The organism is Paenibacillus sp. A3 (assembly GCF_001399685.1).
In the GTDB taxonomy this organism is placed as follows: domain Bacteria; phylum Bacillota; class Bacilli; order Paenibacillales; family NBRC-103111; genus Paenibacillus_G.
The window spans coordinates 1-57671 of record NZ_JTHN01000056.1; the positions used below are offsets into that span (position 1 = coordinate 1).

A 57671-nucleotide genomic window follows, 5' to 3' on the forward strand; every position below is an offset into this window, starting at 1 on the left:
GCCAAAATTTGCGCAGCTTCTCCACCGATATGAACCTCGCCGACCAGATTACCAAAGTGACGGTGCGCGGTTGGGATGACAAGCAGCAGAAGCCGATCGTCGCTTCGGCTACGGAGATCACCAAGCTTGGCTCCGGCTCCAAGACGGGCAAAGATTTGTTAAAAACGCATGGTGAGTTCGAGGAAAATATCGGTGCGAACGTCGATTCCGCGGAAGAGGCGAAAGCGAAGGCGGAGGCGGTTATGAACGAACGGGCCATGAAGCTGGTTTCCGGACATGGCGAATGCATCGGCCTGCCTGAAATTTGCGCGGGCCGGTATATTAAGCTGGAGGGATTGGGGCGAGTTCTCAACCAGCCTTACTATATTACGTCCTCCACGCACCGGATTGACGCCTCCGGTTATACGACTACTTTTAAAGTTCAAGGAAATGCGGTGGGCTGACATGAACGAGTTTCCTTTCCCATTAAACCCGAACGATGCGCTGGAATCGCTGACGCCAAAAATCAACGGCGTGATGGTGGCTGTCGTGACGGACAACAAGGACCCGGAAAACCTGGCCCGGGTCAAGCTGAAGCTCCCGCTCCGCGAAGGGGAGACGGAAACCGATTGGACCCGGATTGCCACGCTGATGGCCGGGAAAGACCGCGGGACGCTGTTCATTCCCGAGGTGGGGGACGAGGTGCTGGTCGCCTTTCATCTCGGAGAGGCCCGGCAGCCCTATGTGATCGGCACGCTGTGGAATAAGAAGGACCCTTCTCCCGAAGGGAAGAACGACAAGAACGACGTGCGCAAATTCAAGTCTCGGTCGGGCCATGAGCTGATTTTTGACGACAACGACGCGGAGGGCAAAATCACGGTCAAGACCCAAAAAGGCCAGATCGTCGAGCTTTTGGATAAGGAGAGCTCGGTCAAAATCGCCGATTCCAGCGGAAGTCATTCCATTGTCATTCAAGGCGGGTCCGCGAATGAAATCAAAATCACGTCGAGCACTTCGGTCATCACCATGAATGCCAAGGGCGATATCCAGATCGAGAGCAGTAAGCAAATTACCGTCAAATCGACCCAGGTCAACATCGAGGCTTCCGCGAGTCTGGCGCTGAAAGGCAGCGCCTCCGTCGATATCAAATCGGACGGGGTCGTCAATATTAAGGGCAGCCTGGTCAAAATCAACTAAATCGGCCGAGGGAGGCGTACGGGTGAAGTCGTTTTTGGGCAGAGGATGGAAATTCCCCGTCGAAGTGGACGAGGTGACCGGCCGCATCAAAATGTCCGAATATGAAGAGGACATCGAGGAAGCGATCCGCATTATTGTATGGACCGGCAAAGGGGAGCGCGTGATGAGGCCGGATTTCGGCTGCGGCGTGGAGCGCTTCCTGTTCGGCTCGACGGACGAGACGACGATGCATCTGCTGGAGTCGGACATCGAGGAAGCGATCCGCATCTGGGAGCCTCGGGTGCACGAAGTCGAGGTCCGGGCGGAGCCGGATACGGACGATCCAGGCAAAGTGATGATCCGCATCCGGTACGAGGTCCGATCGACGAACAACTTATTTAATCAGGTGTATCCGTTCTATATTCATGAAGGTACGAAATGAGCGGCCGAATAGGCTTGGAAAGGAGGCGGTTCACGGATGCGGGTTCCTCCGATCGACGCCCGGGATGTCCCGGCGCTGATTCGACAAATGCAGGAAATGACGCCCTTCTATACGCCCGAATGGAGATTCACGCCGGAGGACCCCGATCCGGGAACGGCGTTGTTTCTGCTGTTCGCGCGGATGCTGGGAGACAATATCTCCAGGCTCAATCAAGTACCGCATAAAAATTTCGTCGCTTTCCTTAATATGCTGGATGTGTCCCAGCAGTCCTCCCTTCCAGCCAAAAGCTACCTGACCTTTTATTTAAGCGAGGGAGCGCAGGAGACCGTTCCGGTGCCCAAAGGGACGAAGGTGGCCGGAACGCCCCCGGAAGGTGGAGAACCGGTCATCTTCGAGACGGCGCATTCCGTCATGGTTACTCCTTCCCGGCTTACGGACATGTACAATGTCAGCGTCCGCCACGACCGGATCGTCCGGCTTGACGCTCCCTCGGGAGAGGAGCGGCCTACGGCGCTGTTCCGGTTCGGGGCGGAGGGCGACGTGCAGGAGCACAGCCTGCTTCTGAAGCACGACCATTTGTTCAGGCTGAAGCACGAAGCGAGAATCGAGCTGGAGCTGACGCATTCGCTGAAGCGGTTCAAGGAGGCAGCTTTATCGGAACGTTTGGCGGACAGCGGGGCGGTGACGTGGAGCTACTTCTCGGGCGGGGCCTGGGTTCCGTTCGACGAGGTGGAAAGCCGGGGAAACCGGTTGATTTTGACCAAACGCACGCTTGCCCCGTGGGAAGAAACGGAGCTGGAGGAAGGCGCCGGAAGATGGCTGCGGTGCAAGGTTCGTTCGCTCGGCGGAGCTGCAGGCACTCCGGACTTGGCGGAGCTGGAGCTGGACGGACTGCGCATCAAGGCGGATTATGCGGACCTGCACGGCGACGATGGAATCGAGCCGGAGCGGATGTATTTCGGCGATATCCAAATCGATTCGGGCGGTGGCTATCCGTTCGGCGATCTGTTCGCGCCGTTCGGGACATTTTATGCCGCATGCGCGGAACCGCTCAGCAAGCGGGGCGGCAAAATAACGGTCAGCTTCCGTTTATCGCGCAGAGAGCATCGGCTGATCCCGGAGAAGCCGCCGCACATTGACTGGAAGCCGATTATGAAGAAAAAAGATGTGGACAAGGTCGATATCCCCGATCGAGTTTCGATTACCCGAGTCGTATGGGAATATTGGAACGGTTTGGCTTGGGTGAGGCTGCCCGTTCCGGCAGCGGCGGAAACGCTTTTTTATCACCCTGTAGAGGGTCACGCAGAGTTTGCTTTTGTATGTCCGGCCGACCTGGAGCAGACGTTCGTCAATTCGGAATGGAACTATTGGATTCGCGCGCGGATTTTGCATATCGAGCATTTGTATTCGGCCAACCCGCTCTATTTGTCGCCATGGATCGAGCAGGTCCGGCTAAAATACGCTTACGACGAGCCGCTTTACCCGCCTGAAGCGTGCTGGACCCGCAACAACGCGGAGAGCCGGGACCGCTCCGGACGAACCGGGGGCGGCGGACGTCCCTTTGCTCCTTTCCGGCTGCCGGAGGGCGGTAAGCCGGCCGTTTATTTCGGTTTTGACCGCGCCCCCGTCCGCGGACCGATCAGTCTTTATTTTTCCGTATTGATGCAAAAAGCGGCGTCCGGCGACATCCCGCTGATCGAGTGGGAATATGGGACGGGCGCAGGAAGCTGGCGTCCCTTGAAGACGACGGACGGCACGAACGGGTTTACGCAGAGCGGGACGGTTCTTTTCTATTCGCCGGCCGACTTGGCGGAGCTTCGGATGTGGGGCCGGGACCGGTATTGGATTCGCGCGGTGAACAAGGACGCAAGGTTCGATTCGGACAGCTCGCCGAGCCCGTGTCCGCTAATCCAGGGGGTTCATTTGAACACCGTTGCGGCGATCCAGCAGGAGACGGTCGAGCAGGAAGCGCCGCAAGCAGTGGCCGCTGGCGAATTCCCGGACGAGATGCCCGCCGTCGTCCTGGCCCGTACGCCGGTCATTTCGGAGGAGGTGTGGGTGGACGAAACCGGGCATTTGGCGAAGGAAGAGCTGGCTGATCTGGAGCTCGACGAAGGACGGGCAGACATCGTGCGCGATTCGGAAGGGCAAGTGCTGAAGTGCTGGATCCGCTACGAGCCGGTGGCGAATTTCCTCGCTTCGGGTCCGGCCGACCGGCACTACCGGATAGATCGTTCCACCGGCCGGATCTATTTCGGGGACGGGGTTCACGGGAAGCGTCTTCCGAACTCGGATATCGAACGGATCAAGGTGAGCTACAAAACCGGCGGCGGAGCGCGCGGGAATTTGGACCGGCTGGCGATCAACCAGCTGCAAACGTCCATTGCCTTCATCCAGAGCGTCGTGAACCACAAGCCCGCTTCCGGCGGCTGCGAGCCGGAAGCGCTGCAGGAGGCGCTGAAACGTGGACCGCAGTTGGTCAAGCACCGGGGGCGCGCGGTGACGGCGGAAGATTACGAATGGCTCGTGCGGGAAGCTTATCCGGGCATCGGCAAGGTGAAATGCCTGCCCGGCCGCAACGTCCGCATGGAGAAAGAAATGGGCTGCGTCACGCTGGTCGTCCTGCCGAAAACAGGCTTTCACGAAGGCCCTTCTTTTATCGAACTGAAGAAGCGGGTCGAGAGCTACCTCCGCGAGCGCGCAGCTTATCCGACCGCGTTTCCGGGCAACATTCAAGTGATCGGGCCCGCCTGGCTGGAGATCGGCGTGCAAGCCGTATTGGCTGTAAAAAGCATGGAGGAAGCGGCTGCGGCCGAAAGTCAGGTGCTGAGTAAAATCGGCCGGTTCCTGCATCCGCTGGTTGGAGGCTTGAACGGAAACGGATGGGAAATCGGCAAGCCGCTGCACCTGTCCATGTTCTACGCGCTGCTGAAATCCATCGGGTCGATTCATCATGTTGATCGTCTGACCATGACGGTAACGAAGCTGGAGGACGGAGAGCGCACGGAGCTGCTGCCGGAGAACATGTCCCTGATTCCGCACGGCATCGTCACCGAAGGCATTCATAAGCTGACTATCGAGATCGTGTAAGGGACGGGAGGGGAACAAGCATGCTCAAGCTACCGAATTTGGATGACCGCATGTACGAGCACATGGTAGAAGCGGCCCGGAAGCAAATCCCTGCGCTTTATCCGGCATGGACCGACGAGAACGCGCATGATCCGGGCATGACGATGCTCGAAATGCTGACTTGGCTCATTGAAATGCAGCAGTATTACTTAAACCGGGTCACCGAAGCCAACGAACTGAAATTTCTCAAGCTGCTTGGCGTGAAGCCCCGGGGAGCCGTTCCGGCTTCGGTTGAAGTTCAGTTCGAAGACGTTGCCGAGAAATCCAAGCTTCCCCGCGGCACCAAGCTGGCGGCGGGCGGGCTGATCTTCGAGACGGCCGAGCCGCTTCTGCTCGTTCCCGCCATCCCGGACAAGCTGATCGTGGCGACCGACTCCGGCTATTTCGACTATACCGCCTCCAACGAGGGGCGCAACGTATCGTTTCCGGCATTCGGGGCTAAAGGGGAAACGGGAAGCCGACTGTACATCGGGTTTGCCGAACCGCTGCCGACGAATCAACTGCTTACCCTGTCGATCCGGTTGTACGAGAACTACCCTATCGTTCCGGTACAAGACTTCGAAGGGGAACGCATTCCTTCGGCCAAGCTGGCGTGGCGGATGTTCGGCGACGGCGAAGAGGACCGTCCTGCGGACTGGCAGCCGGTCGTTTTGCGGCGGGACGAGACGAACCATCTGTCGCAAAGCGGCAAGCTGTTGTTCCGGCTGGAGCGGCCGATGCAGTCGAGAATCGTGGGACCGGCATCGGACCGGGAGCGGTACTGGATCTGCTGCGAGGTCGTCGAACCGGGATTCGAGCTGCCGCCCAAGATCGAACACGTGGCGTTCAATGCGGTGACCGCCTTCCAACACGACACATGGAGTCTGATGGAGGAGTTCGACTGGGACGGAAGGAGCGGACAAGGACAATCGCTGGAAATCAGTCATTATTTGGCTTTCTTCGGCACGGTGCGGATTCAAGTCCGTTCAGAGGACCAAGTGGCTTGGGAAGAATGGCGCGAGGCCGGAGATCTGCCGTTTGCGGTCCCGGGGGATAAAAGGAAAGTTTACGCTTTAAGCCGAAACGGTGAGAGCAAGACGGCCCGGATCGCTTTCGGGGAGGAGGCGGGCGGACAGGCGCCGCCGGACGGCATCGGACGGGTAAGGGTCATTTGCCATACCGGGCGATTTCGCGATCAGCGGCGCATCGGCACCGGAAACGGGCTGCCCCATCAGCGCTGCGAGCTTCCCTGCGCTTCCGTCGTCGCCGAATCGTTCCGACTCCAAGTTGGAGAAAAGGACCCCGTATCCGGGGAATGGCTGTGGTATGACTGGCAGCGAGTCGACGACTTCGACCGGTCCGGTCCTGACGACCGGCATTTCCTTCTCGATCCGCTGAACGGCATCGTTCTCTTCGGCGACAACGAGAAAGGGATGGCACCTCTGCCATCCGACGAGCCGAACATCGTTGTCATTTCCCTTCGTTCGACCGAAGGCGTGTCCGGGAATATTAACGCAGCCTTGATTCAGCGTTTCGCCGAGCCGTGGCCGGAGGTGGAGATTGTGCATCCCGTGAACCGGACGGTCGCTACGGGTGGCTGCGCTCCGGAAACGCTGGAGGAGGCCAAGCTGAGAGCACGAAGGGAGCTGCAGCAGCCCGCAACGGCCGTGACGGCGGAGGACGTGGAGCGGATCGTGCTGAATACGCCGGGCCTTCGCATAGCCAGAGCGCGGGCGCTGCCTTTATTCCGCAAAGGGCTGAAGCAGTATCCTTCGGACCGGTCGCCGGCTGCCCTTTCCGTCGTGGTGGTACCCTACAGCGAATCGCCGAAGCCGCTGCCGAGCCGCGGATTTATGGAAACGGTGAGACGGCATTTGGACAAGCGCCGGATGATTACGACGGACATTCAAATTTTGCCGCCGGAATATATTGAGATCAGCGTGCATGCCGTTATTGTGGTAGAGCCTTCGTTCAAGGACGAAGCAAGCATCGTCATCCGGGAGCTGACCCGACTGCTGCAGCCTTTCGACAACAAGGACGGAACGAGCGGCTGGGCTTTCGGACGGACCGTGTACAAGGGAGATATCTACGGCGTCATCAATCGGATTTCGGGGGTCAGCTACATTCAGGATTTATGGATTTCGGCGGAAGGCAAAGGATTTCGTAAAGATGCCGACGGCGATATTCAAATCCCGCCGTATGGGCTCGTTTATTCCGGAGAGCACGACATCGAACTAATCAGCTTGACCGAGCTGTAACAAAGGGGGGCGGCGCATGATGGGACCTTTCCGTTTCTTCTCGCTGAACAAGCCGTCGGATTGGAAACGGGGAATGACCTGTAACGTCAGCATCGATTCCGCCGGACTTGCGCTCATGCAAACGGAGCAGTACGGCATTGAAGCGAAAATTTCACTAGCGGAATGGGAAGGCGAGGGACCCGGAACGATTGCGGATATAGCTCCCGGCCGGCAGGACCGCATCTATTTGCTCGATGAGTCTGCTGCCCTGTGGCTGTACGATCCGGACAACCGCCATCTGGAACCGCTGCTTCGCGAAGGGCACGGCACCTTCACCTCCTCCGCTTACTTGGCGGCCGTAGGAGATACGGTGCTGGCCGCAGATCCCTATGCCGATACGCCGCTTATTGCCTTTCATGCCGGTAACAGCCAAGCGGTATGGAGCTACAGCGACTACCGCGGGGAAAGCTTATATCCCTTGGGCGCAACCCAGGCGGGCGGGCAGTTTCTGGTGCTTGCCATTGTAGATGGCGGCAGACTCGTCTTATTAAGGCTTGGTTCCTCAGGTCAACTGCTGGCGGAAATGGAGATCGACCCGGATCGGGCGTTCCCTGACGGAAAGGAAGCGTTACGGGGCCGGTTTCAACTGGCCGGGACGGAGGACGGGACCGTCTGGCTGCTGGATACCGGGACGGGGCGGCTGCTTCGCCTGCCGGACGGCAGCGAGCCGGAATGGTATAGCGAAGCCGTCCGTCAGCCAAGGCCTTTGGGTATCGCGCTTGACCGACGGGGCGGCTTGTTTATCGGGGACGCCTCGGGCGAAGCGGCCGGCGAAAACCGGCGTTCCTTGCTCTTGGCCGAGATGTCCGAAGAAGAATGTACCGTTTGGCCGATTGCTTCGTACCACGGGCGGTCCGACAAGCTGCTGACGAATGCGAGCGGACAGCTTTATGTCTGGAACCGCGCCGAAGAAACCGTCACTGTGCTGCAGCTATTGCCCCGCACGTATTCCTGCGGGAATGGCCGCTACGAAGGAACGTGGATCTCCTATTCCATGGACAGCACCCGCAGCGAGAACGAGTGGCACAAAGCGGTGCTGGATGCGGACGTGGAAGAGGGATTGCAGCTTCGTCTGTCCTGGTTCGCCTCCGACCGCAAAACGGTGGCGCTCGGCGGACGCATGCTCGATCTGGATCAATATATTGCCGACCCGGCCATTCCGGCCGAGGAGAAGCTGGATGCTTTGAGTCCGCTGTGGACGCATACGTTAACGAATCCAAAGGATGCGCTGCTGGTGTCGGCGAAGGGGCGGTACCTATGGCTGAAGCTGGAGTGGATCGGTAGCGAAACGGCCTCCCCGCTGCTTCGCAGGCTTCGCATTTACGATCCGCGCATGTCCTATTTATCGTATCTTCCGGCCGTGTACCAGGAGGACGAGAAGAGCCGAAGCTTTCTGGAGCGCTATTTATCGCTGTTCGCCACCTTTATGGAGGAGACGGATGAGACGATCGCCGGGATCGCGCGCTATTTCGACCCGGATGCGACGGACGGCCCTTACTTGCGGTGGCTTGCCTCGTGGCTGGGCCTTTCGCCGGATGAGCACTGGACGGAACAACAGCTGCGATTGTGGATGCGCGAAGCCCCCGACTTATACAGGTTCCGGGGGACCCGGGCGGCCATCTCGCGGATGGTGGAGATTTACACGGGCGAGGCGCCGATGATTATCGAGCATTTTCAAATCCGGCACTTGCTGGAAAATGCCGAGTTCCGCGAAACCGCGAGCCGGCTGTACAGCGACGACCCTTACACATTCTGCGTTGTGGTGAAGCCGGAGCATGCCGCTTCGGATAAACAAAAATATGTGCTGCAGCAGTTGCTGGACGCCCAGAAGCCCGCCTTCACGGAGGCCAAGCTGGTAGTGCTGCAGCCGTGGATGAATATGGATATGCATACGTATCTCGGCATCAATACGACCTTGGCCGAGCCGTCTTGGCTGAAGCTGGACCGGCGCGCCACCCTGCCTTATCATACGGTGCTGATCGATATGGAGCGCGACAACCGCATGGACATTCATACGAGACTCGGTCTCGATTCGGAGCTTGAATAACATTAAATGATGAAAGAGGAAGCGGAGCATGAAAAAGTCCAGGTTTTTTCCGTTTGAACGCAACCGGTACTTTTACGGCAAGCTGCTGACGGTCCGAGATTTCGAATCCGAGCAAAAATATTTCAACGACAAGCGGCGTCTGCTCAACCGGCTGCTGTTCGGAAGCGGCGTAGTGGCGGGCTTGCAGGTGGTCGCGGTGGACGACAAGTCGGTATCGGTGCAGTCCGGGCTCGCGCTGGACGGCCTCGGACGAGAAATTACGGTCTCCTCCCCGGTGACGCTCAAGCTCTCGATGATGGAGGGCTTCAACAATAACGATTACGCCAAAAACGTATACCTTTGCATCGCTTACGACGAGAAAGGCAAGGAGCCCGTGCATGCGGTGGCGAGCAGCTCGGCCCGCCCGGATGAGATCAGCGAATATAACCGGGTGGTGGAAGGGTACCGCTTGTTCATCCGGGAAAACGCGCCGGATCCCGCGCAATTCGAGTGGAACGAGTTTGCGCTGGCGACCGCCGTTCTGTACGATGACGGGCACGTTCGGGTGATGCAAACGGTGCCTCGGTACGTGACGGAGGGCGAGACGTTCGAAGCCCGGCTCCGGATCGAGAAGACGCTGCAAACGCCGCCGATTACATTTGAGTACGAACCGCTCGGCGGGCTTTTTCCATTGGTGGAGGGCTCGGGCTCTTCAACCGCCGGCAAAATCCGGGTCGATGTACCGTCGGACAATAAATCCGACGATTTCGTCGTCCGGTGGCCGGTAAGGGCAGCCGGGCGCGCCGGGGAAAAAGGAGACTTCGGCTCGAAGCCCGGTACGGCGGTTCTCACGATCGGCGACCGGCGTATTCAGGTGGAGGCCGCCTGCTCGCAGACGATTGAAATTGTGGCGGATGTGGAAGAGAAGCGGTGGGAAACTTATGCGTCCCGATCGATGGACGAGGCGCTGGGCTCGCCGGCGGAACCGGAGGTCGTACTGGCCAAAATCAGCCTGCTGCAGATGGGTCCGAGCTACGTCATCGATCATGTGACGCCGCTGCCGTTTAACGAGCTGATCGCGAATTCGCCTCTGCTGGGCATCCTGGCAAGGCGAACAGGCAGCAGCTTGCCGTACGGCGGCAGCGACAGGGCGGCGTTTACGGCCGGCGCCTCCGTACGGCAGCTTGGAGCGGACGAGCCGCCGCAGTTCTCCGTCGGCTACCGGGCGGACAAGGGCCATTTTGACTTCATGTTAGGGCTGCCGCAGCAGAGGTCCGCTCAAGAAGAGATCGGCAGCGGCGTCGTGGACCTTCCTCTGGCCGGGGGGATCGTCAAAAGCGGCATGATCTCGTTCGGCAAGCAGGAGCGGAGCTATTATACGGATGAGATCAGCCACGGTCTTGGGCCGGGCCAGGTGATGGTTACGGTCGGCCTGGAGATGACCGATAACGATATGATTCCGGATCTTCTGAACGTGAACGAGAGCGTATTTTACGGGGCTTCCGACGTGTTCCAGGGAAGCGATTACGATATCGGTCTGCCCAAAGTATCCGTTGGGACGGTCGTCTACCCGCGGAGAGGAACGTTTCGGATCGGATTGAAGCTGCTGTCTCCGGCCGAAGGCTCAAGCTTGCGTTTGAGATGGTGGGCGGTGCGCAGTAACAAGGACACGGCACAACAGGCGGCCGCAGCCGATTTGTCCTTCTCCGAGCGCGAAGCGGCCGCCGGGACGGACAGCAAATAAGCGTCAAACAGCGAGAAAGCGAGGAAGCTCCAATGCCCATTCGTCCGACGATTGCACGCAGAACGCCCGACCCTGCGGAGGAATCCGGTCAAGCTCGGACCCGAGCGGGAGCAGGGTCTTTGCTTCCGCCCCTGCAGGCGATGATACAGCTCCAGAGGAACCTGGGGAACCAAGCGGTCTTGCAGCTTATGGGGAAGAAAGGGGAAGAGTCTGACACGCGTAAGCCGGCAACGAAAAGGAAAAACGCAGAAGACGATACGGAACAGAAAAAAAAGAAAAAGAAAGTGATCAAGTCTAAAAAGCTGAGTGAAGAAGAACGGAAGCAGCAGCAATCGGCACTGGCCAAAAGACGTTTGGAGCAGAAGAAGGCCTATTTCAAGAAAGTCAAAGCCAAAATGAATGAAGGCTTAACCGATTCCAAATGGGAAAATTCGAACGTAAGCTTGGCCGCCGGGGAAATTCATAAGGTTCCTTTAACGTTCGCAGCTGCGGCAGAGAAAAAAGCGGGATCGGATCAAGAGCACGTCAGCGTCAACGATTTGTATAACAATAATACGGAATCCTTGGTTTCACCAAAAAGCTACGAGAACAATCGGACGGATCAAGTGCTGCGCTGGATTTCCTCCGCCTTTTATTTCAGGCTTAAAGGGAAGACCCAGGAGGTTCAAGCCGGGCTGTTCGACGATAACCGGTTCTATCTCGCTGCGAACGAGAATAAGAACAAGAAAAACTTTGTTAGGAAGAACAAGAAGGAAGAGGTGGATGAAACCGGGCTAAGCACGAAGGAATTGTTGGAGAACATTGTGCAGGAATACGAAGCAACCGAGGCTAAAAAATTTCCCAAAATGCTCCCGGAAGTGAAGGAACGAATCGTCCGGCATTTGGAAAAAATCAAAGCGCGCCTCTTGCAGGACGAACTGCCTGAGGAATACGCCCATTTGTCAGATGCCCTTGACGCCAAGCCGATCGTTGCGATGGAGACGGAGAAGCAGGGCAAGAAGAATGTGGACCTCCATGCCGAGCGGCGGATCAAGAAGTATTTGAACGATGACGACAAGTTCAGAGCGGGGCATGTGAAGGGCCTGAAGCGTCCTTGCTTAATTTGTATGATGGCCAACTACGGGGAGTACAAAGCCGGAAACGACGACTGGATGGACAAATGCCCTCATATTCCGGAGCGCAGCGGCCCGGGATGGTTGAGCGAGGCGGCAACTTACGGATACGATATCGAGGCGAACGCGGATACGGTTAACCGTCTCATCCCGAGAACGTACGCGAGCATTCCGAAGTCGGAAAAAGAAAAGATGGACGAAGACTCGGATTACGTTCCGAAGTTCTCTTACAACATTGATACCGACTCGGAATCGGATGTGGGAGAGTCCGAATCGGAGGAAGAAACGGACTCCGTCCGAATGGACGGGGAGGACGAAGACAAACGGATTTTTTTCATGGACGAAGAAGAACAAGGATTCGCGATGGAGGAAGAACAGGGCTTCTTGGAGGATGAAGACGAAATGGAGCCGGGCTTCTTGGCGGACGATGAAGAAGAGGACGAGATGCGATTCTAATGAAGGAACGCGGGCATGAACACCGACTTTGAACAAAAAAAAGCAGCCAAGCGGAGAAAGCCGGGCTAGTGCTTCGTTTTCTCCGCTTTTTGGCCGCCGGACACTTCCAGTTCCTTCAGTGTATGGGCGGGGCTGTAAAGGAAACGGTAAACATACGAATCGGCGATATAAATGATCCTCCGTTCGTCCGGCGATACGCTGAGGCTTGTTTTCGCCAGCATCGTCTGCTTCGGATCGTCCTTGACGAGCTTTCGGTAACGCTCTTCAAAGCTCGCCGCCAGAGCTTCGATCGTATCCGGTTCGGTCAGCTTCACAGCCGCAATATAGCTGGTCTGCGGGTCGGACTGCGATAATTTCACGGTAAACGCCATCCGGTAATTGCGGTAGCTCATCAGCAGCTCCGGCGTTCCGTCGGGGGTGTCGACGACGGTTGTTTCCGGCGCTTTACCAAGCAGCTCTTCGATTTTGGCCCCGGTCATCCCCAGAAAGGCGGTATAATCTGGCTGGCCCTGCCGAAAGAAACCAAGGTATGTCGGCTTTCCGTCCTTACCGAGCTGCTGTCCCAATCCGTCGTACAGTCCGCCGGCGAACCTTCCTTTATAAATCGGCTGGCCGTTTTCGGAGAAGGCCTCTCCGTTCCCGCTGTACACGCCGGCGACAAAGTCCCCGCTGTACTTCGGGTTTCCGTTTTCGTAATAAGCCTGTCCCGTCCCGCTGTACCGGCCTGCCATAAATGCTCCTTTATACTTGGCCGATCCGGTCCCGAAATACTCGGTGCCTTCTCCGGAGTATAATCCATTGGTGAATCCGCCTTCGTACAGCACCGTGCCCGATTCGGCGAGCAGCTTGCCCGTACCGTTATATTTTCCGGCTAAAAATTGTCCTTGGTACATCACGGCGCCGCCGGAATAATATTCGATGCCGTCTCCGGAGTAAAGGCCGCCGGCGAAGCCTCCTTCGTACATGACTTTGCCATGCTCGTCGAACGCCTTGCCTTTTCCCGCAGGCAGGCCAGCCTGAAACTCGCCCTGGTAGCGGATTTTGCCGTTCGGGTGGAACAGGGTGCCCGTGCCCGTATACAGTCCCTCGGCAAAGTCTCCGCGGTACAGCAGGGTGCCATCGGGAACTAACTCTTCGCCGGATGTAAGCTGCCCTTTGTCGAACTCCCCCTGCCGGTTCAGCTTTCCTTTGGGATCGTACAGCTTCCCGGGGCCTTGAAAGACGCCGTCCTTCAGCTCCCCTTCGTATTTGAACCAGCCGGCTTGATCGAATACTTTGGCTTTGCCCGTATAGGTGAGAGGGGTTCCGGTCTGCTCATGGAAGGTCGGCACGAATCCGAACATGCGGCTCACGAAGGCCGGGGGCTTGATCCAGATGAAATATACGAGCGCCAGCAGGACCAGCGCCACAATGACGATCAGCTTCTTTTGCACATAGTAATGGCCGATCGGCACGTAGCTTTGCTTGGTGACTTCCTTGGCGGTCAAAATCGTTTTGCAGGCGTCGGCGGCCTTTTTGACCGCCAGCTTCGGCAGAGCGGCCGATTGCTTCAGCGGGACGGCTATTTTCTTCTGCAATGGGGCGATAAACGGCTTGATCATCGATTCAATCACTACTTGTCGCTCCTTCTACGGCACTTGAATGGTCACTTGGCCGGGAACTGCAATTTCGATCAATCCGCCCCAGGAACAGACGAGCTTCGAGCTGTTGTTCAAGGCGGGCATATTGCCGATAAGAACGGTCGGAGAGCCTGGCGCCCATGGTGCGACGGTTACGGGAACGCAAGGCATGGGGGTCATAACGCCGAATTTGGCCGCCGTTGCCGCAGCGACCTGCGGATTGGCCATAGAGCTGCACATCCCGAAAGGTGGCACGTTGACCACCGGCTTGTTGTCCATAATATTGGCGATCGGCATGGAGGTTGTGACCCGGTTCGCCGGCAATACCTGGAGGGAAGCCGGAGCGTTGCCGAAGCTGCACCGGATCGTCGCCCCTCCGCATACAAGTTGTCCCATCTTGCCGCACTCCTTTTTATTTTGTCAAGTCGCGTGCTTTGCTTTGTTACCTTCATACTACTACACTCGCCTGAAGCAGGCAACGAAAGTTCGACATTTTTAGAACAAAATGGATGTACTGGATTGGAAATTCATAGTGGTATGGAAGCGTTGGAAAAAGGAGTGGCGAATCGTGTCGCATACGGATAGGCGGGAGTGGGTTCTTTGAGAAAGCTGCAAAAAGCAGCCGTCGCGCTTGTGGCGGCGGCGGTGATCGTACAAGGCCTGATGCCTGCTGGTGCGCTGGCGGAAGAGCGGCGAATCACGCTGGAGGAAGCGTTAAAGCTGGGAGCGGCGGAGTCGGGGGAGCTCGCGCAATCCCGCCTTCAGATTCAAGCCAAGACGATAGAGCTGACGCAAGCGCAGGGCGCCGTAACGAATCAGCGCGAAAAAGACAGCAGCTTGCTTGCGAAGCCGCATAGCTTATCCCAGGATTTGGGCATTGGCCTCAAGTTTCCGGAAGCACGCAAGCTGCTGGGTGAAGCCAAACGGGAGCTGGCGAGCAAGGAGCTGCAGCTGCGCTCGGAGGTGGAAAAGCTTTATCTCACGATGCTTCAGGCGGCGGATAACGCAGCGCTGCTGGAGCAAAAATGGGTGCAGACCCAAAAACGGCTGATAACGCTGGAGACAAAGCTGAAGTTCGGAGCTGCCGGACAAGAAGAGGCGGATAAGCAGAAGGACGCCGTGGATCGCGCGCAATCCGAGCTGAAAGTGGCCCGTCTGGCGCTCAAATCGGCCAAGCTGCAGCTCGGGGAGAAGCTGGGCATCGATCCGGAATCGACGTTCACCGTGGAGGCGAAGCCCGATTACGTCGTGCTCACGCAGGAGCAGATGTGGAAGTTTGTCGCTTATGCGGAGAAGCATGATTTCGAGCTGTATAAAGATACGGAAACCCGGAAAATGGCCGAAGAAAAAGTCCACCTGACGCGCAAGCTGTACTCCGCCAAATTCGGGGAGAAGGACATGCGGCTGATCGAAGCGATGTACTCTACCCCCGCGATGGATTACGAGCTGTTCATGGCGAACTACGACAGCCTGCTTGGCGACATCAAGCGGAAGTGGGAGGGGATTTTCTTGATCCCGGTTCCTATTGTTCCGATCATTGTGCCGGTGCCGAAAGTCGTGCTGCAAGGGGAATATGACGGGCTGCGTTATTTCGACGACGCGCCGTATTCGCTTCCGGTGTCGATGCTGGAGGCGGACAAAGCCCGGTTGAAAGAACAGGACACCCGCAAAAAGCTGATCAACAAAGTGAAAAAGTCGTACCTCGACGCCAAGACGGCCGAAGAAGCTTATGCACAGGCGTTAAAGCTGGTTGATACGCGAAAAACCGAGCTGGAAGCGGCAAGCAAAAAGCACGCTGTCGGCTGGATCAAGGATGACGAATTCGAGAAAGCGAGCCAGGCTTCGGAAGAAGCGCAGAAGGGGGCGATAGCCGGGTATTACGCTTACAAGAGCGCCTTGTCGGCGCTGAACGTCGTCTCCGCAGGCGCGCTCGATTCGTCCTGGAAGCCGGGAACGCTTCCTTATCTGGCTATTGACGACGGCCTGGAGCCGATCGGGGAGCAGCCGTCCGAACCGGGCGGAGGACGCACCTTTAGCGGAAAATGGGCCGTGAAAGACGCGGTCGAAGGCGTCACCGGCGAGCTGACCGTCCAAGTGCCGAAGGAGCTGGGCGCAACCGCCTTTGCGCTGTTCACCAAGGATGGCAGGCTCATTGGGGGCAAAGTTCCTCTGGACGGGAAGCTGGTGCATTTGAATGTCGTCTTTGCCGATATGAGCGGGTTAAAGGTGCAGTTCTACAAAGATGCCGAGGCGATCGCGGAAGCCGTTCCGGACGGATACGGATCTTCGGGGGCGCTGCCGGTCACGCTTAAAGGAAAAGGGGAGTAGCCATGCGCGGTCCAAACGGCACAAAATGGCTTGCCGCCGCGTTAGCGCTTGCGGTCGCGTTGACCGGAGGGGCTTTGCCGGCAAACGCCAAGCTGCCGGCGGAAGCGGCGGACAAGCCGGGGTATTTGATCGTCGGAACGTATCTCATCCATAGGGATGCGCTGACGAAGCAAAATTTCGCTGCCGCGAAGACGTCGATGAAGGCGTCCGGACAGGGGACGTATTACAAGTCGGAGTTTGCGGACGGGGCCTGGTTCGACTTGTCCCGCAGCGCGGATTTCCGGGATATCGCCGACCCGAAGGGGAAGAAGGCGGTATCGACTGCCCAGATCGATCAGCTCAAGCTGGAAATCTGGATCGACGGTCAAGGCCAAATGCACAGCCTGCTGCCGGCAGACGAGCTCGCCAAGCAGATCGAACAGTTGAAGAAGGAGGCGGACAAGCTGCAGAAGGACAGCCAGACCGCCGTTCAGGACAACAAGCCGAACGCCGCGACGCAGCAGGCGCTGGAGCAGAACCGTCTCGAAGCGGGCGCAGCTTTTCTTGAGGCGCTGGCCGGCGGAAAACAGGAGGAAGCGAATAAGCTGCTCGGGCGGATGGGCGATCCTCTGGAGGCGCTGGCGGATCTGCAGACGAAAGCCAGCTCGTTGGGGGAAGCGCTCGGCGAGGGGTGGAAGAAGCTGGAAGCGCAGCTGAAGCAGGCGGAGGCGGCAGGCGACACGAAGCTTGCGGAGGAGCTGCAAGCGAAGCTTAGGGCTTCGACGGCCGCCGCAGGTTCCCTTGGGCAGCCCAAGGATGCTGCGGCCGCCGCCGTCGCGCTTGAAGCGCTTAAGGCGAAGCAGGCGGAGCTGGAGCAGCTGGCCGGAGCGGCCGGGAAGTCCGGCAATGCGCAGCTGGCCGAGGAGCTTCAGGCGCAGGCGGCAGCCAATCAAGCCGCCCTGGATGCGCAGAAACAGCAGGTTAAAGCGCTGCTGACAGCGGAGCTGACCACGCAGGCCGATGCGCTGGCGAAGCAGTTGGCTGAGGCGTCGGCCGCTAGAGATGCCGCGACGGAAACGAAGCTGCTGGCGCAGTGGGCCGGGGTGGAGGCGCAGCGGAAAGCGATCGACAGCGGACTGGCGGAGAAGCGGGAGTCGCTGGAAGAAGCGATGGCGAAGCTGGAAGCCGCGGCGAGCGACCAGAGCGGGCCAGCACAGCAGGAGCTGGAAGCGGCGCTGACGAAGCTGCGGAAGCAGTGGACCGGCGCGAAGAAAGCGGAGCTGTTTCTTCAATCGAATCTCGTCGAGTCCGTCACAGGAGAAGCGGCGGCTAGGGTCGCTTCGGAGCTGATCACCGAGCTGAAGGCGCTGGAGAAAAGACTGTATTCTGCGGACGAATACAAGGCGCTGGAGCAACTGGCGGATCAGATCAGCACGACGTCGGCCGGCCAAGTCGTTCCTGCCGGTGGAAAACCTGTTGACGGATACGGTGTCCCTGAAGTTCGAGATGCCGCCCGTACGGATCGGCGGGGCCGCCTATATCCACATCCGTCCCGTATCCGAGGCGTTCGGCGCGCTCGTGCTCTGGAACGACGAAGACCGGACGGTCACGATCAGTAAAGCCGGAGCGGTTCTGTTCTGCCGTGTGGACCGGCCGGAAGCTTATCTTAACGGAACGCCCGTCACGCTTGACTCCCCTCCCAGGCTCGTCGAAGGAAGAACGATGGTTCCTCTGCGATTTGTGGCCGAAGGTCTGGGGCGTGGCGTGACTTGGCATGAGCCGTCTGCGACCATTCGGATCGACGGCTTCGACGAATAGGGGAGAAACCATAGCGGATGAACAAGAAAATATTCCTTTTACTGCTTGCCGCAGCCATTGTATTGACGGGCTGGGGGCTGTACCGCACAGCGGAGCAAGGCGTCGCTCTTCTTCCTTGGAACCGCTCCCTGGCGTTTGAAGGCATATACAAAGTGACCGCGGATTCGGCGGACCGCTTGTATTTCATCGGGAAGTCCAAGCGCACGATTATTAAGGCGGATAAGGACGGCAGCATTTTGTACACCCACTCGGTAAGCAAGAATGTATCGGGCGGAATGAATCAATATAACGGCTTGGCGGCCGACAACGAAGGCAGCGTCTATGTGCTGAATACGCGGCTCGATCCGTACGGCCTGTACGTGACCGGGGAGAACATCGTCAAAATCAGTGCGGACGGAAGCAGCGTTCGCACATTGGCCGAATACCGCTACGACACCCCTTCCGAATCGATGCTCCGCGTCGGGAAAATCCGATCGCTGACGGTGCAGGACAACCGCCTGTACTACTACATCCTGGAAGGCAACTCCGTCATTCTGCATGCGCTGCCTCTGAACGGCGGCACCGGCGAGGAAGTGTTCCGCACGACGCTGCCGGCCGGCGAATTACCGGCCGATGCGGCGGGCATAAGCCCGGAGGGCCGATTTTTCTCTACGAAAAAAGACCGGATATTTCAAGTTCTCCCGACAGGAGAATCCCGCCTGGTGTATCCGCTGCCGGGAATGGACAGAACTGCCCGCGACATTGCCTTGTCCTTGCGGGGCGATGCGCAGCACCGTCTTGTGTTTATCAACGAGCGGTTGAACGATATCAGCCGGCTCGATCCGCAGGAGCCGTACGTTGTCGAATCGCTGCTGAATCAGACACTTTTTGACAAAGCCGGTCATGGCAAGCTGGGAACGCTGCTGCACGTTTATGCATCGCCTAACGGGGGCATTTTTGCCGTGACCGAGAACCAGTTCGTGAAGAGGGACCGGGACGGGACGATTGCGCAGTCTTTTTCATCCTTTGCCTATACGGCGAGAGATACGGCCCTGGGGTACTTATTCTGGTTTCTGGCGTTGGTGGAGCTGGCGCTGGTCATTTGGCTGCACCGGTTCGTTTATGTTCATATGCTGGACCGGAAGGTGCCGCTGATGCTCAAGTTCCTGATCGCCTTTGTGCCGATTGTCGTCGCTTCCATGCTGTGGCTGTCGGAGGTAGTTTATCAGAGAGTGTCGGAGAAGCTGGAGCATGAGGTGGAGAATAACTTTCTGCTGGTTGCCGCCGGAAGCAATTATTTCGTCAAGGGAGACGAATTGGAGAAGCTGAACTCTCCGCTGGATTATATGAACGGCGATTACCGTACGATTCATGACAGTTTATCGGCCCTGTACGGTTCCTTGGGCGGCCAACGCGAAGGGCAGTATACGACCTTATACAAGCTGGAGAATGGGGAGCTGTTTGTCGTCATGGATGATGACAGCAGCGTGCCGATGTTCCGGCCGATAGAGCTGACACAGGATCTCCGGCAGGTCATCGAGACGGGGAAGGTGGTTACCGGCTCGACGGACAACTCCAGAGGGTATTGGATTTTTGCGCTCAGTCCGGTGTATAACTCTTCCGGGAAGATGGTCGGGATTTATGAAACGGGCAAGGACGCGAATGGCCTCAAGGAGCATAATCAGGATTTAAAGCTGGTCATTATCCGCAATATGGGGCTGATCACGCTCGTTATTTTGCTCTTATTTAGCGCGATTGCTTTGTCGATCTCGATCTCCATCCGCCGCTTGCGCGCCAGCGTCAACGAAATTGCGGGCGGGAAATGGGAGGCGGCTGTCGATATCCGTTCGCGGGACGAGCTTGCGGACCTGGGGGACCGCTTCAACATGATGGCGCTCCATATCCGGAACTACATCGCTGAAATCACCAGCTTCAGCGAGGCTTACTACCGTTTCGTCCCGCAGCAGTTTTTGAAATTTATCGGCAAAGACAGCATTGTGGACGTGCATCTGGGCGATCAGGTGCAGCGGGAAATGTGCATTCTCGTTTCGAATATGAGGGAGTTTTACCGGTTTTCACGCGATCTGACGCCGGAGCAAAATTTCAACCTCATTAACGCCTATCTACAAAGATTCGGTCCGGTCATCCGCCATCAGGAGGGCTTTGTCAGCAAATATTTGGGCGCGGGCTTTCTGGCGTTGTTTCCGTCGCAGGCCGATCGGGCCTTGAAAGCGGCGACGGAGATGAGGAAGGCGCTCGAACAATATAACGATGAGCGGGCAAGTGCCGGCAGAGCGCCAATCCAAATGGGAATCGCCATTCATCATGGTCCTGTTATGCTTGGGGTCATCGGGGAGGAGAAGCGGATGGAGGGAGGGGTCATTTCCGAGCATGTGAACCGGACCGAGCAGTTGGAAGCCTTAACCGACAAGCTCGGGGTGTCCGTTCTGATCACGGAAGCGTTTTACAAGCAGCTTGCGAATCCCGCTGGTTTTTCCATCCGGTCGCTCGGGCGGGTGCTTCCGTACGGCGAGGATCGCGCGGTCCGGCTCTACGATGTTTATGAGGGGGACCGGGCCGAGGTGCGGAAGTTGAAGGAGGAGACCCGGGCCGCCTTTGAAGCGGCCGTCGAATGGTATCAGAACGGGCGATTTTACGATGCCCGCGAGGCGTTCCTGCAGATCATCAGGCGCAATCGCTGGGATCAAGCGGCCCGGCTTTATTTTTACCTGTGCGACGACTACTTCCAGAACGGAGCGCCTGCCGATTGGGAAGGCACGCTGACTCTGAGTTGATCGCAAGTGGAAGGCTTCGATTTACATTTTGGGACGTCTGCATTGCAGGAGTACACGCTAAGAGACGGCGGGCATAAAAGCCTAGCCGTTTCTTTTTTTGGTTACATTGACAATGGAAAATGGTCAATCTAGACTTCTTTTATTGGACCACTTATCGAAAACGAACCTTCCGGCTTGAAAGGATGATATCCGAAATGCACTTTCACATCGCCTACCACGCTTATCTTGAGCGTTATCCGACGAAGCTTTTGGCGCTTTACCATGCGCTGCACGACGGGGTAACCGGAGGCGTTCTCGCCTACGGGCTGCGGCTTCCGTCGACCCGGGAGCTGGCCGGGCTGTACGGGCTCTCGCGCGGCACGGTCAATCAGGTGTACGAGATGCTGGCCTCCGAAGGCTATCTCCAGTGCAGGACCGGTAGCGGCACCTACGTCGCTTTCCGCAAGGAGGAGCAGGGCGGTGCGGGGGCGGCCCGTCCGGAAGCGTCATACCGCTTGTCGGCTTGGGGGGAGCGGCTTGAATCGGCTTCGCCCCGCGGCCGCATGGTGCCGCGGCTGGCCGTCGATTTCGACTGCTTCGCCCCGGACCTTGACGCTTTTCCCCGCGAGGCGTGGAACCGCTGCCTGTACGCCGCGGTGCGCGAGCTGACCGCCGCCGGCGCGGGCCGCGGGGAATGCCCGCCGCAAGGCTACGGGCCGCTGCGCGAAGGCATCGCCCACTATCTGCGCCGTGCCCGCGGCATCGCCGTAGAGGCCGAGCATATCGCCGTCACGGGCGGCTCGATGCAGGCGCTTGCGCTGCTCGCGCAGCTGCTGGTCGAACCGGGCGAGCCGGCTGTCGCCGAGACGCCGGGCTACGCGGGCATCCGCCGGGCCATCCGGGCCGCCGGGGGACGGTGCATCGACGCGGAGGTCGATGCACAGGGCATCGTGCCCGCGGACTGGAAGGCGCGGGCGCTGTTCGTGACGCCGACGCGCCAGTTTCCGACGGGGGCGGTGCTGAGCCTGGAGCGGCGGCAGGCGCTGCTGCGGTGGGCGTACGAGTGCGAAGCCATCATCGTCGAAGACGATTACGACAGCGAGTTCCGCCACCGCGGCAAAAGCCTGGAGCCGCTCAAGACGCTCGACCGCGAGGAGCGCGTCGTCTACGTCGGCAGCTTCACGAAGACGCTGCTTCCCGACGTCCGCATCGGCTATGCGGTGCTGCCGCCTTCGCTCGTGCAGCCGTTCGTCCGCGCCCAGGCGCTGTACGAGCCGCACCCGGCCAACCTGCTGGAGCAAAAGGCGCTGGCCGCTTTTATGGCTTCCGGGGAGTACGAGCGGCATCTGCGGCGGATGAAGCGGATCTACAGCCGCAAGTTTGCCTTGTTCATGCAAATGCTCACAAGCGAATTGTCGGACCGGTTCCGGTTTGTCGAAAGCGACGCGGGACTTCATATTTTCGGCTGGTGGCTGGGGGCGGAAAGTGAATACTTGGATTACCGCGCCGCCTGCGAGGCCCGCGGCGTCCGTTGGTCGGAAGCTCGGGTCGAGACGGAAGCGGGGGTAAAATACGGAGCGTATTTCAATTTTCCGCATTTGTCCGAAGAGCAGCTCAGGCAGGGCGTGGAACGGATGAGTCTCAAGACCTTATAATTAACAGAATCTTCATATAACTCTATATAATCCCTTAACAAAACAGAAGTTCCCGAGCAAACGATCGAGCCAAAACCCGAGCCTTGGGCGGCTCCTTCGCCGGGCTACAAATGGTGGGATCCGGGCACGTTTGTCAGCGGCTCCTACGGCAAGTAAGCTATGTAAAAGCGGTTGAGCATAAATTTTGCTCAACCGCTTTTTTGCTATTCTAAATGTTTCAATTCAGACAGCCACAACAAGCGAAGCGGCCGCATCCCTGAAAGAAGCAGCCGCTCGTTTGACGAAGCTCTAATGTAAGGTGAAGTTAAAGCTGTAAGGATTCGCTGAACTATCACCGTAAGGGGCATAGATCTTGAAATAAATGTTCTCCAGGTTGAACGTTGCTAGTGTAAAATCCGTCAGTTTTACCCGGGCCGTTATCATTTGCGTACAATGTCAATCCGTTTGGTGGTAAGCCGGGTGATGTCATAGCAGCCGTTACTTGTTCAAATTGCAGCGACGTAGACGGAACCGCCATAAGCATCAAACGATGAACAGGCCGTTTCGGAATTCGATTCCAAAACGGCCTTTTCCTATTGCACGTATTACTCAGCTTCTTGCGCCCATTGCTTCAGCGTACGATCGCTCGGCAGGAAGAACGTCAGCAGGCCGATGAGCGGCAGGAAGCTGACCAACTGCATGACGAACGGCAGATGGAAGGTGTCGATCAAGCTGCCGAGACCTACCGCGCCGAGCGCCCCGAGTCCGAAGGCGAGGCCCGTGATCAGACCGGACACGGTGCCGACCTTGCCGGGCATCAGCTCCTGTGCATAGACGACGGTGACGGAGAAGCTCGACAGGATGATGAAGCCGTTCACCAGCAGAATGACATAAGTCCAGAATGCATTGGCATATGGCAGCGCCAGAGCCAGCGGGGCCGCGCCGAGCATCGCCAGAAAAATAACGTTCCGGCGTCCGATCTTGTCGGACAGCGGGCCTCCCATGAACGTGCCGAGCGCGCCTGCGGCAGCGAACAGGAAAATGTACATCTGCGCGCGCTCCAGACTGATGCCGAATTTGTCCATTAAATAGAACGGATAATAAATCGTAATGCCCGCATGGTACCAGGAACGGGCAAACACGAGAAAGATCAGCATGCTTACGGCAAACGCGATCTGCTTCTTGCGGGCCGGGCTCATGGCGCGGGAGCCGTTTTTCCGGGCCTGCGGCGGGTTGGCCGCCATATATCCCTGATACCATCGGGAGATATAAAGCTGGACGAGGACGCCCGCCCCGGCCACGGCCGTAAACCATAAGGCGCCGAGCTGCCCCAGCGGGGCGAACACGAGCGCCGTCATCACCGAAGCGAGCGATTGTCCGGAGTTGCCGCCCACTTGAAAGATCGATTGGGCCAAGCCGCGGCGGGAGCCTCCGGCCATGTAAGCGACGCGCGAGCCTTCCGGGTGAAAGATGGCGGAGCCGATGCCGATCAGCAGAACGGACAGCAGAATGAGTGCGTAATTCGGCGCAAGCGACAGCCCCAAGACACCGAGAAAGGTAAAGCACATGCCGATCGGCAGCATATACGGCATCGGCTTGCGGTCCGAATACAAACCGACAACCGGCTGCATGACCGAAGCGGTCATATTCAAGGCGAATACGATGACGCCGGACTGCATGTAGCTGAGACTCATCTTGTCTTTAAGAATCGGCAGAATCGCCGGAATCACCGCTTGTATCGTATCGTTAAACAGATGCACCAGACTGATGGCGAGCAGAATGCGAAAAACAGTCGGCTTGACGTCCATCCGCGCAGCCTGCTGAACCGCGGGTGCCGGACCGGTTTGGACTTTCATGAGAAACGACCCCTTCCGTCTGTCAGTATGCGCTAATCCCGGCGCTTAAACGTTCCGAGCGCTTCTCCGACTTTTACCTTGCTTCCGACTTCCAGAGCGATCCGGGGTGTGAACGTGCCGTTCTCCATCAGAAGGACGACGGTCGAGCCGAATTCGAAGTAAGCCAGCTCGTCGCCGCGCTCCAGCCGGTCCGGCAGCGGGACGACGTATTGGATGCTGCTGACGTTCAGCGCGCCGACCTTGACCACGGCGATTTCTCCGGCGTCGTGCTGTATGTAGGTGATGAGCCGTTCGTTGCGGCTAAGTACGCGGCGCATGTGACGGAGACCGAATTCGTTGACCGGATACACCTTGCCGGGGACATGCTCCTTCTCAAGAATGTCGCCCGTGGCGGGCGAATGAATCCGGTGGTAGTCGGTCGGGCTCAAGTAGAGCACGCAATAGTAGCCGTTCGTATAGTTGATCATCCGGGGGCTCTCATTGAGCAGCTCCTGAATGGTATAGTCCTGTCCTTTGACATTGACGATCAGTCCCTCATGAATCGGCCCGATGCCGGTAATCATGGCATCCACTGGGCTGACCAGCGTGTCCGGCGTCGCGTCGACCGGACGAAGACCGCTTTTGAGCCGGCGGGAAAAAAACTCGTTCAGCGATCCGTATTCGTGAACCGCTTTTTCCGCGTCCTGCACACGAATGCCGTACGTTTTCGCGAAGCGGGGAATCAGTCCGCGGCTGGCACGGGATTTGGCAAAAGCTCCTGTCAGCCTCGACACCGATTTACGGGAGGAGAGCTCGGTCAGCAGCCGAAAAAACGAAATCTTCATAGGGTTATGGTTCACCTGTTCCTTTTAATATGGAAATGCGGTACAACGCTTATCTTGACATAGAACAAAAGACAAAGCAACCGCCAAACGAGTCCGAAAAAGCAAGAAAAGCTCCCGAAGGAGCCTTCCGTTCAGACGGTCAGGGCATATAAAGCTTCATCCGCAAAAACTTTCGTTGTGGGGCGGTCACGATTGCTCGAAGCGCAGCCCGCACTTCTTGAAATCGCCGCAGGTCAGACACGTCGCCAAATTAACCAGGATCGGGGTGTTTGACCCGGAATATTTAATGCAGTAGACGGGAGTTCGGTGCAGCGGATCGGGCGAGATCATGACGCAATAAGAACAATGCTTCACCATATCGGTCGTGATCGATTCCGTGCCAAGCTGCGATCGAAGCAGTTCGTCCATAGTAAGGCTCCTTTCCTCCGTTGAAGACAGCGCTTCCATCGCTTGCATCCTGCATACGGGGGCCGCAGGCGCGCAAAGGTTCCGGGTAGTACCAAGTATCCTTTATTTTAGCAGAATCCGACAAAGAAGGCCATAGTTCGTAACCGTTTCCCAAAAAGGATTGCGATTGTTTTTCAATATAAGGTAAATTTCTCCTAGAGCTTCTCCATATTTCGACATGAATACGGTACAAAGGGGCTAAATCTGGAGTTGGTCCCGTGGATTGCCGCCGTTTTTTGTTATTGACAATTTGGTGAACCGTGGTAATATAGGTGTGTCACTAGGGGAGCCGCTTGGGCTGAGATTGGATCGATAGATCCTAGACCCTCTGAACCTGATCTGGTTGATACCAGCGTAGGGAAGTGGAGAGCGTCAGCACGCTTGCATTAAACTGTGCTTACAAGAGCCGCTTCCGTCGTATACGGGGGCGGCTTTTTTAGTTGATGCGGAGCTGTAAGCTTCACGTAATTTACGGCTTCGCGTTTATCTTGGCGTAATCCGCTTGGGCAGACCGACGTTGCTGTGTCCCGGACAACACTTTCAGTTCTTCGAAGGAGAGGAAACAGATGAAAAAAGGCTTGAAGCTGACCGACATTCTGGTCACCGTCGTTATCGCCGTCGTCTTCGGCATCATTTACCGGGTATGGGGAGACGTGTACAATCTGGCGTCGGTGCCGGGCATCCAATTGGAGCAATTCGTGTACGGCATGTGGTTCATGGCGTCGACCGTCGCTTTCTTAATCATCCGCAAGCCGGGTGTCGCCTTGCTGGCGGAAGTGGCCGCAGCGCTTGCGGAAATGCTGCTCGGCTCGCAATTCTCCGTCGGCTCGTTGACCTACGGTATCGTGCAGGGGCTGTGCGCGGAGCTCGTCTTCGCGGCGTTCGGCTACAAGCGGTTTACCGCGGTCGTTGCCGGCCTGGCCGGAATGGCGTCCGGCGCGGGAGCGCTCGTGTTCGACTATTTCAAGAGCTACTTGACCGAGCTGCAGCCGTGGAACCTCTCTTTGTATATCGTGCTCCGATTTGTCGGTTCGTTCCTGATTACCGGACCGCTCGCTTACGCTTTGGTTAAAGCGCTGGAGAAGACCGGCGTCACGCAGCTTGTCCGCCCGGCAAGCCTTGACGATTACCAGGCGCTGGACCGGAAATGAGCGGCGCGGAGCGGACCGCGCACGTATCGGGGCTGCGCTTGAAATTTCCCGGCAGTCCGTCGCTGCTGTTCGACGGCTTGAGCTTCGGCGCCGACGCAGGGCAGAAGGTGCTGCTGCTCGGGCCTAGCGGCTGCGGCAAATCGACGCTGCTGCAGGTGTTGAGCGGCTTGATTCCGCAAGCGGTCGACGTGCCGGTCAAATATGACAGCATCGGCATTCCCCCGTCCTGGGGTTACTTGTTCCAAGACCCCGACGCGCAGTTCTGCATGCCGTATGCAGACGAAGAGATTGCGTTCGTGCTCGAAAATCTTCAAGTGCCGCGCGAGCAAATGCAGCAGCGGATTCGAAGCTGCTTGGAGCAGGTCGGCCTGCGGCTTGAGGAACTGCACACCCCGATCGCCGCGCTGTCGGGAGGCATGAAGCAGCGGCTCGCCATCGCGTCGCTTCTGGCGCTGGAGCCGGACGTCTGGTTCCTCGATGAACCGACGTCGCTGCTCGACCCGGAAGGCACGACCGAGGTATGGGAAACCGTCAAGCGGGTTACCCGGGACAAGACGGTGCTCATCGTGGAGCATAAGATCGACGAGATCGTCGATTTCGTCGACCGGGTTGTGCTGTTCGATACGCGGGCGCGCATCCTGGCCGACGGAGAGCCGGGCGCGGTGTTCAGATCGCATAAGCGTGAGCTTCAGGAGTATGGCATCTGGTACCCCGGCGTATGGGAGGACTACGACCGGCGCAATGCCGCTGCGCACGGGGAGCGGATCAAGCCGGCGGCGACGAAGGAGCCGCTGCTCCGGCTGGACCGCTTCGCCGGCTATTACGGCCCGGTGAAGAAGATCGAAGCGGCGGCGGCCGAATTGAACGCCGGCGACTGGATCGCCGTCGTCGGCGAGAACGGCGCTGGCAAAAGCACGCTGCTTCAATCGCTGATGCAGCTGCTGCGGACCGAAGGAAGCTACGAACTGGGCGGCCGTACGGTCCGGGATTTTGAGGATGTCGCCGACATGGCGGCTTACGTCTTTCAAAATCCGGAAATGCAGTTTGTCGCGCATACGGTATACGACGAAGTGGCGTTTAATTTCCACCGGGACGGCGAGCCGGAACCTGCAGTTCGTGCGAAGACGGAGGAGCTGCTGGCGTGGTTCGGCCTTGAGGGCCACCGCAGCCTGCATCCGTACCAGCTCTCGCTTGGGCAGAAGCGCCGGCTGAGCGTGGCGGCCGCAACCGTCAAAGCGCAGCGGTTGCTTCTGCTGGACGAGCCGACGTTCGGCCAGGACGCAGCGAATACGTTCGCACTTCTGGAGAAGCTCGAAGCGTGGCGGCGGGAAGGAACGACCATTATCATGGTGACGCACGATCCCGACATTGTAAGCCGCTTCGCCACCCGGGTGTGGGAGGTGCGGCAAGGCGTCCTTGCCGCGGATATGAGCACCGAAGCTTACGAGGCGCGGCTGCGCCCGGAGCGGCGGGCGACATTCGAAGAGGTAGGGAGTTGACGAGACGTGCCATTGGCCTGGTCCTATCGGGAAACGTGGCTGCACCGCGTCAATCCGAGCTTTAAGCTGCTCGTATCGGTAAGCCTGTTCCTGCTTGTTCTGTTCACGCATGACATCAACGTGCTTACCAATATCACGTGGATGTATCTGGTGCTGCTCTTTGCCGCCGCCGGACACCCGTGGCGGAGACTGCTGCTGCTGTCTCTGCCGTTTGCGCTGATGTTCGTTTCCTCCTCCACCTCGATGGTGTTTTTCGGCAAGGGAGAGACAACGTGGGTACGTTGGGGGCTCGTGCACATAACGGAGGAAAGCTTCTTCCGCGGGCTATCCATCGGGCTGAAAACCGTAAATGCGGCGCTGATCGGTCTGCTGTTCGGCTTGACCACCAGCCCGGTTGGCTTGTTCTACTCACTTATGCAGCAGTGCCGGCTCCCGGCAAAATACGCCTACAGCTTCATGGCCGCGCTGCGGCTCATGCCGATGGTGGCGGCCGAATACCGCACACTGCAGATGGCGCTCAAGGTGCGCGGGGTCAAGACAAGAAAGGGCGTCCGCGGCTGGATCGATACGCTGAAGCGGCACTCGATTCCGCTGCTGGCGCAGAGCATCCGCCGCGCGCAGCGGATCGCGGTGGCGATGGAAGCGAAGCGCTTCTCGTCCGCGGCGAAGCGTACGTATTATTACCGCATCGGATGGTCGGGCAGCGACGGCCTGCTGCTGGCCGTCACGCTGACGGTCTGGGCGGCCGCTTTGCTGCTCGGCTGGCAGGTTCCGTATTTTCCGGTCGGCGACGTGCGATAGTGATGCGGCAATGGTTGGCTTACCGAATTTCAAGGAGGCAGATTCATTATGAAATTTTCCGAACAAGTGCGTCAAGCGGCGGACGCAAGCTGGCAAGCCAGCTTCGAGCATCCGTTTGTTAAAGGGATCGGCGACGGAACGCTGCCGCTCGATTGCTTCCGGCATTACGTCCTGAATGACGCGTACTATTTGTCCCAATTCGCCCGCGTACAGGCGCTCGGCGCAGCTAAAGCGAATGATTTGCCAACAGTGAAAAGCATGGCGCATCATGCGCAGGGCACCTATGAAGCGGAGCTGTCCTTGCACGAAAAATTCAGCAAGCTGCTCGGTGTCACTGAGGAGGAAAAAGCGGCGTTCGAGCCTGCGCCCACTTCGTATGCGTACACTTCCCATATGATCCGTGCGGCCTATACCGGTCAGCTCGGCGACATCATCGCCGCAATCCTGCCGTGCTATTGGCTGTATTACGAAATCGGCGAACGGCTGGCAGGCTGCACGCCGGAAGAGCCGATCTACCGCGAATGGATCGCGGCCTACGGCGGCGAGTGGTTCCGGGTACTCGTCGAAGAGCAGATCGCCCGGCTGGACGAGCTGGCGGAGCAGGCGACGGCTCAGGACCGGCAGCGGATGCAGAATCATTTCATTCTCAGCAGCCGGTATGAGTACATGTTCTGGGACATGGCTTACCGCAAGGAGACTTGGCCGGTTCTCTAGTCCTTAATAGAGGTTACGAAGGGGTGGGGTATCCACTTCCGACCGCTGTTGTCATCGGGAAATTTTTATTGAAGCCGCTTATCAGCGGATATTTCCCGAAGACAAAGGCGGCCGCTATCGCTTCTCCAGTGGATACCCCACCTCCGTTTGCATCTCTATTTTTGTTAAAGTCCACTTTCTCAACAAGCTCAGGCGCACCGCCGAAAAACGGCGGTACGCCTTTTTCTCATTCAACCGACCGCCGGATTTCACCCAGCATATAGCCGGCGAAATCGGACAGCAGCCGCTTGTCCGGTTCCATGCGGTCTGCTCTGCCGCCGTACCGCTCCAGGCATAGACGAACGGTCTCCCCGTACTCGGAAGGCAGCGCCTGTAAGCCCCATTCGCCGCCCTCGCGTTTCGAAGAAACGACGCCTTCCTTGAGATAATATAAGACTCTGCACAAATTTAAGGCATAATATTCGGGCGCCTCCAGGATGCCTTGGGGAGCGTCCTCCACATCGTGAAGAATGGATTTCACATAAAACCGCTTGTCGATGGGCCGCATCACCTCGCGCAGCGGCTTTCCGTAGAGAGCGTTTCCCCGGTGATAAGCGACCACAAGGTGTGCCGCCAAGTCCGGATCTTCCCGGCCTCCGCAAATATAATTCTCGTCCATCCGGTACTTGTCCCTGTGCAAGGGAGAATAATGAAATTCAAAAGGAGTAGGATAAACGAGCTCGTCCAGGCAGTTCCCCAGGACGACGCTCAGCTCGATTCCGCCTTCGTTCGGCAGTCCGTCGTCGATAGCAAGCAGCTTTTTGGCGATTCGCCTCGCCGTTTCCACTGGCAAGCTGCGGTTGGCAACAACCAGCAGGTCGATATCGCTTTTGTCCGGGTTAAAGCATCCCATGGCCAAAGAGCCGTGCAAATAAATGCCCGCCAGGTTGTCGCTCAGCTCTTCCTTAAACAGGCTAACGAGGTTATCCAATACCGACGGAATAGGCATACGATTCCTCCTTTACCAAAATCGTTTGTCGCTCGGCCGTCACCCTGCGTTGATGATGGCCGGTTTGCTTTTCCGGTACTAATTGCTCCCGGTCAAGACATAGGATAGGTTGACAACGTCTTGGAGGGATGGCCATGAAATATTCCCAGATGACGGCCTGGGACGAACACCGGTTCTGGCTTGAAATATTGGAGGATCACGCTTATTTCATGCGCGATTATTTGTCGCCGGCCGAAGTAAAGTGGGTCGACACGGCGCAGGAATATATCGTAGCGTTCCACCGATTGCGGGAGCGCTTGTACGACGTTGACCGGGACTTGCCTTACGAATCTTCCGAGATGGCGGAGTTCGCCAAGGCCAGCTATTCGGTAGCCGTCGGCTATTTTCAATTCGAGGGGCATATGCAGCATTTGCGGGTGCAAAACCGCATTGTTTTGAACTTGTCGCCTACGTTTCTGAACGGGACGCTGAATGAGAATCAGGAATACCTGCGGCTTCTTCTGTATGCTATCCGGGCGGAGCGGCCCCCGGAGCTTTCGCTGGTCGAATTGATGGACCTGTGGCTGGAGGATCAGCTCGGGCATGCCGTGTTGGCGCGCAACGCCTTAGACCCGGTCGAAATTCCCTTATCCCTCAGGGTACAGCAAGTCGAGCGGGAATTTCAAGCGCATATCATCAAAAACAAAGCGATCAAAGGCTACTTGCGGTTTACTCCGCCGCTGTTTCCGCTGCAGCGGTTGTTCGCCAAGCAAGTGTCCGAGTCCGTCGTGGTCTTCTATCATCTGGTCGAGCATCTCCTCGACTTATACCGGGATTCCCAGCTTTTAAATCGGGCGACGCTCCGCTTCCTGGAGCACCATCTTCCGGAAACGTGTTATTTTTTGCGTAAGCTGGCGAACTTTAATATCGCCATCTTCGAGATCCCGGATTGTCCGCTAACGAAGCCGACCGTAAGGTAGTCTACATCGCAACCCCGGAGCTTTTGATGGTAACCTTTGGCATCACGCGGACCTTGGCTTCGGCTAACGCTTGACCCCAATCGCTCTCCACTTTTTTCCATTGGCCGTAGTGAAAAGCTTTGGCATATACGCCCAGTCCGATCGGATCGATGCGATGCTTCTGAATTTTTGCGATCAGGGCGTCGCACTTTTTTTGGAACTCCTGTCCGAGAGCTTGCTCCAATGGCTTCTTATCTTTCTCGAGGTCGTACTCGAACAGCCGCTCTGTCATATTCACATCAATGTCCATTCGGATATCGAAGGCAAACCGGTTATTCTCGTGCTTGACCTTGATGTCGTACTTCGTATGTCCGATCTCCATGCTGACGTAGGCCATTCGCTGCGCCGCCTTGATTTTCTGGGGCGGAAGGTGCAGCGTGAAAGGAAAGGGTTGTCCCTTTCTTTGCTGCAAAAGCATTAATAGCGCGCTCTCTTGGTTGTTCAGCGAAGTAACGTATGTACCCTCTTTGGACAAAAGAGCCGTTCCCGATACGACGATTTCGTTATCCTTTAGCTTGACCTCCGTCATGGAAGGCGTCCTCCGCGGATCGAGCAGCTGCTGATGAAATTCCTGCATGATTGTTTTTACGGCGGTTCGGCTGGAGTACGCCGCTTCCGTCTGTTCTTTAACGACGACGCCCGGTCGTCCCTTATCCGCCATATTCGCGTTCATAATCTCTCTGACGGAGCCGTCCACAGCGACGATGTTCGCGTTGATCTCGCTTTTCGGATCGCGCATGAACACATCCAGATAATGCAAAATACCGGCACGCTGCAGCAGCTTTTTTCCAACCAATACCGTCTGAATTTTTCCGGAAGCGAGCGGGCCGGTGCTCATCGCATCGAGCCTCGACCTGGCTTGTCTCAGTGTATCGGCGATCGTTTCCGATATATTGTATTTTTGCTTGGCCTCCACACTAAACACCGGGGTGGACGTGAAGACGGTCAACTGCTGGTCGCTGCCGAGATCGGCGCCCGTCATCAAAATAATTTGCCGGTTCTCCAAATACATTCTTCGACCGCACCCGGGAAAGACGAGCAGCAGGGAGAGCGTCAGGATGGCGATCAGGAGTCTTTTCATCGGAATGCGCCCTTTCTAAGCTTACGGAATATTCCTTGGTATACCCATAGGAAGATGGGGAAAATGACAGCCGCGCACAATCCGAGATTGCCCCATAGCTTTCCCAGTCCGGTAATTTCGGAAAAGGATGGAGTGAAAAAGAAGGGCAGCACCAGCCAGCCGAGCATGATCAGACGCAAGTAGGGACGGTGATCCGGTTTGCCGAGCATCCGGCTGATGCCGAATACGGACATGTACAGATAAGGGATAACCGTCATAAACAAGATAAACAAATAGAACGGAAGAAAAATAATTTCAAACCGCTCCAGGATCGGAAGGCGGATGAGCTTCAGCAGGTTCAACGTGGGGTAGACGTACTCCATAATTACATCCTGACTGAAGCGGACGTAGCTGCAGATCGTGATCAGCATAAAAATAAGCATGGACATCGTATTGGCGATAAAGACGCCTTTGACCGCCGATTTTTTGTTCTGCAGGAAAGGGTACAGCATAAACGCGATTTCAAATCCGAGAAAAGAGAGAACGGTCGCTTTGACGGTCGCAAGAATGGGAAGCCATCCCGTTTGTGCGATCGGAAAAAGATTCAGCCAGGTGCTCTCTTGCAAGGTTAGAAACAGGATCATCGGCATCCACATGGTGAACAGAAACACAAATTCCGAAAACCGGCCGATGACCCGGAGCCCTTGCTTGGCCGCCATGTAGACGGGAATGCCGAACAGCGGCATCAGAACGTATTCTTTGGCATTCGGCAAAATCCATACCTGAATAATGTGAATCGACGAGAGCATAGCGATGCTGGCGGAAAAGGAGGCATACAAAATCCACAGCAAGGAAAAGAAGCCGCCGAGCCATCGCCCGAAATATTTGGGGAACAGGTCGAACAGCGAATCGTTTGGATGCTTCTCCATCACTTTAATGATGATGACGCTGAACAGTATGGCGAGCAGCCAGCCGAGCACAATGGCCAGCCAGCCGTCCGGCCCGGCCGTCTCGGCCAAATCGCGCGGGAGGGAGAGCACGCCGATACCAATCTGGGTTTTGTAGATCGTAAAGATGAACTGCTTCAGGTTGATCTCATTGATGGTATATTTTTTCATGACCGGCCGTCACCTTTTCTGATCGTCCCCTTCCCGGCTGGGACCTTGACGTTTCAATTGAGCCGGATTCGCGGAGAACGGTCGCTTGTTCATTTTCCACAGTGGCATGCGCATCCAAACATCTTTCCAATCGATGATCCGGATAGGAGCGACCGGGCTTCCGTACGGAACGCCGACCGACTCCATCGCTATCAGATGCAGCACAAAGATTGCAAGCCCGATCACAATGCCGACCATCCCGAACATCATGGCCAGCACCATCATCGGAAACCGGATCAGGCGCAAAGCCGAAGCCATGTCGTAATCGGGAATAATGAACGACGAAACGGCTGTGATGGCTACGATAATGACCATAATGTTGCTGACGATTCCCGCGGAGACGGCCGCTTGCCCGATGACGATGCCCCCGACAATCCCGACCGTTTGTCCGACGGGAGCCGGAAGGCGGACCCCCGCTTCGCGCATCATTTCCAGCGTAATTTCCATAAGCAGCGCTTCGACAAGCGGAGGAAACGGAACGCGCGCCCGGGATTCTCCGATCGACAACAGCAACTGCAGCGGAATGACCTCGTAATTAAAGGAAATGACCGCGATATAGAGCGCCGGTAAAAAGACGGCTACAGTAAAGCCCATAAATCTCAGCAAACGTGTAAAGGACGCGACCATCCAGCGTGTGCTATAATCGTCCACACTCTGAAAAAATGACGTAAATGTCACAGGGCCGATCAGTACGCTGGGCGAGCGGTCGACGATGACGACAAATCTCCCTTGCAGCAATTGGGCGGCAGCCGAATCCGGGCGTTCCGTGGCGATAAATTGCGGGAAAGGCGAGTACGGGTTGTCCTCGATCAATTCCGCCAATTCCCCTGTGTTAATAACGGCATCGATATCCAACTGTCGAATACGGTCTTCGATTTCCTTCAACACTTCGGGATGAACGATATCGGCCATATATAAGATGGATACCAAGGTATTCCCCCGGCGGCCGATCGTTAGCTCCTTGATTTTCAGCTCGCGGTGCGGGATGTAACGGCGGATCAGCGCAATGTTCTGGGTTCCGGTTTCGACAAAGCCTTGATGCGCGCCCTTAAGCGATGCTTCGAGCTGCGGGTCTTCGATCGCTCGCTGCGGCCATCCTTGCGTATTGAAAACGACCGCTTCGCTGCGCCCATCCTCGAATAAAATGCTGACGCCCTGCAGCATGGCCATTTCGAGATCGGACCACAGACTTAAGGTCCGGACATTCCCGACGTTCACCCGGGGCAAATTGCCCGGCGCGTCCGCATCCGCTTCGAATTGAAGCGGACGCAGTACGTCGTCGTTGAGGGCTTTTTTGTCCGTAAGCCCGTCCAAATAAGCGATGGCCGCCTGGTTGCCCGTCTGTTTGATCACGAAGTGGCGTACGACCAAATCGGGCGTCTGACTGAACAGCTCATGCAAATCGGCAATATTTTGCGCTAATACGGAGCTGATCGGAGTATTCAGCTTGTGGTTCGCCTGCGCCTGCGCCGCAAAGCTCTTCTTTCCTCGAATCCAATTATGCAAAAAAGCCATGGCGATCATCCTGTGTGTTAGAGAGAATAAGTTACACGTTAGGATGTGGTTTCCATGGCAAAGTTATACGTCATCATTTCGAACCGAAGAGATAACGAACGCCTACAATGCATCACTTGCAGCGCTGAAAGCATGGGCCAAATATACAAAAAGGAACCACCTGCCGGTGGCCCTTTTAGTTGTTCTATAGCTTTAAAGCTCTTTTTGTAAAAAAGAACGCTTAAATAAAACATATACTGCAAGCGACGATAACGAGCAAAATGAAAAGAACGAGAATAACACCTGTGGAAGTAAAACCTCTAACACAACTCATTAGTCAACACTCCTTATATAATATTGAGTATCGGCTTGCTCCCTGCCAAGTACTCATGATCTTAGTGTATTCGGTAACAAAAAGTTTGTTTGGACAGTTGACAGGTACCAAATGTCATGAAATTATATATGCCCCGCATATCACGAGGTCTTCCGACGGGTCGGACCGCCTGCGGGTGCTGGCGCCCCCGAAATATGGCAAGGCATGAACCCTCTCTTGAGACATTTCAACTGTTCTTGTCCAAAATTCAACAAAAGCATACAATCAGAGCTTGGCAACAAGCGGACGAGCTGATAACCACCTCTCAGCAAAATATCTTTGTCCCTCCGTCTCATTTCACGGCGGTTTCCCCATTCAAATCTTCATCCGTTATCGAATATCTGATCAGAAATTCATACCAATATTGATCAAAAGAAATTTTGTTCCTGTCCTGTAAGGTTAAGTATCGATCCCATAATCTCATCCGGAGTTTTTCCAAGTCAGTCGTTGGCTCCATGCAGCATTCTCCTCCCAGGGCGCATGATCAACTTTATGAGATCAGTCTATGGGGATGTATCCAGAAGAAGCACGGTATTTACCCAATAAGAAGAAATAAAGATCTCTCAAAAAAAAAATAGAACCAGCCTGTTACGGCTGATTCCATAAGCTCATGCTCTTCCGGCCCTAGCGCTCCGGATGCTTCGGTTTAAGCTCGGGCATCTCCAGAACGGCCGAAATGTTGCACAGCATGCCATTCGCCATGAATATGCTGACTGCCACCTCCGGCTGCGGGATGCCCGCTTCGCGAAAGCGCGCCTCCACGTAAGCCGTCACCTGATGCATGCCTTCCCGCATCACTTGGCGGATCGGCTCTTCCTTGATGACCATCGCTTGCATCTGCAAAACGATCTCATGGTGATGCGTGCGCATCAGCTCTTCGTAAGCTTGAATCATCGCCTGCTCCAGCCCGTCCGAAGACGCATCCACCCCCGAGAACGCACGGACGACGCGCTCGAAGGCCAGCTTCAGCGCAGAGGCGAACAGCTCCGCTTTGGTTTTGAAAAATTTGAACACGTAAGGCTGCGAAATGCCCACCCGTTCCGCAACTTGCGCCGTAGTGGCGCTGTAGTAACCATGCTCCGCGAACACCGCAACGGCGGCTTCCAATATTTCTTCTCTGCGGTTCGCCGCGGCAGGCTCGCCGGTCTTCGATTTCATCTTGCCCATCGTTCCTCCTGCGAAACCGGAGTGCTCCGGCCGATCTCCTCGATCAGTTAGTTATTAATTACTAACTGTACTATACGCGGACCGGCCGGAAATTTCAAGAAACGATTTCCTCCTCCGGCGGAAACAGCCACGCCATCGCTTCCGGAAAACGCTTGATAAAATATTTCGACTCGTGACCCGCGCCGTCTTCGATCTCAAGCCGCAACCGGTCCCCGGTGAACCCGCGCTCCGTCAATATCGCATGCGCTTCGCGGGTGTACGGTACCATCATTTTCTGGGCGCTCGGTTTATGGATGCCTTCGATGCTTCCGACATACATATAGATTTTGCGTCCCGCTGTCTCCATCGGCTTCGTTCTCACATACTCCATGAAGTCCGGATACCAGAAGGAAGCGGACAGCAGCCCGAACCGGCCGAATACTTCGGGATACAAATAAGCGGCATAAAGCGAGACCAAGCCTCCGAACGAGCCGCCGGCGATGCCCGTCTCCTCCGGCAGGCGGGATGTCTGGTACTTCTCATCGATCCAGGGCTTCAACCGGCCGGTAACGAAGGCGAGATATTCGGCGCTCTTTCCGCCGAAATTCCGGGACTTGTCCGCCAGCGAGGGGGCAGACCACGGCGTGTATTCGTCATTCCGGTCGAACGGCGTAATGCCGACGAAGATAAGCTCGCGCAGCTCCCCGCTCTTAAACCCGCGTTCCAGCTCCTCCATAGAGGAATCGAACAAATAGCTTCCATCTTGTACGTAAACGACCGGGTATGCCGCCCCGCTTGTAAAATACGAAGGCGGGAGATAGACGGCTATCTCCCTGTCATCGAACGATTCGACTATGATTTTTCCCTGCATGACGCCCTCCCGGATTGGGCCAGTCCTTGCATCAGGATCTGGCCTTAAATAACAAATACACAAAATACGGCACGCCGATGATCGATATGACAATGCCGACAGGCAGCTCTGCTGGCGAAAATACCGTCTTCGCAATAAAATCCGATACGACAACCAGCGCCATGCCGATCAGGCCGCAGACGGGGACCATGCGGACGTGCCGGATGCCTACGAGACGTCTGGCGATATGAGGCGCCATCAGGCCGACGAAGCCGATCCCTCCCGACACGCTGACGCAGGCGCTCACCAGCCCGATGCTGCCGAGCAGCAGGATCATCCGCTCTTTTTCCACAGCGACGCCCAAGCTTCTGACACTGTTCTCCTCCAGCTGGAGCAGGTCCAGAATGTACGATCTGCGCACGATGACGGGAATAAGAACGACCAGCCACGGGAGCATGGCGACAATAAACTTCCAGTTGGCGTTGTAGATGCTGCCGGTCATCCAGACCGTGGCCATCTCGAAGTCGGACGGATTCATTTTCAGGCTGATGTACATGGCAACCGCGCCGAGTCCGGAAGCGGTCGCGATGCCCACCAGAAGAACGCGCTGCGGATCCAGCTTGCCATCCTTCCAGGCGAACAGATACAGAAACGCAGCCGTGCTTAGACCGCCCGCCCAACCGAACAACGGCATCGCCATCGTGGAGAACCAGCCCGCTCCCTTGATTTGCCCGCTGAAAAAAAACATAAAGATGACGACTGCCGCGCCCGCGCCAGCGTTGATGCCCAAAATTCCCGGATCGGCCAGCCCGTTGCGCGTGACGCCTTGAATTGCCGCGCCGGCCACGCCCAGCCCCAAGCCGACCAAAGCGGCAATAACGATGCGGGGCAGCCGGAAGTCGAAGATGACCAAACGGTGCTCGGGCTGCGGGTCGATCCCAAGCAGCGTTCGAACGATAGCGCCCACCGTCATGTCGAAAGCCCCGTTCGTGAGAGACAGGTATGCGGCAATGAGTATAAGCGCGACCGCTCCAAGCAGCACCGTCATGTACCTGCCGGTTGAATAATTACGCACGCTGCTCCCCTCCCTTCCTCCGGATCAAATACAGAAAGAAAGGAACCCCGATCAAGGCGGGCTGCGGGTCGATCCCAAGCAGCGTTCGAACGATATCGCCCACCGTCATGTCGAAAGCCCCGTTCGTGAGAGACAGGTATGCGGCAATGAGTATAAGCGCGACCGCTCCAAGCAGCACCGTCATGTACCTGCCGGTTGAATAATTACGCACGCTGCTCCCCTCCCTTCCTCCGGATCAAATACAGAAAGAAAGGAACCCCGATCAAGGACGTCACGACGCCGATCGGCATCTCGAACGGGTAGTTCATGAAGCGGCTTGCGACATCGCACAAAGCAAGAAACACCCCGCCCAGCACACCGGCGCACGGCACGATCCACCGGTAATCGAGGCCGACGAGAAAACGGGTAATATGCGGGACGATCAAGCCGACGAAGGCGATCTTGCCGGCCAGCGCCACGGAAACGCCCGTAAGTAGAATGACCGCAAGCATCGCGACCACTTTGACGATCAGCGTCCGCTGTCCGAGGCTGACCGCCACTTCCTCGCCCAAGGAAAGAATCGACACGGATTTCGAGATGAGCAGCGCAAGCGCGACCCCGACCACGGCAAAAGGAATCGCCAGTTTGATCAGATTCGGGTCCATCTGATGCAGGCGGGCGTTATACCAAAAGCCGATTTTTTGCGAAACCTGAAAATACGTCGAGAAGGCGGTCGCCATGCTGCCGAGAAACGTGCCGATCACGGTGCCCGTCACCGCCAGCCGGACCGGAGACATCCCGCCGGGCAGCAGCGACGCCAGTCCGAAGACAAGCCCTACGCCGAACGCCGAGCCGATGAACGAATAAACGATCATTTCGATCGAAGAAGAACCCGGTAGCGCGATCATGCAGACCGTAATGGCGAATACCGAGCCGTCGGTCACCCCCATGATCGAAGGGGATGCAAGGTAGTTCCTTGTCATCCCCTGCATAAGCGCTCCCGACATCGCCAGGAAAGCGCCGATGAGCAGCGCTCCGACCGCGCGCGGGACGCGGGAGTGCATCACGATTTGATGATTGACGTTGCCCGGATCGAAGCTTGCGAACGCCTCCCAAAGCGTGCCTGTATCGATCGTTTTGGAGCCGAAACGGACGGATAAAATGATCGAGAGGACAACCGCGACCGGCGAAAGCCATAAGATCCACGCCGGGTGAAGCTTGTATGCTTGTCTCATGTTTTGTCGGCTCGCCTGCCTGGAATCAGGAGGCCAGCTTTTCCATAGCTGCTTTCAGGAATTGAATTTTGCTCCACGAGGTGCCGCCTTGCCCTAACGGATCGACGACGTTGACGAATACTTTGTCGTTCTTCACCGCATTGATGCTTTTCCAGATCGGATTTTTTTGCAGATCCTCCAGCGCCTTTGGCGTGTCTTTGTTTTCGTCCTCGGAGAACTGCAGGAAAATGTAATCCGGGTTCATTTCGCTGAATTTTTCAATCGAGATGAGCTCCTGCGCCTTAGCAGCCTTCACTTCCGGTGGAGCCGTAAAGCCGAGATCGGCATACAGCGACGCGTTGAAGAACACGCCTTCGGGATAAATGTACAGGTTGCCGGTCCGGACTCTCAAGGAGACGACTTTCTTGTCTTTCAAGCGATCGCCGAGCTTCGCTTTGGCTGCTGTCACATCGTCCTTATACTTTTGCAGCACCTGCTTGGCCTGCTCCTGCTTGCCGGTCAGCTCGCCCAGCAGCAGCAGATTGGCTTCCCAGTTCGTCGAGATATGCGACACCGGGAACGTCGGGGCGACTTTGGCCAGCTTCTCGGCCATTTCAGGCGGGAATTTGGAGGAGCCCAGAATGACGTCCGGCTTCATCTTCAAAATGCCTTCGATATTCGGCTGCATTTTTTCGCCGGTGCTTTCCACGCCTTGCGTGATGCTTTCGAACATCTTCGGAAACTTGCCGCCTACGGTAATCGCTCCAACCGGCTTCACGCCCAGCACCAGCGCATCCTCCATCGCTTCCATCGCGCCGGAGATGACGATTCTGTCCGTTTTGCCGGGAACCGTGTAATCCTTGCCGAGATATTTGATCGTTTTGGTCGCCGGAGCCGCGGCGTCTTTGGTCGCTGCCGCCGGTTTCTCCGTTCCCGTCGAAGCCGCCGGCTGCTCTTTCCCCTGACCTGCCGTGCCGCATGCGGACAAGGCAAGCGCCAACAGCGCCGCAACTCCTATTCCTGACCATCTGCGTTTCATCATCTTGCTAAATCCCCTCTCTATTGATAACGATTCTCATTTGCGATTATAAACTACCCTCCCCCCTTAAACCATGGACGATTTCCGGAGTCACTTTGGACAATTGTCGGAAAACAGATTTAGCGCTGCCTCGACGATCCGATCGTGGGCGGTGGCGGAATATTCGTGCCACGGGTCGGAAGGAATGTGGTGCACCCGATGCTTCCGGACCGCTTTCAAATCCTGCCAAATCGGGGCAGCGCTTAACCGCTTGGCGTGAGCCAGCGATTCGGGCTCCTGGCGGACGAGCAGCAGCAGGCGGTCCGCGTCGATCTCCGCCAGGCGTTCCAGCGTAATCGGCTCATTGAGAACGGTGCGGCCGACCGGACAAGCCGGCTTCACTTGCAAATCGCCGTATAGCACTTCCCGCATGCTCCGGTTGCTAAACGCATGGCATTCGTCTTTATAAATACGCAGGATCAGAACCGTATCGTCCTCCGCCTCACGGGCAAGCCGCTCCCGGACGGACTGCACTTTCCGGTCGTACTCTCTCAGCCACAGCTCCGCCTCCTTCGACGCCCCGAGATACTCCGCGGTAAACTGCAGCTGCTCCCGCCAGTTCTTCTCGGCCCACGGCACCTGCAAGAGGGGAGCGATCTGCTTCAGCTTATCCTGCTCTTCCTCGTCCAGCCCGGTGCGGCTCACAATAACGTCCGGCCGCGCTTTGCGAAGCGTATCGATATTCGTTTCCCAATCCATATTGTTGCGGTAGGCGCTGAGATGGACGGGAATATCGTTGCGGTACGTTTCGTAGTAAAAAGCCGTCCACTTCGGATGAAGCGGGGCGGCATAAGGCAGCATCCTTAGCGCCACAAGCTGGCCGGTGATGGCCGAGCTGTAGGCGGCTACCTTGCGGCTGCGGTTCTTCATATATACCGTCGGCGATACGCCGACTTCCTGTTTGAACTTCCGGCTTAAATAAAACTCGTCGCTATAACCGACCTGCTGGGCGATGTCCCGCAGCCTGACGTTCGAACCGGCCATAAGCTGCTTGGCCCGCGTCATGCGGAGCTCCGTCAAGTAATCGATGGCACTGCTGCCGTACGTTTTTTTGAACAGCTCCACGTAATATTTGGGACTGACCCCGGCCATCCGGGCGAGCTGCTCGATCGACAAGTTTTCGTTGAAGTGTCCCTCCATATAATCTTTCGTCCGCCGGATGGCGGCTTCCGAATCTTTTCTCGCGGAGAGCCCGACATTCTTCATGACGCCATAGATCAGCTCACGGAAAGCAAGGCGGGCGCGCGGACGTCCGGTTTCCTCGGCGCTCTGCCAATGGCGGCTCACGGCGTCGCATACCGTAATCATCTGTGCGGCGGGAATCATCGGAATTTCGTCCTGCACCCAGAACAAGCCTTGTTCCTTCTCGAACCGGAGCTGCTCCTCGTCCTGCCCCGTCTCCCGGTACAAATCAAACCGGAACAAAAACAGGCTCAACCCTTCTGCCGTATCCGAAGCGGCGCCGAACGTCTGGCCCGGAGAGCATACATAAGCGGTATCCTGGCGAAGCCGGCCTTCCTTCCGGTCCACGATCAACCGCCCGTGTCCCTTTGTCACCGCAAGCAGAACGTACGAATCCGCGAGCTGCTGCTCCATGCGCCATTCGCCGTCTCCTTTGACCGCTTCTACGTCCCGAAGCTTCCAATGCGTACCGTCCAGCCAAGTGACCACCGGATCCCCCGGTTCCGTGATGCCTGGGTTCATAAGCTTGTGCACCGCCCTATATGATAATGATTCTCAATACGTTTTTTTGAAGTATACCAAAAAAGCCACCCCTTTGTCGATGAGACCGGCGTCCGGGAGCTCTGCGCTTCATGAGAGTAGTCCCGGAAAAAAAAGACCTCCGAAGCCACCCTGAAAGTGGAATTCGGAGGTCTGCTCTCAGTTCGATCATCCAATCAGGAAGCGGGCTTTACGGCTTGACCCATTTCGCGCCCTGCCAAGTGTGGATGTAATACCAGGACTCCCCGTTGGGAGAGTTCCAGACCCGCGAAGCCGTAACGGTTTGCGGGGTAAACGTGAGCCATTTTTCCGCAGGCTGATTTTCCACATAAGGGATGTCGAACCCGATCGAGGTCCCGGTAAGCTCAAGCCGCTTACTGCTTAGCTGCACCCCGAGCTTGGCATCCTGCTCGAAATCGCCGGTCAACCGGGAGGCAATTTCCATGGACGGATTAAGCCATTTCCCGACGCCCTCGTTTACCGTAAAATACCAGTTGCCTATTTTCCCAATGACCTGAACGGTTTGGGCCGGTTGTTCTGCCCCTATTTTCTCGGTATAGGTGGAGAAGATCGAAGGAGTTTTAAAGTAATGGAACGGAACGGGAATGTCCAGCTTCAGGTCGACCTGCTCTACCCCTTCAAAACCAAGCCCATAGTCGTCGCTGCAGCGAATCCATCGCAGTCCATTCGGCGTCTCGATCTGGTACCAGATGCTCGGAGGAGCCATGCCGGCTAACCGGGCATACTTCGCCACAGGCTTCAATACTTGAGGGGGCAGCTTCGGCTCGCCGGCCAACGGCTTTTCAAAAGGCTGGCTGTACACTTCGCTCTCCCGCGCAACGGGAATCATTCCTTCAACCGGTTGGCCCGCGTAATTCTCCGCATAATGCTCCGAACGAATCCATTGCTCCCCCAGCCAGGAGGTCCGGATCAAATACCACTTCGCCGACGTGCGGCAGGGCGTGTACGGATCGCATGCGTCAATGGAGGCAACCGCCTGAACCTGCTGCGGAGAGAGACTGTACCCGGTTAATTTCATCCGGGAGTCATAGAGCGAGGTCTGGGGCTCAAGCAGAGTCAAGGTCTGTTCCTGCTTCTGCAGCTGGCCGTACTTGTACGCCCCTTCCTTCAAGTTAACCCACGCTTTTCCGAGCCACGTCTCGACCGGCACTTTGTCCATCCTCGTAATATTGAGCAATTCGTCAATCGGGGCGAGCTTCACAGACTGGTAAGCGCTGATGGAGCCGAGGACTTCATTCGGTTTCGTTTTATCGCTGGCATACACTTTAAAATCGTCAAGCAAGGTAATATAAGGCATGGCGTTCGGTTCGGCAAGCTTCTGATCTGCAAGCTTTTGGTCGGCACGGGCGATCTGCGATCCCGACGGAATGGTTACCGCTGCGGCCAGCAGCAAAATGAGCCATTTGTTCATGTTGTTCATCTCCTTTTCAAAAAAACCAAAAGTTTTCCATTTTCGATCTTACCATAAAAATGGAATTAAAAACAGAACCTTCCCGTGCGCTCCTCCGGATCGTTTCCCCTCAACCTATGGACAGCTTCTGCCAAAAAGTTCATTTTATCTTCACAGGAAACCGCCCCCGATAGCCCGACCGGGCTATGGGCAACCTGCTTTCCGTTCTATACAATGAGGGTGCTTGCCTGTTTTGTAAGGAGTGATGAGATGAATCGTAAACGAATGCTGACGGTCCTGCTTGGCCTGCTGCTGGTGGCTGTAATAACCGCCTGCTCCACCTCCGAGCGTCCGGTCGACCCGTCGGAGGTGGAGGTCACGCTGACGACCGAGCCTTCGCCGCCCAAGGTGAACGCCGTCACCAAGTTCACCGCCACGTTAGGCGGTGTGCCGGAATCGACCAAAGCCACCCTGGCCTTCGACATTCGCAAGTCCGAAAACGATACGCTGTCGTATTTGAATGCGAAGCAGGAAGGAAACGCGTACTCCGCGGAAAAAGAACTGAAGGAGCCGGGAACGTACACCGTCTACGTGCATCTGTACATCGGCGACCTGCATATCATCAAGAAAAAGAAGCTTGAGGTCGCTTCATGAGCCGCAACCGCATCCGCAGCCTGATGCCGCACGGCTCCGCCCTGCGCGCCGCTCTGCTGGCGTTCTCGCTCGCAGTCCTGCCGTCCACGGCGGTCTGCGCCGCAAGCAGCGGAAACAGCGGGCAGGAACTCCCGCTCCAGCAGCTCATTGACGAAGCGCCGCCCGGCGGCACGCTAAAGCTGGCGGAAGGAACCTACCGGGGGCCCGCCGTCGTCGCGAAGCCGCTGCGGATCGAAGGCGCGGGCGGAGCGCAGATCGTCAACGAATCGGATCAGCCGGCGGTAGAGCTCCGTGCCGACCGCACCGCGTTAGCGGGTCTGGCGATCCGGGACACGGGAGCCAAGACTACGGCCGCCGTGCTGCTTTCCGGCGCCGACAGCACGCTGGAGGATCTGCGGATCGAGACGGTGTCCTCCGGCATTCATCTGCGGGACGCGAGCCGCAACAAGATCAGCCGTACGACGGTAAGTTGGGCGGGACCGGACGTCAAGATGACGGACAAGGGCAACGGCATCGACCTGTACGCCTCCCATGACAACGTGATCGCAGGCAACACCGTCACCGGTATGCACGATGCCATCTACATCGAGAACAGCAACGGCATCCGGGTAGAACAGAACGAGGTGAACGAGTCCCGGTACGGCGTGCATTTCATGTACGTCAACGACTCGTCGATCCGGGGCAACATCGGGGCGCGCAACATCACGGGAGCGATGGTAATGGCCGTCAAAAGCGTGGAGGTTGCGGGCAACACGTTCGTCAAGCAGAGCGAGAACGTCAACTCCCAAGGCCTGCTGCTGTTCGACGCGAGCGATTCCGTCTTCACGGACAACCGTCTGGAGGGCAACCGGGTCGGCATCTACGTCGAGCAAGCGCACAAGAACGTGCTGGAGCGCAACCGGGTCACCGTGAACTACGTGGGCCTGCAGCTCAAAGAATCCGAGAACAACCGGTTTCAGGCCAACGATTTTCAGGGCAACGTGATCCCGGCGGAAGCGACGGACAGCCAGAATAACGACGTGAAAGGCAACTATTGGGACAGCTTCCAAGGCATCGATCTGGACGAAGACGGGTTCAGCGACATGCCGTATGCAATCAATCCATTTTTTCAGAAGATGACCAAAACGACTCCGCCGTTCCAGCTGTTCTTCCAGTCGCCGGGCATGGCGTTTCTGGAAGGCATGCTGACCTCGTCCAAGCAGGCTTGGACGACCGACCGGGCGCCGGCGATGAAGCCTTACGCAGCGGATGCCTACCGTCTGCCGGACGCGTTCGAAACGACGGGAACGCTAATCATCAGCCTCCTCCTGCTGGGGAGCGCAGTAACAACCATATTCGTAACGGGGGTTCGACGAAAATGAAAAAATTTACTTTAAGCCTGTCCATCGTCATGATCATTCTGGTGCTGTCGGCATGCGGAGCCAAAAAATACGAGCCGCAGGCCATCAACGAAGCGACAGACAAATGCGCCGTGTGCAACATGCAAGTGAAAGACGACCAGTTCGCAACGCAAGCGGTTCTGAAGGACGGCAAATCGCTGAAATTCGACGATATCGGCTGCTACAACGAATGGAAGAGCAAAAACGGCACCGAGCAGGTCGGAGCGACATTCGTCCGGGACTATCATACCAAGGAATGGATCGAGCTGGAGAAGGCTTACTACGTGTACGACAAATCGTTCAAATCGCCGATGGCTTACGGCATCTATTCATTCAAGGATAAAGCGACGGCGGAGAAATTCATCTCCGAGAACGGAAAAGGCAAGCTGATGACTGGTTCCGAGCTGGGCTCCCATACGTGGGAACGCAATAAGGACAAGATGAAGCATATGAAAGACAGCCACAAGCCCGGCGACGAAGGCAAACAAGACATGAAGGACGGTCATGGCGGCAGCGAAGCTAAGAAAGAAGAGCCGAAGGTCGCGCACTAATGAAACCGATGCTGACCGTGGCGATTCGCGAGATGCGAATCGGCTTCCGCAACCCGTGGGCATACTCGTTCCTTGCGCTCTTTTCCCTGTTCAGTCTGGCCCTGCTGCTGATTCACTCCAGCCGGGTCGTCGAAGGGTATTCCAGCGTCACGGGTACGATGCTGAACCTGATCTTGTACCTGCTGCCGCTCATGACGCTGCTGCTCGGTTCCTTCTCGCTGACCGCGGAAAAGGAAGAAGGCGGCTGGCAGCTGCTCTCCGCTTACCCGCTCGGTACGCCCGCGTTCGTGCTGGGCAAATATGCGGGCATTGCCGCCGTACTGCTTGTCATCGTCGCCTTCGGCTACGGCTTAACCGGCGTCGTCGGCCAGTTCACCGGAAAGCCGTTCGATGTGAAAACCTTCACGTTGTTCCTGGCATTCTCGGCCGGCATCGTGCTGCTGTTTCTGGCTGTGGCCGCCATCGTCGGCACGCTCGCCAAAAACCGCTGGCAGGCGCTGACGTACGGCGTGGCGATCTGGTTTTTCACCGTTATCGGGTGGCCGACGCTGCTTGTCGCCGTGCTCGGCTTGCTGCCGTACCTGTGGATCAAGCCGGCGCTGGCCGTGCTCACTCTGTTCAATCCGGCGGAGCTGGTCCGGCTGTTCATCGTCGTCAAGCTGAGCGGAGGGTCCGTGCTCGGGCCCGAATATTACGAATGGATCGGATGGATTCGCGGGACGGGCGGCACTCTCCTGTTCCTGCTCGTCTCGGCCGTCTGGATCGCCGGATGTCTGGGAGCTGCCGTCCTGCTCTGGGAAAGGGGGCGGTCGCGTGGCTGAACCGGTGCTGAAGCTCACGAATGTCCGCAAAACGATCAACAAGCAGCCGATCGTCAAGGGAGTCGATCTGGAGCTGTATCCGGGCCAGGTGATGGCTCTGTGCGGCGGCAACGGAGCGGGCAAAAGCACGCTGCTGCGCATGATCGTCGGCAGCTCGCAGCCGACCGAAGGCTCCATCGAGGCGTGCGGTCTCCAATGGCGCAACGACCGGATGCGCTATGCCGCTTCCGTCGGCTACATGCCCGACGACTATGTGTTCGGGCAGGCGCTGTCCGCGCGGGAGACGCTCACGTTCTGGGCGAAGCTCCGCAGCGTGCCGCCGTCCCGCGTTCAGGAACTGCTGCGCAAGGTTGGCCTGGCCGAGGTGCAGCAGAAGCCCGTCCCCTCCTTCTCCAAAGGGATGCGGCAGCGGCTGCTGTTCGCGCAGGCGCTGCTCGGGGACCCGCCTCTGCTCGTGCTGGACGAGCCGACGAACGGCCTCGATCCGTACTGGCTGCAATCGTTCGTGCATCTGATCGAAGAAGTGAAACGCGAAGGCCGCGCCGTGATTTTCTCGACGCACCACCTGCAGGTGGCCGAATCCGTCGCCGACCGGGCCATGTTCCTGCGGAACGGGGAATTGGTGCGGCAGGGCTCCATCGACGAGTTCCGGGAGCACTACGGGCCGAAGGGACTGGACGGAGCGTTTACGGAATTTATGGCTTAATCGCATTTCGTCTGGAATCAACAAAGAAGCCTTGTCCTCTTTCCATGAAGAGAGAACAAGGCTTTTTCGTTATCCGCGAACAAGTCCCGCCTGCTGGCACGCCGCCTCCAGCTCCACCAGCAAATCGGCCAGCTCCGGGGAGCGCTTCAAATTCGCCAGCATGCCGAGCACGATGACCTTGCGCGGACGGATGTCCACCAGCTCCTGCTCCAGCACCGCCAGGGAATCGAGCGCCTCATCGTGCGCTTCTCCTTCGGAGAGCCGTTCCCGGCACTGCTTCACAAGCAGGAGCGGATGAGCCGATTTCGCGCTTCTCGCGGATACCTCCTTCAGCCTCGGCCAATTGGTTTCGTTCAAAAGAGGGCGCGGCTTCTCCCGCAGCACGCGTTCCGCTACCGCATCGACGATATGCAGAATATGGCGGCACACTTCGTCCGGTCCCAACGTGATCTTCTCGACCAACTGCAAGCCCATGTAGGTCGACAGCAAGCTGCTTAACAGCAATACGCCTTCCGGCGCGTATGGCGCGTAGCCGTCCCCGTAGATGTCAACGAGGCTGTCGATAAAGAACAGACTGATCTCGGTATCCATCCGCTTCAAGTAATCCCGAATTTCCTGGTTTACGAAGCCTCCGTTTTCCCGCATCTGCATCGTGAAAAATTCGGGATATTCCGCCCACAAACGAAGGCAGACGAGTATTTTCCGCTCCAGGCGTTCCCTCGGGCCCAGTTGCCGTTCGCGTTCCACGAGCTGCATCCCGTCGTTCAAACGTTTAAAAAAGAATTTAAAAATATCCAGCAGCAGCGCTTCCTTAGAGGAAAACTGCTGATACACGCTGCCTTTGGACATTTTGCAAGCTTCGGCGATTTCCTGCATTGTCGTCTGCACATACCCGTTCGCAGCGAACAGCTTCATCGCAGCAAGCAGGATGTGCCGCTTCTTCTCGTTCCATTTCTCTTCCACCGGTACACCGCCCCGAAACTTGTATGGTCTGCTTCGTTTCCGTCATAGCGAATATAGCGGATACGCAGGTAACTTGCAAGCTCCGTCCTAGTCCTGAACGGCTGCGGCGCCTTCTTGTAACGGTGCCGGGCTTCCTGCCCGATTGCGTTCCTTCCAGCCGATCAGCATGGCCGTGCTTGCCACCATGAAGGCCGCTCCGAGCACATAAGGGTAATTGACGTTAACGTCGAACAGCACGCCGGCAATGGACGGTCCAGCGATCGTACCCAAGCTCATATAGGCGTTGTTCATCCCCGCTACGAACCCCTGCTCGTTTCCGGCCATTTTGGACAACAGCGTATTGACGGCCGGCCGGATAATCGTCGTGGCAACGAAAAACAGAATGGTCACGGCAAAAACGGAAACGTACGTCTTCGTCACGAGGACCGCCAGCATCATAACGGCGGAAAGCAGAAACATAGCAATAAGAATTTGACGCTCGCTAAACCTCCGCAGCAGCCTTTCGAACAGAACGGCTTGGGTGAAAACCCCTGCCAGCGCGCCGAGCGTGATCATCAGCGAGATGTCCTTCGGCGTAAATCCGTGCTTCACGTCCACATATAAACTAATCACGGCTTCAAAATTCATTAACCCGAACGTCAGCATGAAAACAAGCAGAAGCAGCACGAAGTACGGCGCGCGAAACGAGCTAAGCAGTTGCTTGAACAGATTGTCCCGCTTCCTCTCCGCCGTCCGGGCCAATTGCCTCGATTCCCGGCTCTGCGTCTCCGGCAGGAACAGCAGGGACAGCAGCACCGACACGCCGGCTATCGCCGTCGACACGTAGAACGGAACCCGCAGCCCATAATCGGCCAGAAATCCGCCGATGCCGGGCCCGATCACGACGCCCAGCGACATTGAGGCGCTGAACAGGCCCAATCCTTTTCCGCGATCCTTCTCCTGCGTTATGTCGGCCACATAGGCCATCATCGCGGGTGTCAGGAGCGCGGCCCCGATTCCGCTGAGCAGCCTGGATACGTAAAGCAGCCACATCTGATCGGCCAGCCCGAACAGCAGCTGGGACAACGCAAATACCCCGATTCCCCCGACAATCATGATTTTACGTCCGTATTTATCGGACATCTCGCCGGCAATAGGCGAAAATAGGAGCTGCGTCACCCCCATAGCGGCGACAAGATATCCCATGTCCTGGCCGCTTGCCCCGAATTCCGTAATGAATTTAGGCAAAATGGGGATGATCAGTCCCATTCCCACCATCGTAATAAACATGTTCACCATCAAAATGACAAGCGGTCCCCAATTCGAACCGGTCTTGGTCATAACGTTCACCTCTCTTGCAGATTTCAATTCCAATCCATTTGACCTATTGGTTCTATAAATGACTTTATGGTCAATTGAAAATTATATCCTCCCCCTTCCGTGAAGTCAAATAGTTGAAATTAACAAATAGTTATGGTAAGATGGCTCTAAATTAATGACAGGAGCTGAAAAGATATAATGTAAAATAACTTTCTTGCTAAGAAATATAAAATAGTAAAACAAGCAAGCGATACGAGCGCATGTTTTATTATTTATATGCAAGAAAGTTACGATATCTTTTCACTCGAACAATATATCCTTATCTAACTCTATATCAGGGTTGGATTTGCTGTATTTATTTGAGCTGTGAGAAAGGTAACTTTCTTGCAGCTTTTATATTTTTGTACAGGAGGATCAATTCCATGTCATTAATCAATGTAACAAACCTGACGTTTGCCTATGACGGCAGTTACGATAACTTATTCGAGGACGTAAGCTTTCAGATTGATACCGATTGGAAACTCGGATTTACGGGAAGAAACGGCAGAGGCAAAACCACCTTCCTCAACCTATTGCTTGGAAAGTATGAATACAGCGGAACGATTTCCGCCAAAGTCAGCTTTGAATATTTTCCATTCCATGTGGAGCACAAGGAGCATAACACAATCGATATCATCGGCGACATCTACCCGGATTACCTTCACTGGGAATTGATGCGCGAGCTTTCGCTGCTCAAGGTGTCGGAGGATGTTCTATACCGGCCCTTCGCTTCGCTGTCCAATGGAGAGCAAACGAAAGTATTGCTGGCCGCCTTATTTCTTAAGGAAAACAGCTTCCTGTTGATTGACGAGCCGACCAATCACCTGGACATGAACGCCAGAAAGCTTGTCAGTCAATATCTCAATACGAAAAGCGGTTTTATTCTCGTCTCTCACGACAGGTCGTTCCTGGATCGCTGCGTAGACCATATTCTGTCCATCAATAAAACCGACATCGAAATTCAAAAAGGCAACTTTTCCGATTGGTGGGAAAATAAGCAGAGACAAGACCAATTTGAGCTTGGCGAGAACGAAAAGCTGAAAAAAGACATTAAACGTTTGTCGGAAGCGTCCAAACGAACGAGCAACTGGTCGCATGAGGTGGAAAAAACGAAGAACGGAACAAGAAATTCCGGCTCCAAGGTGGATAAAGGGTACATCGGGCACAAGGCTGCCAAAATGATGAAACGCTCCAAAGCCATGGAGCACCGGCAGCAAAACGCGATCGAGGAAAAGTCGCAGCTCTTGAAAAATATCGAAAGCTCGGAGAGCTTAAAGATTACCCAGCTTCCTTTTCATAAAAATCAACTCGCCGAACTCGACCACGTTTCCATTTATTATGGGGAGAAGACGGTTTGCACCGATATCAGCTTTACGATTGAGCAAGGCGAGCGAATCGCGCTTTCGGGTGCGAACGGCTCCGGAAAATCAAGCATTATCAAGCTGATTTGCGGCGAGGATATCGCGTATACCGGCACGTTCCGAAAAGGAAGCCAGCTGAAAATATCGTATGTTTCGCAGGATACTTCGCATTTACATGGAAATTTATCGGACTACGCCAGAAGCAGCGGAATTGACGAAAGCCTGTTTAAATCGATCCTAAGAAAGCTCGATTTCTCCAGAGCTCAGTTTGAAAAGGATATTTCAGATTATAGCGGCGGCCAAAAGAAGAAGGTGCTGCTGGCGAAAAGTCTTTGCGAGAAGGTTCATTTGCATATTTGGGACGAGCCGCTTAATTTTATCGATGTGATCTCCCGCATGCAGATCGAGGAACTGCTGCTTGAGCACTCGCCGACCATTCTTTTTGTGGAGCATGACAGCGAATTTTGCAAAAATATCGCTACCAAGATCGTAAAACTCTAAATGGGCGCAAGCTGAATAGAGGCAGCGGCAGTCCGGAACGTTATTTTCGCGTTCGAAGCTGCCGCTGCCTTTTATGCATCCGCACGCGGCAAGCTGATTCGAAACATCGTGGAATACCGCCGATCCGCTTCCAGTTCAATCGTGCCTTGATGCAGCGTAACGATTTTTTTGCAGATGGCGAGGCCTAAACCGGTGCTGTCTTTCACTGCCCCGCCCCCGCGCGCAAATTCTTCGAAGATGTTCTCCCTGATCGGCTCCTGTACGCCGATTCCGTCATCTCCAAGCCACAGCACAGCCTGGCCGTCCTTGATTTCGCAAGATGCGTACAGGACCGTTCCCGCTGCATTGAACTTGAGCGAATTTCCGATCAGATTCATGATGACGCGCTTCATATGCACATGGTCCAGCATAACCGGCAGCGGCTCTTCCGGAATCTGCACCTCCAATCCGAACCCTTTGTCTTCGATTTCGGAATAACATTCCGCCACAATCTGCTGAAACCATTTGGTGACGTTTACTTTTTCTTTTTTCAGCATTTGATGGGAATCTTCAAGCTTTGCCAATTCGAACAAGTCCTTAATCAAATTGGCCGTATAGGAAGATTTGTCGTGAATGTATTGGATATATTTGCGCCTCCTGCTTTCCTCCAGCGACGGATCGTCCAGCAGCAGCTGGGAATAGCCGTAAATCGAAGTCATAGGCGTCTTCAAATCATGCGATAAATGCAAGAGCATATTTTTGCGGCTGGTCTCGGCCGCTTCCTTCTCGGCAGAGGTTCGCTGCAGCCGCTCGGCCAATCCGTTGAAAGCCTCGCGGATTTCGTCGAACTCCTGCTCGGCCGTAAACGTCAGCCGCTTCGTATAATTCAGCCGTTCCATTTCTTTGATGCCTTCTACAATTTGCCGGATCGGCTTCTTTACTTGCTTAACCGAGTATTTGGCGTACAAATACACGGCGATAAACAAGCCGAGAGCAAAACATGCCGCAAAAATGGCTATGGCCGCAGAGACTTTATCCAGCCGCATAGGTATTTTCCAAAGCAGGATATACGGCTCTTGATTCGGCCCCTTTACCGAATAAGCGTGATAATAGATCGAATCATCGTTCCGCTGCATATCCATTTTGACATAGAGCAGTCCATCCCGGTAATGGACGATATCGTCTTCCTTATTTCCCCGGACATAGATCACCTCTCCCGCCTCGTCGATCACCTCAAACCAGCCGCCGTACCGATCCAGCAGCTTCCCGTCGATATTTTCGAAGGGATACCGATAAATATCTTCCCCCGTAATCCCAGGCAAATCGCCCGTCCTGTCTACCACCCGGTTCATCAGAATATCGGTGCTCACAAGCGCTACGGCAATCGCGCCCAACAAAAGGCCGCTAATGACGATATAGTTGCGGACAAACAGCTTCTTCAGCGGTCTAGGACCGCGAATGCTATTGTTTCTTCTCAAAACGGTAGCCTAACCCCCTAATTGTAACCAGGTAGTCAGGCTTTCTTGGGCTATGCTCGATCTTCTCGCGGAGTTTGCTGATATAGACCATAATCAAATTTTCGTCCCCCATATACTCTTCGCCCCATACCTGCTCGTAAATCTGCGCTTTCGTGAATACCCTGCCGGCTTGGCTCATCAGCAAAGCGATAATTTTGAACTCGTAGGATGTCACTTCCTTGTTTATACCGGTTTTATAGAGCTTGCAGCTCTCCAAATCCAGTTTGACGTCACCGATTTCGATGATGGCGGGAGCGGGCATATCCGGCTTGGTAAAGGCATCCAGGCGTCTGAACAGCGCCTGCACCCGGCTTACGACTTCAAGCGGGTTAAAGGGCTTGCCCACGTAATCGTCCGCCCCTAGCTGCAATCCGAATATTTTGTCCATATCGTCCGACTTGGCCGAGAGAAAAAGAAATGGAATCGGGGAGCTTTGCCGCACTTTCTTAAGCAGCTCCCATCCATCCATCCGTGGCATCATAATATCCGCGATGATCAAGTCAACCTGCTCGCGCTGCAGGATTGTCAGCGCTTCATCGCCGTTGCCCGCCGCCATTGTGCCGTAACCGGCATGGTTTAAATAAACGGCGAGCAATTCGACAATTTCCGCTTCATCGTCGATGATCAATATCGTTTTGATTGGCTCTTCACCTCTATTGTCTTATACCCGTATCCTTATCCATCAGCTATCCGCTGAGGAGGGAAAAGAGCTATCCGCTGGCTAGAATAAATGATCGGCGAACCGGGACAACAATACTGCGGCTTCTTGTCTCAGCATCGGCTGTGTCGATCTGTAGTCAACCGCTCCGTTTTGGTCCTCGCTAATTTCGGGTCCATATAATACTTTCGCCACAGCGAAGCGGACACCTTCCACCGCCCATGAATCCGTATTGCCTGCAATTTTGGCTTCTTTAGGGGTAGCATGCAGATGATTGAAGGCCATGCGCCATACAATGGTCGCCGCTTCCTGTCGTGTCAATAGCTGCTGCGGGTAGAAGCGGTCGCCGACTGATCCCTGGATCAAGCCAAACTCTTGCGCGGCCTGGATATGCTGGGCATACGGACTGTCGGCGACATCGGCGAACACCGGCTTTTGCTTCGACGGGGCGAGGCCCGACCACCGGATGATCCAGCCGATAAACTGTTCCCGCGTAATGGGCTGCTCAGGCCGGAAAAGGTTGTCGCCGCTTTCCTCCCCGATGACATCAAGCTGGCGCAAATGGCTGATGTAGGCTGCATATGGATGCTGGGGACCGACATCGTCATAGAGGCGCGGCTGCGGCAATTTTTCGGACCAACTGTCGAGCTTCAGATCGTAATAAAACGCCTGTACCTCGCCGTTTTCATTCCGTTTGAACGCCGCTTTGACACCCTGATTGTCCTGAAACAGAAGCGGCTCGATTTCATGCAGCACATGCTCCCCAAGCGGGTCTTGCACGATAAGCTTGCCGTCTTCCGCGCGAATGCGCGATGTCCACATCCGGTTTCGTAAATCGCTGTATGTGCCTGCAAATCCAGCCAGCGACGAGGAGAGCGGCCCATGAGCGTCAGCTTGCTTGCCCGCAGCCGGGTAATAATGATTCATGAAGGCTCTGAAAAAAGGCTGCCGGAGCTCAAAATCCTTATTGACGGTAATGAAAACGCCGACCTTCTGATCGGGAATCAGCCACATCCCCGTATGGTATCCTTGTGCATCTCCGGACTTCTCAATCACATACTGCCCGTTGGCATCTTGCCGATTGGAATATTCGAAGCCGTAGGCCATATTCGGCAGCTTCGGATGGATGGCAAGCTGAGGCTTGAGCATGTCGCGAGTCGTTGCTTCACTCAGAATCGCCGTGCTCCCGATCTTCCCCTCGTTCAGATGTGCCATCATAAACCGAGCCATGTCCGAGCTGGTTGAGAGCATCCCGCCTCCCGGAAACTCTGTCGGGACCGTCGCAAATGTAGGGAGGATATCGCCGAGCTGGTTATAGGGTACGGCGAGCCGCTTTAAATTTTCCGAAGTTAGCCGAAAATCGCTGTTTGTCATGCCCAGCGGCTGAAAAATATGTTTCTGAACGTAATCGCCGAACGGCTGGCCCGCAACCTGCTCGATCACATACCCTTGAATCGTAAATCCCAGGTTGTCGTAGCGATAAAATTGTCCCGGCTGGCGTATAATCGTGGGCGGATTGTCGAGAATATATTGTTTTAAGGAAACTTCCTTGGACAAGTCGGTCGTTGTGGATTCGGACATATCCCCATACTCAAATCCGGTCGCATTCATCAATAAATGCCGCATGGTCAACGGTACATCCGTCCGATTCCCGATGCGAACCTCCCCCAAATATTTCGACACATCGGCGTTCAAATCGAGCTTCCCTTGCTCGGCCAATTGCATAACGCCTGTAGCTGTAATCACCTTGGAAACCGAGGCGACGCGAAATATGGTTCGGTCCGGGTCGACCGGCAGTTTCTGCTCCACATCGGCGTAGCCGTAGCCTTTGTTTAACAGCACCCGATCGTCCTTCACCACGGCCACCGCGGCACCGGCCATCTGTTTCTGAATATCCGGCTGGTTAAAAAACGCATCGACAAATCGCTCGACTTCCTCCGGTGCCTGTGGTCCTGCCGGACCGGATTCCGCCGATACGCCAGGCACCGGGCCTCCCCCGGCCAATACCGCAACCGTCAAGGCAGCGACAGCCAATCCTTTTCCATATTTACCCATTCGATTCATAAGAATCACTTCCCTTTTGTTGTCCTTTTCCCTACAACAACAGTATAAACGGGTAAACTTAACCTGGATTCTATACAATCTTAATGTAAAGTGAAATTTGCCGCGTCCCCAAGCTTTAGGTTCAATCCAAGGAGCCCACCGGGCCGTACGCCTCCAGATTTTCCTTGACCCGCTGCAAAAAACGCCCGCAAACGACCCCGTCCAGGATGCGATGGTCCAGCGCCAGGCACAAACGAACCATCGAGCGCACGGCGATTCGGTCGTCCACAACAACCGGCTTTTTGACGATCGATTCGAACGTTAAAATCGCGGCCTGCGGATAGATAACGGTCGGAAAAGAAGAGATCGAGCCGAACGCCCCCGTATTGTTGACCGTAAACGTGCCTCCCTGCATGTCACTCAGCTTCAGCTTGCCCGTACGTACCAACTGACTCAGCCTGTCGATCTCCAGCGCCAGTCCGGCGATATTCCGGAGATCGGCGCTCCGGATGACCGGGGCCAGCACCGAGTCTTCCGTCCCGACCAGAAGCGAGAGGTGGATGTCCCGCTTCACGATAATTTTGTCGTCCGCCCACATGGAATTCATGATCGGATAGTCCTTGATCGCCCGGACAACCGCTTGGAGAAAAAAGGCGAAGTACGTCAAGTTAATGCCTTCCTGCCGCAAAAAGTCGTCTTTGAGCTTGCTGCGCAGCAGGACCAGATTCGTTACGTCCGCTTCGACGACCGTCAGGGCATGCGGAATCTCCGTCACGCTCCGCAGCGTGCGTTCGGCAATCGTCCTTCGGATAGGCGTTACGTCGATGACATAATCGGCAAGCTCCTCCTGCCCCTGGGGCACGGTCATTTCCATAACATTGGACTGGCTCAC

The 57671-nt window shown here is 56.2% G+C and carries 46 protein-coding genes, 2 pseudogenes and 1 riboswitch; of the genes and pseudogenes, 24 read left to right on the forward strand and 24 right to left on the reverse strand.

What is annotated here, in order from left to right; genetic code table 11:
- The 8 genes and pseudogenes from QJ48_RS08400 to QJ48_RS08435 form a co-directional block, all read left to right on the forward strand.
- Positions 1-443 (forward strand): annotated as a pseudogene (locus tag QJ48_RS08400) (hypothetical protein); the annotation flags it as partial.
- A 1-nt stretch (position 444) separates the two neighbouring features.
- The gene (locus tag QJ48_RS08405; RefSeq protein WP_054973187.1) at positions 445-1176 is read left to right on the forward strand and encodes a phage baseplate assembly protein V; all 732 of its coding nucleotides are present in this window, start codon (positions 445-447) and stop codon (positions 1174-1176) included.
- Positions 1177-1198: 22 nt separating this feature from the next.
- Positions 1199-1597: a GPW/gp25 family protein gene (locus QJ48_RS08410; protein WP_054973188.1), complete on the forward strand. Its 399-nt coding sequence runs from the start codon at positions 1199-1201 to the stop codon at positions 1595-1597.
- 36 nt (positions 1598-1633) lie between these two features.
- Positions 1634-4687: a putative baseplate assembly protein gene (locus tag QJ48_RS08415; protein WP_054973189.1), complete on the forward strand. Its 3054-nt coding sequence runs from the start codon at positions 1634-1636 to the stop codon at positions 4685-4687.
- A 20-nt stretch (positions 4688-4707) separates the two neighbouring features.
- Positions 4708-6963, forward strand: a complete 2256-nt coding sequence (locus tag QJ48_RS08420; RefSeq protein ID WP_054973190.1) for a putative baseplate assembly protein — start codon at positions 4708-4710, stop codon at positions 6961-6963.
- Positions 6964-6979: 16 nt separating this feature from the next.
- Positions 6980-9049 carry a phage tail protein gene (locus QJ48_RS08425; protein WP_054973191.1) on the forward strand — a complete coding sequence of 690 codons (2070 nt, stop codon included), beginning with the start codon at positions 6980-6982 and terminating at the stop codon, positions 9047-9049.
- Positions 9050-9077: 28 nt separating this feature from the next.
- Positions 9078-10772, forward strand: a complete 1695-nt coding sequence (locus tag QJ48_RS08430) for a hypothetical protein (RefSeq protein WP_054973192.1) — start codon at positions 9078-9080, stop codon at positions 10770-10772.
- Between the two features lie 32 nt (positions 10773-10804).
- Entirely contained in the window at positions 10805-12340 is a 1536-nt protein-coding gene (locus QJ48_RS08435; RefSeq protein WP_054973193.1) for a hypothetical protein, read from the forward strand.
- Between the two features lie 65 nt (positions 12341-12405).
- Here QJ48_RS08435 and QJ48_RS08440 read toward each other — a convergent pair whose 3' ends face one another.
- Both QJ48_RS08440 and QJ48_RS08445 read right to left on the reverse strand, forming a co-directional pair.
- A complete protein-coding gene (locus tag QJ48_RS08440; protein ID WP_054973194.1) occupies positions 12406-13953 on the reverse strand; it encodes a toxin-antitoxin system YwqK family antitoxin in 1548 nt (515 codons plus the stop codon).
- A 15-nt stretch (positions 13954-13968) separates the two neighbouring features.
- On the reverse strand, positions 13969-14355 hold the full coding sequence (locus QJ48_RS08445) for a DUF4280 domain-containing protein (RefSeq protein WP_054973195.1): 387 nt from the start codon (positions 14353-14355) through the stop codon (positions 13969-13971).
- 204 nt (positions 14356-14559) lie between these two features.
- Between QJ48_RS08445 and QJ48_RS08450 the strand changes: the two genes are divergently transcribed.
- From QJ48_RS08450 to QJ48_RS08470, 5 genes are all read left to right on the forward strand, one after another.
- Complete coding sequence (locus QJ48_RS08450; protein WP_054973196.1) at positions 14560-16287, forward strand: TolC family protein; 1728 nt, start codon at positions 14560-14562, stop codon at positions 16285-16287.
- A gap of 2 nt (positions 16288-16289) precedes the next feature.
- Positions 16290-17885 carry a hypothetical protein gene (locus tag QJ48_RS08455; protein ID WP_054973197.1) on the forward strand — a complete coding sequence of 532 codons (1596 nt, stop codon included), beginning with the start codon at positions 16290-16292 and terminating at the stop codon, positions 17883-17885.
- Positions 17845-18084: a copper amine oxidase N-terminal domain-containing protein gene (locus QJ48_RS08460; RefSeq protein ID WP_054973198.1), complete on the forward strand. Its 240-nt coding sequence runs from the start codon at positions 17845-17847 to the stop codon at positions 18082-18084. Before QJ48_RS08455 ends, QJ48_RS08460 begins: the two co-directional genes overlap by 41 nt.
- 17 nt (positions 18085-18101) lie before the next feature.
- On the forward strand, positions 18102-20858 hold the full coding sequence (locus tag QJ48_RS08465; RefSeq protein WP_054973199.1) for an adenylate/guanylate cyclase domain-containing protein: 2757 nt from the start codon (positions 18102-18104) through the stop codon (positions 20856-20858).
- Positions 20859-21052: 194 nt separating this feature from the next.
- Positions 21053-22492, forward strand: a complete 1440-nt coding sequence (locus tag QJ48_RS08470; RefSeq protein ID WP_054973200.1) for a PLP-dependent aminotransferase family protein — start codon at positions 21053-21055, stop codon at positions 22490-22492.
- 584 nt (positions 22493-23076) lie between these two features.
- On the opposite strand, the gene QJ48_RS08475 is transcribed toward QJ48_RS08470, so the two are convergent.
- From QJ48_RS08475 to QJ48_RS08485, 3 genes are all read right to left on the reverse strand, one after another.
- Complete coding sequence (locus QJ48_RS08475) at positions 23077-24327, reverse strand: MFS transporter (RefSeq protein WP_054973201.1); 1251 nt, start codon at positions 24325-24327, stop codon at positions 23077-23079.
- Positions 24328-24359: 32 nt separating this feature from the next.
- Complete coding sequence (asd, locus tag QJ48_RS08480; protein WP_054973202.1) at positions 24360-25151, reverse strand: archaetidylserine decarboxylase; 792 nt, start codon at positions 25149-25151, stop codon at positions 24360-24362.
- 186 nt (positions 25152-25337) lie between these two features.
- A complete protein-coding gene (locus tag QJ48_RS08485) occupies positions 25338-25559 on the reverse strand; it encodes a hypothetical protein (RefSeq protein WP_054973203.1) in 222 nt (73 codons plus the stop codon).
- A 311-nt stretch (positions 25560-25870) separates the two neighbouring features.
- A riboswitch (TPP riboswitch) is annotated at positions 25871-25976 on the forward strand.
- A gap of 188 nt (positions 25977-26164) precedes the next feature.
- Here QJ48_RS08485 and QJ48_RS08490 point away from each other — a divergent pair.
- Genes QJ48_RS08490 through tenA form a run of 4 tightly spaced genes read left to right on the forward strand, consistent with a single transcriptional unit; the run spans position 26165 to position 29763 of the window.
- On the forward strand, positions 26165-26749 hold the full coding sequence (locus QJ48_RS08490) for an ECF transporter S component (RefSeq protein ID WP_054973204.1): 585 nt from the start codon (positions 26165-26167) through the stop codon (positions 26747-26749).
- Complete coding sequence (locus QJ48_RS08495; protein WP_054973205.1) at positions 26746-28248, forward strand: ABC transporter ATP-binding protein; 1503 nt, start codon at positions 26746-26748, stop codon at positions 28246-28248. Before QJ48_RS08490 ends, QJ48_RS08495 begins: the two co-directional genes overlap by 4 nt.
- A 6-nt stretch (positions 28249-28254) precedes the next feature.
- Complete coding sequence (locus tag QJ48_RS08500; protein ID WP_054973206.1) at positions 28255-29049, forward strand: energy-coupling factor transporter transmembrane protein EcfT; 795 nt, start codon at positions 28255-28257, stop codon at positions 29047-29049.
- 48 nt (positions 29050-29097) lie between these two features.
- Positions 29098-29763 carry a thiaminase II gene (gene tenA, locus QJ48_RS08505; RefSeq protein ID WP_054973207.1) on the forward strand — a complete coding sequence of 222 codons (666 nt, stop codon included), beginning with the start codon at positions 29098-29100 and terminating at the stop codon, positions 29761-29763.
- 226 nt (positions 29764-29989) lie between these two features.
- On the opposite strand, the gene QJ48_RS08510 is transcribed toward tenA, so the two are convergent.
- The gene (locus QJ48_RS08510) at positions 29990-30751 is read right to left on the reverse strand and encodes an aminoglycoside adenylyltransferase domain-containing protein (protein ID WP_054973208.1); all 762 of its coding nucleotides are present in this window, start codon (positions 30749-30751) and stop codon (positions 29990-29992) included.
- 134 nt (positions 30752-30885) lie between these two features.
- Between QJ48_RS08510 and QJ48_RS08515 the strand changes: the two genes are divergently transcribed.
- Positions 30886-31710, forward strand: coding sequence for a DUF2935 domain-containing protein (locus QJ48_RS08515; protein ID WP_054973209.1), 825 nt, complete (start codon positions 30886-30888; stop codon positions 31708-31710).
- Position 31711: 1 nt separating this feature from the next.
- Here the strand turns inward: QJ48_RS08515 and QJ48_RS08520 are convergent, their stop codons facing one another.
- The 12 genes from QJ48_RS08520 to QJ48_RS08570 form a co-directional block, all read right to left on the reverse strand.
- The gene (locus tag QJ48_RS08520) at positions 31712-32830 is read right to left on the reverse strand and encodes a Ger(x)C family spore germination protein (RefSeq protein ID WP_054973210.1); all 1119 of its coding nucleotides are present in this window, start codon (positions 32828-32830) and stop codon (positions 31712-31714) included.
- Positions 32827-33927, reverse strand: a complete 1101-nt coding sequence (locus QJ48_RS08525; RefSeq protein WP_054973211.1) for an endospore germination permease — start codon at positions 33925-33927, stop codon at positions 32827-32829. The genes QJ48_RS08520 and QJ48_RS08525 overlap by 4 nt, the downstream gene beginning before the upstream one ends.
- A 9-nt stretch (positions 33928-33936) precedes the next feature.
- Positions 33937-35481, reverse strand: a complete 1545-nt coding sequence (locus QJ48_RS08530; RefSeq protein WP_054973212.1) for a spore germination protein — start codon at positions 35479-35481, stop codon at positions 33937-33939.
- A gap of 220 nt (positions 35482-35701) precedes the next feature.
- The gene (locus QJ48_RS38590; RefSeq protein WP_100085706.1) at positions 35702-35794 is read right to left on the reverse strand and encodes a dihydroorotate dehydrogenase; all 93 of its coding nucleotides are present in this window, start codon (positions 35792-35794) and stop codon (positions 35702-35704) included.
- 663 nt (positions 35795-36457) lie between these two features.
- Positions 36458-37000: a TetR/AcrR family transcriptional regulator gene (locus QJ48_RS08535; protein ID WP_054973213.1), complete on the reverse strand. Its 543-nt coding sequence runs from the start codon at positions 36998-37000 to the stop codon at positions 36458-36460.
- A 94-nt stretch (positions 37001-37094) separates the two neighbouring features.
- Entirely contained in the window at positions 37095-37850 is a 756-nt protein-coding gene (locus QJ48_RS08540; protein WP_054973214.1) for an alpha/beta hydrolase, read from the reverse strand.
- A 31-nt stretch (positions 37851-37881) separates the two neighbouring features.
- Complete coding sequence (locus QJ48_RS08545; protein WP_054973234.1) at positions 37882-38877, reverse strand: iron ABC transporter permease; 996 nt, start codon at positions 38875-38877, stop codon at positions 37882-37884.
- A gap of 19 nt (positions 38878-38896) precedes the next feature.
- Positions 38897-39115 carry a hypothetical protein gene (locus QJ48_RS39360; protein WP_054973215.1) on the reverse strand — a complete coding sequence of 73 codons (219 nt, stop codon included), beginning with the start codon at positions 39113-39115 and terminating at the stop codon, positions 38897-38899.
- The gene (locus QJ48_RS08555; protein ID WP_054973216.1) at positions 39108-40118 is read right to left on the reverse strand and encodes an iron ABC transporter permease; all 1011 of its coding nucleotides are present in this window, start codon (positions 40116-40118) and stop codon (positions 39108-39110) included. Before QJ48_RS08555 ends, QJ48_RS39360 begins: the two co-directional genes overlap by 8 nt.
- Positions 40119-40143: 25 nt before the next feature.
- The gene (locus QJ48_RS08560) at positions 40144-41136 is read right to left on the reverse strand and encodes an iron-hydroxamate ABC transporter substrate-binding protein (protein ID WP_054973235.1); all 993 of its coding nucleotides are present in this window, start codon (positions 41134-41136) and stop codon (positions 40144-40146) included.
- Positions 41137-41226: 90 nt separating this feature from the next.
- Entirely contained in the window at positions 41227-42879 is a 1653-nt protein-coding gene (locus QJ48_RS08565; RefSeq protein WP_054973217.1) for an ABC transporter substrate-binding protein, read from the reverse strand.
- Between the two features lie 208 nt (positions 42880-43087).
- Positions 43088-44329 (reverse strand): hypothetical protein, encoded by a 1242-nt coding sequence (locus tag QJ48_RS08570; RefSeq protein WP_054973218.1) that lies wholly within the window; start codon positions 44327-44329, stop codon positions 43088-43090.
- Positions 44330-44578: 249 nt separating this feature from the next.
- Here QJ48_RS08570 and QJ48_RS08575 point away from each other — a divergent pair, with 249 nt between their 5' ends.
- From QJ48_RS08575 to QJ48_RS08595, 5 genes are read left to right on the forward strand one after another with little or no spacing between them, the layout of a single operon-like run.
- On the forward strand, positions 44579-44962 hold the full coding sequence (locus tag QJ48_RS08575) for a hypothetical protein (RefSeq protein WP_054973219.1): 384 nt from the start codon (positions 44579-44581) through the stop codon (positions 44960-44962).
- Positions 44959-46323, forward strand: coding sequence for a nitrous oxide reductase family maturation protein NosD (locus QJ48_RS08580; RefSeq protein WP_054973220.1), 1365 nt, complete (start codon positions 44959-44961; stop codon positions 46321-46323). Before QJ48_RS08575 ends, QJ48_RS08580 begins: the two co-directional genes overlap by 4 nt.
- Positions 46320-46892: a nitrous oxide reductase accessory protein NosL gene (locus QJ48_RS08585; protein WP_054973221.1), complete on the forward strand. Its 573-nt coding sequence runs from the start codon at positions 46320-46322 to the stop codon at positions 46890-46892. Before QJ48_RS08580 ends, QJ48_RS08585 begins: the two co-directional genes overlap by 4 nt.
- Positions 46892-47713 (forward strand): ABC transporter permease, encoded by an 822-nt coding sequence (locus QJ48_RS08590; protein ID WP_054973222.1) that lies wholly within the window; start codon positions 46892-46894, stop codon positions 47711-47713. The genes QJ48_RS08585 and QJ48_RS08590 overlap by 1 nt, the downstream gene beginning before the upstream one ends.
- A complete protein-coding gene (locus tag QJ48_RS08595) occupies positions 47706-48419 on the forward strand; it encodes an ABC transporter ATP-binding protein (RefSeq protein WP_054973223.1) in 714 nt (237 codons plus the stop codon). The genes QJ48_RS08590 and QJ48_RS08595 overlap by 8 nt, the downstream gene beginning before the upstream one ends.
- 69 nt (positions 48420-48488) lie before the next feature.
- Here QJ48_RS08595 and QJ48_RS08600 read toward each other — a convergent pair whose 3' ends face one another.
- Both QJ48_RS08600 and QJ48_RS08605 read right to left on the reverse strand, forming a co-directional pair.
- A complete protein-coding gene (locus QJ48_RS08600; protein WP_054973224.1) occupies positions 48489-49382 on the reverse strand; it encodes a TetR/AcrR family transcriptional regulator in 894 nt (297 codons plus the stop codon).
- Between the two features lie 87 nt (positions 49383-49469).
- On the reverse strand, positions 49470-50702 hold the full coding sequence (locus tag QJ48_RS08605) for an MFS transporter (protein ID WP_054973225.1): 1233 nt from the start codon (positions 50700-50702) through the stop codon (positions 49470-49472).
- Positions 50703-51103: 401 nt separating this feature from the next.
- On the opposite strand from QJ48_RS08605, the gene QJ48_RS08610 reads away from it, so the two are divergent.
- Complete coding sequence (locus QJ48_RS08610) at positions 51104-52582, forward strand: Lsa family ABC-F type ribosomal protection protein (RefSeq protein ID WP_054973226.1); 1479 nt, start codon at positions 51104-51106, stop codon at positions 52580-52582.
- 71 nt (positions 52583-52653) lie between these two features.
- Here QJ48_RS08610 and QJ48_RS08615 read toward each other — a convergent pair whose 3' ends face one another.
- The 4 genes and pseudogenes from QJ48_RS08615 to QJ48_RS08630 form a co-directional block, all read right to left on the reverse strand.
- On the reverse strand, positions 52654-54039 hold the full coding sequence (locus QJ48_RS08615; protein ID WP_054973227.1) for a HAMP domain-containing sensor histidine kinase: 1386 nt from the start codon (positions 54037-54039) through the stop codon (positions 52654-52656).
- The gene (locus QJ48_RS08620; protein WP_054973228.1) at positions 54023-54718 is read right to left on the reverse strand and encodes a response regulator transcription factor; all 696 of its coding nucleotides are present in this window, start codon (positions 54716-54718) and stop codon (positions 54023-54025) included. The genes QJ48_RS08615 and QJ48_RS08620 overlap by 17 nt, the downstream gene beginning before the upstream one ends.
- An 81-nt stretch (positions 54719-54799) precedes the next feature.
- Positions 54800-56800, reverse strand: coding sequence for a beta-lactamase family protein (locus QJ48_RS08625; protein ID WP_237762850.1), 2001 nt, complete (start codon positions 56798-56800; stop codon positions 54800-54802).
- A gap of 121 nt (positions 56801-56921) precedes the next feature.
- Positions 56922-57617, reverse strand: a pseudogene (locus tag QJ48_RS08630) (dihydrolipoamide acetyltransferase family protein); the annotation flags it as partial.
- Positions 57618-57671 lie beyond the last annotated feature (54 nt).

Excerpts from the sequence above, each read along its gene's own strand:
- QJ48_RS08405 (WP_054973187.1), top strand. The coding sequence starts at position 445 with ATGAACGAGTTTCCTTTCCCATTAAACCCGAACGATGCGCTGGAATCG.
- QJ48_RS08415 (WP_054973189.1), top strand. The coding sequence starts at position 1,634 with ATGCGGGTTCCTCCGATCGACGCCCGGGATGTCCCGGCGCTGATTCGA.
- QJ48_RS08420 (WP_054973190.1), top strand. The coding sequence starts at position 4,708 with ATGCTCAAGCTACCGAATTTGGATGACCGCATGTACGAGCACATGGTA.
- QJ48_RS08425 (WP_054973191.1), top strand. The coding sequence starts at position 6,980 with ATGATGGGACCTTTCCGTTTCTTCTCGCTGAACAAGCCGTCGGATTGG.
- QJ48_RS08430 (WP_054973192.1), top strand. The coding sequence starts at position 9,078 with ATGAAAAAGTCCAGGTTTTTTCCGTTTGAACGCAACCGGTACTTTTAC.
- QJ48_RS08435 (WP_054973193.1), top strand. The coding sequence starts at position 10,805 with ATGCCCATTCGTCCGACGATTGCACGCAGAACGCCCGACCCTGCGGAG.
- QJ48_RS08445 (WP_054973195.1), bottom strand. The coding sequence starts at position 14,355 with ATGGGACAACTTGTATGCGGAGGGGCGACGATCCGGTGCAGCTTCGGC.
- QJ48_RS08455 (WP_054973197.1), top strand. The coding sequence starts at position 16,290 with ATGCGCGGTCCAAACGGCACAAAATGGCTTGCCGCCGCGTTAGCGCTT.
- QJ48_RS08465 (WP_054973199.1), top strand. The coding sequence starts at position 18,102 with ATGAACAAGAAAATATTCCTTTTACTGCTTGCCGCAGCCATTGTATTG.
- QJ48_RS08470 (WP_054973200.1), top strand. The coding sequence starts at position 21,053 with ATGCACTTTCACATCGCCTACCACGCTTATCTTGAGCGTTATCCGACG.
- QJ48_RS08475 (WP_054973201.1), bottom strand. The coding sequence starts at position 24,327 with ATGAAAGTCCAAACCGGTCCGGCACCCGCGGTTCAGCAGGCTGCGCGG.
- asd (WP_054973202.1), bottom strand. The coding sequence starts at position 25,151 with ATGAAGATTTCGTTTTTTCGGCTGCTGACCGAGCTCTCCTCCCGTAAA.
- QJ48_RS08485 (WP_054973203.1), bottom strand. The coding sequence starts at position 25,559 with ATGGACGAACTGCTTCGATCGCAGCTTGGCACGGAATCGATCACGACC.
- QJ48_RS08490 (WP_054973204.1), top strand. The coding sequence starts at position 26,165 with ATGAAAAAAGGCTTGAAGCTGACCGACATTCTGGTCACCGTCGTTATC.
- QJ48_RS08495 (WP_054973205.1), top strand. The coding sequence starts at position 26,746 with ATGAGCGGCGCGGAGCGGACCGCGCACGTATCGGGGCTGCGCTTGAAA.
- tenA (WP_054973207.1), top strand. The coding sequence starts at position 29,098 with ATGAAATTTTCCGAACAAGTGCGTCAAGCGGCGGACGCAAGCTGGCAA.
- QJ48_RS08510 (WP_054973208.1), bottom strand. The coding sequence starts at position 30,751 with ATGCCTATTCCGTCGGTATTGGATAACCTCGTTAGCCTGTTTAAGGAA.
- QJ48_RS08515 (WP_054973209.1), top strand. The coding sequence starts at position 30,886 with ATGAAATATTCCCAGATGACGGCCTGGGACGAACACCGGTTCTGGCTT.
- QJ48_RS08520 (WP_054973210.1), bottom strand. The coding sequence starts at position 32,830 with ATGAAAAGACTCCTGATCGCCATCCTGACGCTCTCCCTGCTGCTCGTC.
- QJ48_RS08525 (WP_054973211.1), bottom strand. The coding sequence starts at position 33,927 with ATGAAAAAATATACCATCAATGAGATCAACCTGAAGCAGTTCATCTTT.
- QJ48_RS08530 (WP_054973212.1), bottom strand. The coding sequence starts at position 35,481 with ATGGCTTTTTTGCATAATTGGATTCGAGGAAAGAAGAGCTTTGCGGCG.
- QJ48_RS38590 (WP_100085706.1), bottom strand. The coding sequence starts at position 35,794 with ATGAGTTGTGTTAGAGGTTTTACTTCCACAGGTGTTATTCTCGTTCTT.
- QJ48_RS08535 (WP_054973213.1), bottom strand. The coding sequence starts at position 37,000 with ATGGGCAAGATGAAATCGAAGACCGGCGAGCCTGCCGCGGCGAACCGC.
- QJ48_RS08540 (WP_054973214.1), bottom strand. The coding sequence starts at position 37,850 with ATGCAGGGAAAAATCATAGTCGAATCGTTCGATGACAGGGAGATAGCC.
- QJ48_RS08545 (WP_054973234.1), bottom strand. The coding sequence starts at position 38,877 with ATGACGGTGCTGCTTGGAGCGGTCGCGCTTATACTCATTGCCGCATAC.
- QJ48_RS08555 (WP_054973216.1), bottom strand. The coding sequence starts at position 40,118 with ATGAGACAAGCATACAAGCTTCACCCGGCGTGGATCTTATGGCTTTCG.
- QJ48_RS08560 (WP_054973235.1), bottom strand. The coding sequence starts at position 41,136 with ATGAAACGCAGATGGTCAGGAATAGGAGTTGCGGCGCTGTTGGCGCTT.
- QJ48_RS08565 (WP_054973217.1), bottom strand. The coding sequence starts at position 42,879 with ATGAACCCAGGCATCACGGAACCGGGGGATCCGGTGGTCACTTGGCTG.
- QJ48_RS08570 (WP_054973218.1), bottom strand. The coding sequence starts at position 44,329 with ATGAACAAATGGCTCATTTTGCTGCTGGCCGCAGCGGTAACCATTCCG.
- QJ48_RS08575 (WP_054973219.1), top strand. The coding sequence starts at position 44,579 with ATGAATCGTAAACGAATGCTGACGGTCCTGCTTGGCCTGCTGCTGGTG.
- QJ48_RS08580 (WP_054973220.1), top strand. The coding sequence starts at position 44,959 with ATGAGCCGCAACCGCATCCGCAGCCTGATGCCGCACGGCTCCGCCCTG.
- QJ48_RS08585 (WP_054973221.1), top strand. The coding sequence starts at position 46,320 with ATGAAAAAATTTACTTTAAGCCTGTCCATCGTCATGATCATTCTGGTG.
- QJ48_RS08590 (WP_054973222.1), top strand. The coding sequence starts at position 46,892 with ATGAAACCGATGCTGACCGTGGCGATTCGCGAGATGCGAATCGGCTTC.
- QJ48_RS08605 (WP_054973225.1), bottom strand. The coding sequence starts at position 50,702 with ATGACCAAGACCGGTTCGAATTGGGGACCGCTTGTCATTTTGATGGTG.
- QJ48_RS08610 (WP_054973226.1), top strand. The coding sequence starts at position 51,104 with ATGTCATTAATCAATGTAACAAACCTGACGTTTGCCTATGACGGCAGT.
- QJ48_RS08625 (WP_237762850.1), bottom strand. The coding sequence starts at position 56,800 with ATGAATCGAATGGGTAAATATGGAAAAGGATTGGCTGTCGCTGCCTTG.